The 48,408-nt window shown below is 41.2% G+C and carries 41 protein-coding genes and 7 pseudogenes; 30 read left to right on the top strand and 18 right to left on the bottom strand.

All coding sequences use genetic code 11. The annotated features are described in order from the left end of the window. Positions 1-812: pseudogene (locus CV014_RS14180) on the top strand (COX15/CtaA family protein); the annotation flags it as partial. A gap of 464 nt (positions 813-1,276) precedes the next feature. Beyond that, positions 1,277-2,221, top strand: coding sequence for a heme o synthase (locus CV014_RS14175; RefSeq protein ID WP_236142619.1), 945 nt, complete (start codon positions 1,277-1,279; stop codon positions 2,219-2,221). A gap of 96 nt (positions 2,222-2,317) precedes the next feature. Here the strand turns inward: CV014_RS14175 and CV014_RS14170 are convergent, their stop codons facing one another. The 6 genes and pseudogenes from CV014_RS14170 to CV014_RS14145 all read right to left on the bottom strand — a co-directional run bounded on the left by CV014_RS14170 (position 2,318) and on the right by CV014_RS14145 (position 7,216). Next, positions 2,318-2,581: a type II toxin-antitoxin system PemK/MazF family toxin gene (locus CV014_RS14170; protein WP_236142618.1), complete on the bottom strand. Its 264-nt coding sequence runs from the start codon at positions 2,579-2,581 to the stop codon at positions 2,318-2,320. 3 nt (positions 2,582-2,584) lie between these two features. Beyond that, positions 2,585-2,809, bottom strand: a complete 225-nt coding sequence (locus tag CV014_RS14165) for a hypothetical protein (protein WP_236142617.1) — start codon at positions 2,807-2,809, stop codon at positions 2,585-2,587. A gap of 54 nt (positions 2,810-2,863) precedes the next feature. Then, on the bottom strand, positions 2,864-4,213 hold the full coding sequence (locus CV014_RS30635; protein WP_339391264.1) for a WD40 repeat domain-containing protein: 1,350 nt from the start codon (positions 4,211-4,213) through the stop codon (positions 2,864-2,866). A gap of 3 nt (positions 4,214-4,216) precedes the next feature. Then, positions 4,217-5,616: pseudogene (locus tag CV014_RS30630) on the bottom strand (protein kinase domain-containing protein); the annotation flags it as partial. Positions 5,617-5,718: 102 nt separating this feature from the next. After that, positions 5,719-6,572 (bottom strand): annotated as a pseudogene (locus tag CV014_RS14150) (lysostaphin resistance A-like protein). 209 nt (positions 6,573-6,781) lie between these two features. Beyond that, positions 6,782-7,216, bottom strand: a complete 435-nt coding sequence (locus tag CV014_RS14145) for an AbrB family transcriptional regulator (RefSeq protein ID WP_103138182.1) — start codon at positions 7,214-7,216, stop codon at positions 6,782-6,784. Positions 7,217-8,915: 1,699 nt separating this feature from the next. Here CV014_RS14145 and CV014_RS14140 point away from each other — a divergent pair. The 3 genes from CV014_RS14140 (at position 8,916) to CV014_RS14135 (ending at position 10,962) form a co-directional block, all read left to right on the top strand. Next, positions 8,916-9,893 carry a succinate dehydrogenase/fumarate reductase iron-sulfur subunit gene (locus CV014_RS14140; protein ID WP_236142616.1) on the top strand — a complete coding sequence of 326 codons (978 nt, stop codon included), beginning with the start codon at positions 8,916-8,918 and terminating at the stop codon, positions 9,891-9,893. Between the two features lie 4 nt (positions 9,894-9,897). Continuing rightward, a complete protein-coding gene (locus CV014_RS30040; RefSeq protein WP_268964700.1) occupies positions 9,898-10,032 on the top strand; it encodes a hypothetical protein in 135 nt (44 codons plus the stop codon). 96 nt (positions 10,033-10,128) lie between these two features. Further along, on the top strand, positions 10,129-10,962 hold the full coding sequence (locus CV014_RS14135; protein ID WP_442946911.1) for a M48 family metallopeptidase: 834 nt from the start codon (positions 10,129-10,131) through the stop codon (positions 10,960-10,962). A gap of 174 nt (positions 10,963-11,136) precedes the next feature. Here the strand turns inward: CV014_RS14135 and CV014_RS14130 are convergent, their stop codons facing one another. Beyond that, positions 11,137-11,895 (bottom strand): metallophosphoesterase family protein, encoded by a 759-nt coding sequence (locus CV014_RS14130; protein ID WP_236142614.1) that lies wholly within the window; start codon positions 11,893-11,895, stop codon positions 11,137-11,139. A 287-nt stretch (positions 11,896-12,182) separates the two neighbouring features. Here CV014_RS14130 and CV014_RS14125 point away from each other — a divergent pair, with 287 nt between their 5' ends. From CV014_RS14125 to CV014_RS14085, 9 genes and pseudogenes are all read left to right on the top strand, one after another. Continuing rightward, positions 12,183-12,458: a DUF2470 domain-containing protein gene (locus CV014_RS14125; protein ID WP_103138185.1), complete on the top strand. Its 276-nt coding sequence runs from the start codon at positions 12,183-12,185 to the stop codon at positions 12,456-12,458. A gap of 211 nt (positions 12,459-12,669) precedes the next feature. Beyond that, positions 12,670-13,167 (top strand): LptA/OstA family protein, encoded by a 498-nt coding sequence (locus tag CV014_RS14120; protein ID WP_236142613.1) that lies wholly within the window; start codon positions 12,670-12,672, stop codon positions 13,165-13,167. A 28-nt stretch (positions 13,168-13,195) separates the two neighbouring features. Next, positions 13,196-13,924, top strand: coding sequence for an LPS export ABC transporter ATP-binding protein (gene lptB, locus CV014_RS14115; RefSeq protein WP_236142612.1), 729 nt, complete (start codon positions 13,196-13,198; stop codon positions 13,922-13,924). Positions 13,925-14,099: 175 nt separating this feature from the next. Then, positions 14,100-15,215 (top strand): LptF/LptG family permease, encoded by a 1,116-nt coding sequence (locus CV014_RS14110; RefSeq protein WP_236142620.1) that lies wholly within the window; start codon positions 14,100-14,102, stop codon positions 15,213-15,215. Between the two features lie 129 nt (positions 15,216-15,344). After that, a complete protein-coding gene (locus CV014_RS14105; RefSeq protein ID WP_236142611.1) occupies positions 15,345-16,598 on the top strand; it encodes a hypothetical protein in 1,254 nt (417 codons plus the stop codon). A 482-nt stretch (positions 16,599-17,080) separates the two neighbouring features. Further along, a pseudogene (locus tag CV014_RS14100) lies at positions 17,081-18,114 on the top strand (IS630 family transposase); the annotation flags it as partial. Positions 18,115-18,139: 25 nt separating this feature from the next. Then, positions 18,140-18,598 (top strand): annotated as a pseudogene (locus tag CV014_RS14095) (transposase); the annotation flags it as partial. Positions 18,599-18,992: 394 nt separating this feature from the next. Next, positions 18,993-20,636, top strand: coding sequence for a lipoxygenase family protein (locus CV014_RS14090; RefSeq protein ID WP_236142610.1), 1,644 nt, complete (start codon positions 18,993-18,995; stop codon positions 20,634-20,636). A gap of 345 nt (positions 20,637-20,981) precedes the next feature. Then, on the top strand, positions 20,982-21,686 hold the full coding sequence (locus tag CV014_RS14085; RefSeq protein ID WP_236142609.1) for a M15 family metallopeptidase: 705 nt from the start codon (positions 20,982-20,984) through the stop codon (positions 21,684-21,686). Here the strand turns inward: CV014_RS14085 and CV014_RS14080 are convergent. Then, a complete protein-coding gene (locus tag CV014_RS14080) occupies positions 21,680-21,826 on the bottom strand; it encodes a hypothetical protein (protein WP_236142608.1) in 147 nt (48 codons plus the stop codon). The genes CV014_RS14085 and CV014_RS14080 overlap by 7 nt on opposite strands. Positions 21,827-21,834: 8 nt before the next feature. Continuing rightward, entirely contained in the window at positions 21,835-22,308 is a 474-nt protein-coding gene (locus tag CV014_RS14075) for a TspO/MBR family protein (protein WP_236142607.1), read from the bottom strand. A 220-nt stretch (positions 22,309-22,528) separates the two neighbouring features. On the opposite strand from CV014_RS14075, the gene CV014_RS14070 reads away from it, so the two are divergent. Beyond that, positions 22,529-23,095 carry a DUF3611 family protein gene (locus CV014_RS14070; protein ID WP_236142606.1) on the top strand — a complete coding sequence of 189 codons (567 nt, stop codon included), beginning with the start codon at positions 22,529-22,531 and terminating at the stop codon, positions 23,093-23,095. A 99-nt stretch (positions 23,096-23,194) separates the two neighbouring features. Here the strand turns inward: CV014_RS14070 and murD are convergent, their stop codons facing one another. The 3 genes from murD to CV014_RS14055 all read right to left on the bottom strand — a co-directional run bounded on the left by murD (position 23,195) and on the right by CV014_RS14055 (position 26,947). Beyond that, positions 23,195-24,568 carry a UDP-N-acetylmuramoyl-L-alanine--D-glutamate ligase gene (murD, locus tag CV014_RS14065; protein ID WP_236142605.1) on the bottom strand — a complete coding sequence of 458 codons (1,374 nt, stop codon included), beginning with the start codon at positions 24,566-24,568 and terminating at the stop codon, positions 23,195-23,197. 248 nt (positions 24,569-24,816) lie between these two features. Next, the gene (locus tag CV014_RS14060) at positions 24,817-25,671 is read right to left on the bottom strand and encodes a hypothetical protein (RefSeq protein WP_236142604.1); all 855 of its coding nucleotides are present in this window, start codon (positions 25,669-25,671) and stop codon (positions 24,817-24,819) included. Between the two features lie 355 nt (positions 25,672-26,026). Then, positions 26,027-26,947, bottom strand: coding sequence for a CHAT domain-containing protein (locus CV014_RS14055; RefSeq protein ID WP_236142603.1), 921 nt, complete (start codon positions 26,945-26,947; stop codon positions 26,027-26,029). Positions 26,948-27,144: 197 nt separating this feature from the next. Here CV014_RS14055 and CV014_RS14050 point away from each other — a divergent pair, with 197 nt between their 5' ends. Both CV014_RS14050 and CV014_RS14045 read left to right on the top strand, forming a co-directional pair. Then, positions 27,145-27,384 carry a hypothetical protein gene (locus tag CV014_RS14050; RefSeq protein WP_236142602.1) on the top strand — a complete coding sequence of 80 codons (240 nt, stop codon included), beginning with the start codon at positions 27,145-27,147 and terminating at the stop codon, positions 27,382-27,384. After that, entirely contained in the window at positions 27,381-27,827 is a 447-nt protein-coding gene (locus CV014_RS14045) for a type II toxin-antitoxin system VapC family toxin (protein WP_236142601.1), read from the top strand. Before CV014_RS14050 ends, CV014_RS14045 begins: the two co-directional genes overlap by 4 nt. Positions 27,828-28,047: 220 nt before the next feature. Here the strand turns inward: CV014_RS14045 and glyS are convergent, their stop codons facing one another. After that, positions 28,048-30,195 (bottom strand): glycine--tRNA ligase subunit beta, encoded by a 2,148-nt coding sequence (gene glyS / locus CV014_RS14040; RefSeq protein ID WP_236142600.1) that lies wholly within the window; start codon positions 30,193-30,195, stop codon positions 28,048-28,050. 302 nt (positions 30,196-30,497) lie between these two features. Here glyS and CV014_RS14035 point away from each other — a divergent pair, with 302 nt between their 5' ends. Next, complete coding sequence (locus CV014_RS14035) at positions 30,498-30,932, top strand: hypothetical protein (RefSeq protein WP_236142599.1); 435 nt, start codon at positions 30,498-30,500, stop codon at positions 30,930-30,932. Positions 30,933-31,496: 564 nt separating this feature from the next. Beyond that, the gene (locus tag CV014_RS14030; RefSeq protein WP_236142598.1) at positions 31,497-32,789 is read left to right on the top strand and encodes a glycosyltransferase family 4 protein; all 1,293 of its coding nucleotides are present in this window, start codon (positions 31,497-31,499) and stop codon (positions 32,787-32,789) included. Here the strand turns inward: CV014_RS14030 and CV014_RS14025 are convergent. Beyond that, positions 32,782-33,027 carry a hypothetical protein gene (locus tag CV014_RS14025; RefSeq protein WP_236142597.1) on the bottom strand — a complete coding sequence of 82 codons (246 nt, stop codon included), beginning with the start codon at positions 33,025-33,027 and terminating at the stop codon, positions 32,782-32,784. The two genes, CV014_RS14030 and CV014_RS14025, sit on opposite strands and share 8 nt — an antisense overlap. Before the next feature lie 28 nt (positions 33,028-33,055). Between CV014_RS14025 and argF the strand changes: the two genes are divergently transcribed. From argF to CV014_RS13990, 7 genes and pseudogenes are all read left to right on the top strand, one after another. Continuing rightward, positions 33,056-33,976, top strand: coding sequence for an ornithine carbamoyltransferase (argF, locus tag CV014_RS14020; RefSeq protein ID WP_236142596.1), 921 nt, complete (start codon positions 33,056-33,058; stop codon positions 33,974-33,976). Between the two features lie 306 nt (positions 33,977-34,282). Next, positions 34,283-34,876, top strand: a pseudogene (gene lexA, locus CV014_RS14015) (transcriptional repressor LexA); the annotation flags it as partial. 199 nt (positions 34,877-35,075) lie between these two features. Then, a complete protein-coding gene (locus CV014_RS14010; RefSeq protein ID WP_236142595.1) occupies positions 35,076-36,554 on the top strand; it encodes a DNA phosphorothioation system restriction enzyme in 1,479 nt (492 codons plus the stop codon). A gap of 321 nt (positions 36,555-36,875) precedes the next feature. Beyond that, on the top strand, positions 36,876-39,857 hold the full coding sequence (locus CV014_RS14005) for a CBS domain-containing protein (RefSeq protein ID WP_236142594.1): 2,982 nt from the start codon (positions 36,876-36,878) through the stop codon (positions 39,855-39,857). Positions 39,858-40,527: 670 nt separating this feature from the next. After that, entirely contained in the window at positions 40,528-40,701 is a 174-nt protein-coding gene (locus CV014_RS14000; protein WP_192881710.1) for a hypothetical protein, read from the top strand. Next, positions 40,698-42,770: an AAA family ATPase gene (locus CV014_RS13995; RefSeq protein WP_236142593.1), complete on the top strand. Its 2,073-nt coding sequence runs from the start codon at positions 40,698-40,700 to the stop codon at positions 42,768-42,770. Before CV014_RS14000 ends, CV014_RS13995 begins: the two co-directional genes overlap by 4 nt. Before the next feature lie 145 nt (positions 42,771-42,915). After that, positions 42,916-43,551, top strand: coding sequence for a carbonic anhydrase (locus tag CV014_RS13990; RefSeq protein ID WP_236142592.1), 636 nt, complete (start codon positions 42,916-42,918; stop codon positions 43,549-43,551). Here the strand turns inward: CV014_RS13990 and CV014_RS13985 are convergent. Together CV014_RS13985 and CV014_RS13980 are read right to left on the bottom strand one after the other, a co-directional pair. Further along, positions 43,527-43,751: a hypothetical protein gene (locus tag CV014_RS13985; protein WP_236142591.1), complete on the bottom strand. Its 225-nt coding sequence runs from the start codon at positions 43,749-43,751 to the stop codon at positions 43,527-43,529. The two genes, CV014_RS13990 and CV014_RS13985, sit on opposite strands and share 25 nt — an antisense overlap. Before the next feature lie 61 nt (positions 43,752-43,812). Next, positions 43,813-44,187: a c-type cytochrome gene (locus CV014_RS13980; protein WP_236142590.1), complete on the bottom strand. Its 375-nt coding sequence runs from the start codon at positions 44,185-44,187 to the stop codon at positions 43,813-43,815. Positions 44,188-44,396: 209 nt separating this feature from the next. Here CV014_RS13980 and petG point away from each other — a divergent pair, with 209 nt between their 5' ends. After that, positions 44,397-44,510 carry a cytochrome b6-f complex subunit V gene (gene petG, locus CV014_RS13975; protein ID WP_103137481.1) on the top strand — a complete coding sequence of 38 codons (114 nt, stop codon included), beginning with the start codon at positions 44,397-44,399 and terminating at the stop codon, positions 44,508-44,510. A gap of 89 nt (positions 44,511-44,599) precedes the next feature. On the opposite strand, the gene rsmD is transcribed toward petG, so the two are convergent. Continuing rightward, positions 44,600-45,145 (bottom strand): 16S rRNA (guanine(966)-N(2))-methyltransferase RsmD, encoded by a 546-nt coding sequence (gene rsmD / locus CV014_RS13970; protein WP_236142589.1) that lies wholly within the window; start codon positions 45,143-45,145, stop codon positions 44,600-44,602. 99 nt (positions 45,146-45,244) lie between these two features. Beyond that, entirely contained in the window at positions 45,245-45,880 is a 636-nt protein-coding gene (gene hisH, locus CV014_RS13965) for an imidazole glycerol phosphate synthase subunit HisH (protein ID WP_103137483.1), read from the bottom strand. Between the two features lie 58 nt (positions 45,881-45,938). Here hisH and CV014_RS13960 point away from each other — a divergent pair, with 58 nt between their 5' ends. The 3 genes and pseudogenes from CV014_RS13960 to CV014_RS13950 form a co-directional block, all read left to right on the top strand. Continuing rightward, positions 45,939-46,451, top strand: a complete 513-nt coding sequence (locus tag CV014_RS13960; protein WP_236142588.1) for a pyroglutamyl-peptidase I family protein — start codon at positions 45,939-45,941, stop codon at positions 46,449-46,451. A 179-nt stretch (positions 46,452-46,630) separates the two neighbouring features. After that, complete coding sequence (locus CV014_RS13955) at positions 46,631-47,995, top strand: DUF3370 domain-containing protein (RefSeq protein ID WP_236142587.1); 1,365 nt, start codon at positions 46,631-46,633, stop codon at positions 47,993-47,995. A 175-nt stretch (positions 47,996-48,170) separates the two neighbouring features. Next, positions 48,171-48,408: pseudogene (locus tag CV014_RS13950) on the top strand (DUF6036 family nucleotidyltransferase); the annotation flags it as partial.

The following is a 48,408-nucleotide window of genomic DNA, read 5'->3' as shown; positions in this document are numbered from 1 at the left end:
ATAGGCAGTGCTACGCGGGTAATGAATGCAGGGCTGGCTTGTCCAGACTGGCCACTTTGCTACGAGAACTAGTACCAGCCAAGCAAATGAATCTCCAAGTTTTCTTGGAATGGTTTCACCGTCTAGATGCCAGTTTAATTGGAGTGAGTGCGATCGCCTTATGTGGTTTATCCTGGTGGCATCGTCGCGCCCTACCTAGTTGGCTACCTTGGCGGGGACATTTGCTCTATTTCTCATCGTCTTTCAAGGGATTTTAGGCGGACTTACCGTCACAGAATTATTACGCTTTGATATCGTCACAGCCCACTTAGGACAGCGTTACTGTTTTTCACTACCCTTTAATTATTGGCATTGCGCTTACTCCCTACCAAGGAACAGGTAACGTCGGGAAACTGCCGTGGGTGGGTTTGACAGCCGCGATTTTTGTGTATGCACAAAGTCTTTTAGGTGCATTAGTCGGTTCTCGTTGGGCTTTACACCAGTGCTTTGGGGGTTCTCAACTTTGCGATGTGATGTACACCCATATTTTTGGACTAGTACCGCCCACCGTCGCCACCTTAGCAGTAGTGTTAATTTCCTGGCGGACACCAGCACTACACCCAGCTTTGCGAAGACTCGCGAATATGTCCGGTGTGCTGTTAGTCTTACAACTCGTCTTGGGAGTCGCCACTTTCCGATTACATCTGCAAGTCGAACCTCTGACAGTCTCTCACCAAGCCGTAGGCGCGGCACTTTTAGGTTCTTTAGTAGCCTTTACAGTCCTCGCCCTCCGCGACTGGGCTGAAAATCGAGAAATCGAAGCCAAAATTTAGGGGGTGATAGGTGATAGGCGACAGGTTAGAGATTAGTTATTTCATAAGTCACACAACAAGGACATAAAAATTGCTCTATACCCTTATACCCCTATACCCTTACACCCTTATACCCCCACTCTCTATGTTGATAATGAACTGCTGAAAACAAAAAACTATGAAACAGTGGGGAGGAAGGTATCTTAGCAAGTTAGAAGCGTTTCCTCCTTCCCATCATCACTTGCAAACCTTACCTCTACAACTGAAGCTCAAACTCTACCGTCTTCTTGCCTTTTTGACTCGTAACCAATTCACCAAAATTCTGCAACATATCCAAAATTCAAAAACCTTTGCGAATTGCGAATTGCGAATTGCGAATTGCGAATTGGTATCAACTCTCTACATGGCAGTAGTAAAGGCAAGGATTATCAATCTAGAGCAAGGGCTGCACATAAGTTCTTGAAAAAAAAGGAATTACAGTCAAAATGATCGAGACTAATGTCTCTCGCCACCACGAAACTTTTCTTCAGGTAGTTCAAAGCTATTATCAGCTAACTAAACCTAGAATTATCCCATTGCTCTTAATTACTACTGCCGGCAGTATGTGGATTGCAGCAAAAGGCGAAGTAGACCCTTTATTGTTATTAGTTACCCTCGCTGGCGGAACTTTAGCGGCTGCTAGCGCGCAGACCATTAATTGTATCTACGATCGCGATATTGATTATGAAATGGAGAGGACGCGTCATCGTCCTATGCCTTCTGGGAGAGTTCAACCCCGTGACGCGTTGATTTTTGCGATCGCTCTGGCTATCCTGTCTTTTACACTCCTTTCTGTATTCGCCAATCTCCTCGCTGCTTCCTTAGCATTATCTGGCATTATCTTTTACGTTTTGGTCTATACTCACTGGTTAAAACGTCATAGTACCCAAAACATCGTTATTGGCGGCGCGGCTGGAGCAATTCCCGCCTTAGTTGGCTGGGCAGCCGTTACAGGCACTTTAAGCTGGGCTGCATGGTTAATTTTTGCGATCGTCTTTTTGTGGACTCCTCCCCATTTCTGGGCGTTGGCGTTGATGATTCGCGATGACTACGCCAAGGTGGGAATTCCCATGTTACCTGTCGTGGAAGGGGCAGCAGTTACCGTGAAGCAAATTTGGTACTACACCTTAATTACAGTCTTCTCAACGCTGTTACTGGTTTATCCCCTCCACGCTAGCGGCATTATTTACGCTGCTTTCGCCGCCGGTTTAGGCGGTTTATTTATCCGCAAATCTTGGTGTTTGTTACAAAACCCTGAAGACCGTACTACAGCTAGAGATGTGTTTCTCTTCTCCATCTCTTACATGATGCTGTTGTGTTTAGCGATGGTGATTGATAGTCTGCCCATTACCCATCATCTGATTAGTGCTGTGATTAATTTCATGGCTTAGAACGGTTTGCGATCGCGTTGGCTTTGAGGGGCGCGATCGCATTGTTCATGAATCGGAAAAACTGAAAATAATCAATAACAAATATTATTTTTGCTTTCAATATTGACGTTCTAATAGCCGCTTTTCTACTGTGTTTATCTTATGCAATTTCACTACCGATGGACGCATTAAACCTGCTTGTTGCCATTCGATAATTTCAACATCAAAAGCAGTGTGAGTGATTTGGCTAGTAATCCGCGACACAATCACATCATCATCTCCGGTATCTAAAATTAATAAAACCGGGCGAAGTTTGAATGTTACTGCATCAGAAAATGGAAGTTTGAGTAAAATGACTGAGCCAGATTGATAATTTTGCATTGCTTACATCGTGTCGTAGATAGCATCATCTTCGCTGTAACCTTTTAATAATTGTTCGGCTGCAAGACGTTGCCAAGCGGCTTCTTCTTGTTCCGCTTCTGTGGGTTCAGTGACGAGAATAATTACTTTTACCTGCTGATTATTTGCTAATTGTTGTAAAACAGCATTCGGTAATTCTATTTTGCCTTCAGTGGTGACATTGGCAGGAAATTCGTATGCTTTAGACATATTGTGTTTATTGTTCGCTAGTTCTAATACTATTTAGACGCTGTAATTGCCAAACTAGCTGCGTCGCCAAATTTTGATATTTCCGCTATAGTCTCCAGCCGCTAGCCAATTGCCATCGGGGCTAAAGGCGACACAAGTAACCTGGTTAAAATGATTAAGGGTGAAAATTTCTCTACCCGTTGCCACTTCCCACAGTTTGATAGTCCCGTCCCAACTACCACTGGCTAGCATTTGCCCATCACTACTGAAAGTGATGGAATCAACAATACTGCGATGGCCAGTGAGGGTGCGAATTTCTCTCCCTGTTGCGACATCCCACAATTTGATAGTTTTGGCACTACCACTAGCTAGTATTTGCCCATCACTACTAAAAGTGAAGGAGCTCACATTAGAATGATTAAGAGTGTGAATTCTCCTCCCTGTTGCCACTTCCCATACTCTGATAGTGTGTCCCGTAATATTAGCCAGAATTTGCCCATTACTACTAAAAGCAACGGAATAGATACAGGTGACAAGAAGCCAATCAAAACGAATACTGAGAGTGCGAATTTCTTTGTCTGTTGCCAAATCCCACAATCTGATAGGGTTAAACTCCTCAGCAATAGCCAGCATTTGTCCATTACTACTGAAAGCAACAGAGGAAACGTGCTTGGAACGAGTAGTAAGAGTGCGAATTACTCTACCAGTTTCCACATCCCAGAGGTTGATAGTTTCGTAACCGCAAGCAATAGCCAGCATTCGCCCATCGCTATTGACAGCGATAGATTCAAAATAACTAAATAAACTTTGACTTTGATTTATAAGAGTGCGAATTTCTCCACCTGTTGCCAAGTCCCACAGTTTGATAGTATTGTCCCAACTAGCACTAGCTAGCATTTTCCCATCGCTACTGAAAGCAACATATTTAATAGATTTGGAATGGCTGCTAAGAGTGTGAAATACTCTACCTGTTGCCAAATCCCACAGTTTAATATAAGTACAAGAATCATAGTGTCTGCCACTATAGTTCCAACTCCTAGTAGCCAGAATTTGCATATTATGACTGAAAGCTACAAAACTAACCGAGTCGGAATGATCTTTGAAAGTGGAAATTTCTTGGCCTGTTGCTAATTCCCACAGTTTGATAGTTTTGTACTGACTACTACTAACTAGAATTTTCCCATCACTACTAAAAGTAATGGAGTCAATCGAGTCGGTATGCCCTTTGAGTGTACGAATTTCTCTGCCTGTTGCCACATTCCACAGCTTGATAGTGTTATCCAGACTAGCACTAGCCAAAATCTGTCCGTCGTGACTGAAGATTGCACGATTAACTGACTCGGTATGACCTGTGAGGGTACAAATTTCTCTCCCTGTTGCCACATCCCACAATTTGATAGTTTTGTCACTACTAATAGCCAACATTCGGCCATCATGACTTAAGTCAGCATACCTAATCAAGCCAGAATAACCAGTAAAATTGAAACTGCTAATTTCTTTACCTGTTGCTACTTCCCACAGTTTAAAATACCTGTCAGTAAGTATTCGTCCATCGCTACTGAAGGTTAGAGAATAGCCAGAATAGTCAGTGAGGGTACGAATTACTTCGCCTGTTGCCACGTCCCACAACTTGATAGTTTTGTCCGAACTACCACTAGCTAACATTTGCCCATCGCTACTGAAGACTACAGAATTAACCGATTCGGAATGACCAGTGAGGGTGCAAATTTCTCTGCCTGTTGCCACGTCCCACAATTTGATAGTTTTGTCGGAACTACCACTAGCTAGAATTTTCCCATCACTACTGAAGACTATAGAACTAACCTCGTTGAGATGACCGATGTCAGGATAACGTTCTGAAGGAAGAGTACGGATCATTTGACCTGTAGTTGATGACAACAAGTGAATAAAACGATATACTGTGATTGCTAAAATATCTGCCTTGGGACTAAAAACTATTCGTCCATAACTTTTTGGGATGATGTGGGCGCATTCCCAGTTGTTTGGTTTAAGTAATCCCAACAAATCCAAAAATTCCTGCACCGACTTGGGACGCAACTTGTAATCTAGCTCCATCCCCTTCATAACTGCCTTATTTACTCTGTCACTAACGCTGGAATTTAAATTTTTCGGTGGTTGCAGAGTATATTGCGATCTTCCTGGTACTGAAATAGGTGGCTCTCCAGTTAGTAAAGAATATAATGTGGCAGCTAAGGCGTAAACATCAATATATTCACCGCGTTCTGCCACCCTTACATACTGTTCTGGTGGCGCATAAGCAGGAGTCAACCCTTGTGTATGGTCTATAACTTCATCAGGAATGAATTGTTTAGCAAGACCAAAGTCAATCAGTACGGCTTCTGGCTTACCTGCACGGATCATAATATTACCGGGCTTTAAATCTCTATGCAGCAAGCCTTTCTCGTGAACCAGTATCAAAGCATCGCAATTTGTCGAATATATTCTAGTGCTTCTGCTTCTGGTAATGCTCCCTTTTGGGTTATCCGCTTACCTAAATCTTCCCCTTCGATGTACTCCATTGCCATGCAGGGTAAGTCACCATCATCAAATACATTTTCCACTTCTACGATGTGGGGATGGCGACATAAAGCCAGGCGTAATGCTTCTTCTTTAAAGTCTTGCTTGAGTTTACTTTGATGCGGTATCCAAGTAGGATTATTCAGTATTTCTTCACGCAGAGTTTTAATTACCCGCAGTTGACCCTGTTTATTTTTGGCTAGGTAAGTGATACCAATTCCACCCTCACCCAATTTTTTCTCGATTATGTAGCGTCCACCAAATAACTGCTTCCCTGGATTCCACACCATAGGTCAAACCGTAGTTTTACTGATATTCTATTCTGGCATAGGCAAAACATTTATCAGTTATGAACACTCTTGATCCTGATCACTGTTGACTGTGTACTGATTTCACCCAGACCTAGAAAATAACCAAAGTATTAAGCTAGTTCCTAAAACACAAATAATTCCCGCACTCCTGCTAGGGGTTTATTGTTCTTCCCAGTCCACCATTCCGAGACTTTCCCTGTATAAGTTACTAGTTGGGCTGTATCTATAGTAGCGATCGCCCAGACTAAAGCTGAATGTAATCCCCAGGCTATACCTAAATTATGGCTGCGATCGCATATCCTCGCTAACACTAGCATCATCCCCAGTAACCATAATCCTGGTATTTGGGGGAGTGTTTCCTGTTGTTCCCAGACTAAATGCAAGAGTGCGAAAATCACGCTAGAAATTACCGCCGCTACCCACACAGAATAATCTTGCTCTAATTCCGTTAATAAAAAACCCCGAAATACTAGCTCTTCTATCCCACCTACTAATAACGCTATTAATAAAATAGATGGTAATATAGATGCTATTTGCTTGATATTTAACTCTTTAAAGACACACCAACCCAACCAAAATTGACAGGTATAGGAAATAAATAGACTGAATACTCCTAACCCAAAACCTAGTGCTAAAGCACCTAACATGGACAAATTAGCCACAACTCCGTAGTCGGAGAAAGAACTATTAGTTAACCTAATCACGCCCCAAACTATCAAGGGTGCTAATAGATAGAGTGAGACAATTAACGGTAATTTCTGTTCTGGTTGTAAAGGTTTTATTGGTTGCCAATGTAGTAATCTGAGTAAGACTAGGGCAATTGGTAGCCAACACCCCAACCAAGCCATAAAAAATGCCATCACCACAACTATTACTGGTGCATCTTGTAGCGATGTCAGTAAATTGCTGATGGATGGTACGGAGAAATTGGTCATACTAAACAAAAAAATCACGATAGATTTCTTGCAAAATGAATGTCTTGTTGATTAATCAAGACTTTACCAAAACTGGTAACATCTGCAAGGGGTCTAATCGTGATTTTTATATTAGATAAGTTTATCTAATTAGGAATACGATACTTTCGCTGGTTTTAGGGATAAGTTACCAAGTATTCCTCAGAAACTCACCCCAAATAGCAGAAAATTTATTCTTCGTCTTCTACATCTTCGTCAGCATCTTCAACATCTATGTCAGAAGCCAGCTTTTTATCGCTTTCACCCAATTGAATCAAGTGAATATGCTTGTAACCTAGTCGGATTTCAAATTCGTCACCAGCCTTCAAACCCATCGCCTTGGTGTAGGTAGCACCAATGACAATTTGACCGTTTTGATGAACACTAACACGATATGTCGGTTCACGACCACGGCCATCTTTTGGTGCTTCTGGACTCAGAGGAATTCCTCTAGCCGATAGCAAAGCATCATAGAAATCGGTGAGGTTGACACGGACTTGGTTATTCTTTGTAACAGTATAGTAGCCACACTGCTTGGCTCTTTCTCTTCTAGGTAAATTAGAAAGTTCTTTGACTTTCGCTAGCAGTGCTTTTCCAGTTAAAGGCGCAGTTGCAGTTTCACTCATTATGGTCAAATTTTCCTTACTCTCTCCAAACTGATAAATTATGTTGTCCTTTGCCAGTATTTGATTTTTTAGCATCTATACAAAGCTACTGGGGACTTTAAGTTTTAGGGTGAATTCCTGCTGATATTATCCTCAAGTACCTCTATTGTGGATGACCACAACAGATGAGAGTCCACGAGTTACACAGGCATTATTTTCGGTGATTTTACGGCATTTTCAACCATTATTCATCATCGGAAAGGCAATTATTTTCTCGTTTGGTCTAACCATTACAAATAAGTTGTAGACCAAAGAAATTGCTGATTTTCCTCTGACGGTGCTTCCTTCATAGCTCTTGAGTTGTCAGGGTTTACCTCTACTTCCTCTTAAACTATGGACAGCATGGGATTGGAATATGGTTTTACGGACATACACCCTTTTGTCCTACCTGTCGAGACATGAAATTTCTGTCTCTAGATTACGAAGAAACTCAGCAGTGTTAGCTGTAGTTGTACAGCTGTTGATTCTGAATTTTGTGACTTCGTAATTTTATATTAAATACTAGCATGGACTAATAATAGCAAAATAATTGTTTATTTTTTAATTTAATTTAAAAGTAAAGTTTTATCTAAATCCCCTAGCTCCTCGCAACAAAAAGCGGCTAGGATTTTTTGTAGGGTTCATCAGGAAGAGTGAGTTTTGCTGTATAGCTTTTATAAAAATTAATCTAAATTTAGATGAGTAGTTTTGAAGGGTAAGTTATATCCTTTAGCTTACTTGATTCAAGCCAGATCAAAAGCCATGAGTATTAACCTCCTAGTTTATTGTGTCGAGAGCAGAAGGGCTAGTGTTTTATGTACGTCTGTCTATGGGAAGAATAAATTTTCTGACATTTGCTGAAGACTACACGCGACTTCGTGGATGTTTATTCTTAGCTTTGCGGCTTCCATGCAACCAAAAACATAAAATTGAGCGATGTGTACAGGGATTTTACAACCATTGCCATTTGTAGATGTTGGCATCAAGATGTGTGAATAAGTTGCAGAGCATTTATTGTAGGTAGACAGACAATATAGAGGATAAACCTATATTCATTCCTGGTAAACCCCCTTGACACGGATAATTTTAGATTGCGTGCTGACGTAGCTTACCCAAGACAAAAGTTCTGGAGGCAAGTTTTCTTCCCTAGAAAAATTTTTCCTAGAGATTTGTGATTGGGGATGCAAGTGCTGCTGTTAATGCTTGAGTGTTTGTCAGCAACATAAATCGGTCTGATGGTGCTGCTGTCATCAAAGATGATCATAGTTATATTTAAACTAGATTCAGTCTCTCTTGAACAATTAGCCTATTAATGCTAGTCCCAGAATTAAGGGTAACAATATATATAGCTGATTTTTTGTCACCACTAGCCTTGATTTTGTCAATTTGTAGTTCGGGATTTTGATTTTAGATGGTTTTTTGGTACTTTTGGTAATCCTACTGCAAAAGTCAGGTATTAGCGTCCTACTTGTTGGCAGCAGGAATCTAAAATACACGTTGGGCTGGATTAGCTACAAAGATTGTCAATCTAAAATCACAAATCCGGCTGAAAAATTTTTCTGGGATGGACAACCCACACCAGAAATTTTATCCCGTCAGGCTACGGGAACAAAAATCCCTAAATTAATTGATTTAAGTTTTTGAGGCTGATGCACTAAATTAAAAATTTCGGTGAGAACTCATGAAGGTTAATTTTAAAATCATTCGACAACAGTATAGTTCCCCTGCCATAGTCCAAAATTACATTTTAGAGACAGAACCTGGTAGTACGATTTTGGATTGCCTGAATCGGATTAAATGGGAGCAGGATGGTACTTTAGCCTTTCGCAAAAATTGCCGCAATACCATTTGTGGTAGTTGTGCGATGCGAATTAATGGACGCTCCGCCTTAGCTTGTAAGGAAAATGTCGGCAGTGAACTAGCAAGATTACCACAACAAAGCGATGGAATTCCAGAAATTAGCATCGCACCAATGGGAAATATGCCGGTGATTAAAGATTTAGTCGTGGATATGAATAGTTTCTGGGAAAATTTAGAAACTGTTGCACCCTATGTTAGTACCGCCGCTAGACAAGTCCCAGAAAGAGAATTTTTACAAACACCACAAGAGCGATCGCAACTAGATCAAACTGGTAACTGTATTATGTGCGGTGCTTGCTACTCAGAATGCAATGCACGGGAAGTCAATCCCGATTTTGTAGGGCCTCATGCTCTGGCTAAAGCCTACCGCATGGTTGCTGACTCCCGCGATACAGATACAGCCAATCGCCTAGAAAATTACAACGAAGGGACTAAAGGCGTGTGGGGATGTACCCGATGTCTCTACTGCGATGCAGTTTGTCCAATGGAAGTTTCCCCCCTAGAACAAATCACCAAAATTAAACAAGAAATTCTCTCCCACAAACAAGCGAGTGATAGTCGCTCAATTCGCCATCGTAAGGTATTAGTAGAACTAGTCAAAGCAGGCGGCTGGATTGATGAAAGACAATTTGGTTTGCAAGTTGTGGGTAACTACTTCCAAGACTTAAGAGGATTACTAAGCATCGCACCTTTAGGTTTACGTATGCTCATCAAAGGCAAATTCCCCCTCTCCTTTGAACCCTCCGAAGGAGTAGAAGAAGTGCGATCGCTCATTACAGCAGTGAAGGCGGAAGATTAGGGGATTGGGGACTGGGGATTGGGGACAAGGGAGACAAGGTAGACAAGGTAGACAAGGTAGACAAGGTAGAATTGATTTCCTAACTCATTACTCATTACTCATTACTCAGCACTCAGCACTCATTACTCTCCTTCCCTGAGTGCTGAATGCAACTTTAAACGCTGTATGTACGTCTTGATTAATTGTTCCCTGCAAGAATTGTCTCACCGAATTTATGATTGACAGGAAAGGCTGGATGGCAAATTATCATCTTTGGCGGCGACGCTGGTTTTATCCGTTGATTTCGGTAGTGGTGGCTATTAGTTTGTGTATCACTACACCTTTACCTGGTAGAGCCATAGATTTATTACCTCTATTGTTCCAAGGGGCGCAAGTGCTACAACTATCGAATATATCTGATCGTCAGGAAGTAGAACTGGGCGCGCAAATGAATCAGCAATTACGTAGTGAAGTCAAACTCAATCGTGATCCGCAAATTAATCGCTATGTAGAAGATATTGGCAGGCGGATAGTAGCAAGTAGCGATCGCCCTAGACTTCCTGCCACATTTCAGGTAGTAGAAGATAAAGCTATCAACGCGTTTGCAACTGCGGGTGGTTTTGTTTACGTCAACACGGGCTTAATCAAAGCCGCAGAAAATGAAGCGGAACTCGCTAGCGTCATCTCCCATGAATGGGGTCATATTAGTGGTAAACATTTAGTTAAACAGATGCAGCAAAGAGCATTAGCCAGTGGTGTAGCCACAGCTGCGGGTTTAGAACGCAATACCGCCGTGGGAATTGGTGTAGAACTAGCACTCAATCGTCCCCGCAGTCGTCAAGATGAATTTGATGCTGATAAGCGGGGCTTAAGAACTCTCATCCGGGCTGGTTATGCTCCCAGTGGGATGGTAAGCTTTATGCGAAAATTGCTCAAAAGTGGCAGTTCTGCCCCAACATTTTTAAGTACACACCCAGCCACAAGCGATCGCATCAGTGCTTTACAAGCTGCTATTGATCGTCAACCCAGCAATGGACGTGACGGATTAGACACCGCAAGTTATCGTGACAATATCCGTAGTGTTTTGTAGTCTAGTCAATAGTCAATAGTCAATAGTCATTAGGGAACAGGGAACAGGGAACAGGGAACAGTTTTTCTCATCTCTTCCCTTGTCCCCAGTCCCCAGTCCCCAGTCCCCAATCCCCAATCCTTCTTTAATTTTGAATTTTGAATTTTGAATTTTGAATTGATCAGTCCCCAACCCCTAAACTCGTTGCTGATGGCGACGAGCTATGATTTTTTCCGGTTCAACTTTTACTACTGCTTCTGATAGGGGTAGTTTCCGTGAACAGTTAGTAAAAACGTTAGTTTGATAAATTAAATTGTTTGTCATATCAAATCCAGTCAACCAACCGCTACGGGGATGGTATGCGCCAGTGTCTATATCTAACCATCCCCTACCTTGGGCTAATTGGCCGGGATTCACTCCAGGGAAAGTAAAAGTAATGGTGTGACCTACAACAATTAGTTTATTAGTAAAGTATGGCTGGTCTATGCTGTGAAATTCGTCTCTAATCCAGCAAAATTGTTCTGCGGATTGTTCTCGGATGGCTTTTTTGGGATCAACGCCAGCATGAGTCAGCCAAATATGTCCTAAATCAATATAGGTAGGTAAACTCTTAAGCCAGTGTATGTGTTCTAGGGAAACGGTAGCATCTGGGTAACTGGTAATAGTTGCTTGTCCTCCACTATGTAACCATGCTTGCATTAAAGCTACTGGGACATTTTCACCAGTCAAGATATTTAATAACATCTGCTCGTGGTTGCCCAATAGACATTTGTAGTTGTTGTCTTTGACAAAATCAATTACTTGTGAACTTTGGGGGCCACGATCAATCAAGTCTCCCAAAAAATATACTTCGTCTTCAGTAGCAGGAGCGATCGCTTCTAACAAATTGATTAGTCCTTCATAGTAACCATGCACATCCCCAATCACTATTTGACGCTTCCTAATTCCGCTCATCTGATCTTCGCTACCATAAACTAGCTGAGTACGTTTGTTACAGTCTAAGCTGTCAGATTTCCGTAACCACAGGTAAAAACTACTTGACAAATATAAATTTATTGTATTTTTTACGACTCCCGTCTGCATCGGCCAAACAGAGCATCTTAACGAAATTTTCAGCCACCGCCAGCCGGAAATAGAAAATGCAAATGTTAATTTGCCCGTGATTTGCTGGCTGTGAGTAATTTACCGCAACCTATTTTAGAATTGATGCAGTTGTTTTATTGGTAACTCCTTATTGCGCTATGGCAGATCAGTTTTCTCCCGAAGTTAGCTCACGCATTTGCAGCCACATGAATGAGGATCATGCTAATGCTGTGCTACTTTACGCTCAGTTTTTTGGCGGAGTCTTGGAAGCAACAGCCGCACAAATGCAAGCTATTGATGCTCAAGGTATGGACTTAATTGCACAAGTCAATGACGAGAATTTGCCTGTTCGCATTCCGTTTGATCATGTTTTAGCTGATTCGGAAGATGCCCATCATACTTTGATTGCGATGGTAAAGCAAGCACGCAGTTAAAGCATTTGGTGTGATCGGATTGGCACAAAACACAAGTTTTGTCACAGGGATTGCTTGAGCAATTAGCGGGAATAGAAAAGAAACTTTAAGATTTAGTGAAGCGTCAAAACTGTAGCTAGTATCTATCCTAATTAATTCTCTCTGGGATTTGTTAGGGAAAATGCTGGAGATAATTTAAGATAGCAGTCAAAATTCCCCATCTTTCATCACTATGTTACCCCGCTATAAATTTTCTTTATCAAAAATGCGTTGTCTTGGATTAACTTTAGTATTGCAGGCTACAGTATTGGCTGCTTTAGCTCTACCCAAACAACTACAACCAGCTACAGCACAAACACCAACAGGAAATCGTCCCCTGACTATTCGCTCTGACATCCAAGAATACGACGCAAAAAACCAAGTGATTACGGCTCGTGGGAATGTCCAAATGTTGTATCCTGCTCGCCAAATTCAAGCTACAGCCGCACAAGCCCAATACTTCAGCAAAGAACGCCGGATTGATTTCAGTGGTAACGTCTACATTTTGCAACAAGGTGGTAATAGTATCCGCGCCGAAAAGGTGACATATTTAATTGATGAAGGGCGTTTTGTGGCCTTACCTCAATCGAGTCGTCAAGTAGAGTCTATTTATATGGTGGAAGACTCACAATTAGACACAAGGAATAATACACCAGCCCCCAAAACACCAGCACTCAAACCAGCTAATTAGCATCAACCACTCACACAGTCCGCAAATAGTGAAAATTGTTTTAGAAAATATTCACAAATCTTACGGCAAGCGACTCATTGTCAATCGCGTCAATCTTTCTGTATCTCAGGGTGAGATTGTCGGTTTACTAGGCCCCAATGGAGCCGGTAAAACGACAACATTCTACATTGCTACAGGTTTAGAAAAACCCAATCAGGGAAAAGTCTGGTTAGATAGTTTAGAGATTACTGGATTGCCAATGCACAAAAGAGCGCGATTAGGCATTGGCTATCTAGCACAAGAAGCGAGTGTTTTTCGTCAACTGTCAGTCCATGATAATATCCGGTTAGTTCTAGAGCAAACTAACGTACCGCGACGGGAATGGCCAAAGCGCATAGCCACACTTTTACATGAATTCCGCTTAGAAAAAGTAGCAAAAAGCAAAGGAATTCAACTTTCCGGTGGAGAGAGAAGACGTACCGAATTAGCTAGAGCCTTAGCAGCCGGAAGAGAAGGCCCCAAATTTTTACTATTAGATGAACCCTTTGCAGGCGTTGATCCGATCGCAGTGCATGAAATTCAACATATTGTCGCACAACTACGCGATCGCGGCATGGGCATCTTAATCACAGATCATAACGTCCGAGAAACCCTAGCCATCACAGACCGCGCCTACATCATGCGTGAAGGGCAAATTCTCGCCTACGGTACAGCCGAAGAACTATACAACAATCCCCTCGTGCGGCAGTATTACTTAGGTGATAATTTCCAGGTTTAGGGACAAGGGAGACAAGGGAGACAAGGTAGGAGATGAGAAAAACTTTTCCCTGTTCTCTAATAACTAATGACTAATGACTAATGACTAATGACTATTGACTATTGACTAAAAACCTATGGTATCCAAACAGTTTACGCCTTTTTACAGCCTGAAATCTTTGCTGCCTTTTACGATTATGGATCGTTACTTGGCTAGTGAACTGCTACCAACTTTTTTGTTTGGAGTGGGGGCTTTTTCGTCAATTGGTGTCACTGTTGATGCAGTATTTGATTTGGTACGTAGAGTTGTAGAATCTGGTCTACCAGTTAATGTTGCTGTTCAGGTTTTTCTATTAAAACTGCCGGCTTTCATTGTTTTAGCTTTCCCTATGTCTACACTGTTGGCGACTTTGATGGCTTATAGTCGTCTTTCTAGTGAAAGTGAATTAATTGCTTTGCGGGGTTGTGGAGTCAGTGTTTATCGGATGGTGTTGACGGCGGTAATATTGAGCTTTGTGGTAACTGGGATGACTTTTGTATTTAATGAGCAAATCGCACCAGCAGCCAATTACCAAGCTACTCTCACCTTAAACGCAGCCATTAAATCAGATAAACCAACACTTAAACAGCAGAATATCTTTTATCCTGAATATCGAGATGTTTTAGAGTCGGACGGGACTAAAAATAAGATATTGACACGCCTATTTTATGCTGACCAGTTTGATGGTAGACAGATGAAAGGCTTAACTATTATTGATCGCTCCACAGAAGGTTTAAATCAAATTGTGGTTGCAGAATCAGCCCAGTGGAATGGCTCACAAAGTGTCTGGGATTTTTATAACGGTACCATCTACCTAGTTGCCCCCGATCGCTCTTACCGCAATATCTTAAGATTTGAAAAGCAACAATTAAAGCTTCCCCGCACACCTTTAAGCTTGGTAGAAAGAAGCCGCGACTATGGCGAGATGAACATTTCCGAAGCATTGGAACAATTAACAGTAGAGAGATTGGGAGGCGATCGCCAAAAAATCCGTAAACTAGAAGTACGAATTCAACAAAAAATCGCCCTACCTTTCGTCTGTGTAGTGTTCGGCTTAGTCGGTGCAGCTATGGGAACTATTCCCCAACGCACAGGACGAGGTACAAGTTTCGGTATTAGCGTAATTGTTATATTCTCTTATTACCTACTCAGCTTTATTACCGGCGCACTAGGACAAGCTGGAGTATTTTCTCCCTTTATAGGTGCTTGGTTGCCTAACTTTATTTTCTTGGGGATAGGTACATTTTTATTAATACGTGTTGCTCAAAGGTAGAGTATGGCGGGACAATGGACGATGGGCATGGGGCATGGGGCATGGTGAAAGCAGAGGCAGCAGGGTAGACAAGGTAGACTAAGTATTAATAACTGATGACTAATGACTAATGACTATTGACTATTGACCATGAAAAACAATCATTATCCTCCGGCTTACTTACGCTATCTGAAAGCGCGACTAATGAATTTGGGGCGACCTAGTTTTTGGGGAACTGCCATATTTTTATCTGTGGTTGGGCTACTAATTCATGAGTATTGGGCAAACCCAGATATATTTGGTGCGCGCAATGATGCTGCTTTGAACTCTTCCGATCCTTTGGGGGCTTCACTGTCACGGGAAGATAGAGCGATCGCAGCAGATATTGATAATTTACCATTATTGTTTGGTAACAATCCACCACCAGGTTTACCCACGCAAACTGTTACTAACTCTCAAGAAAATAAAAATAGCAATTCATTGTTGGATGCTCTTAAACAAAAATCGGCTCCTCAAACACCTAATCCTGTTCCTAATAATCTCAATGCCATAGCACCACCTCAAACCCAAAATCTATTCGTATCAGAAGCAGAAACTTTATTACGCTTTGGCGCAACTGATAATAATCGTTTATTAGGTCTTAAGTCTTTGGATTTTTCGACTAATTCAGCAGATACTACATCAAATTCTGCGGCAACAGCAGCCAAAACCGTTAATAAAAATAACCAAAATACGAATTCAACCAATAATTTATCAACGAATATTAATTCAATTAACAATCAAAATATATCTGGCTTAAATGGGACAAACCCATCAAATACTAACTCTCTAAATGGTAATGATGACAATAGATTAGTCCAAAATTCACCTAATCTCATTTATCCTAACCAAACTTTATCACCCACTAGTATTATCAATCCCCAAGTCAATTACACTCGCTTACCTGGATATAATAATTTCAACAATCAACAAGGCTTTTCACCAAGTACGCGCGTAAATTCTCCTACTAACTATCTGCAACCAAACACAATTAATCCCCCGTCTGGAATTTACAATATACCCAACAGCCAGTCCCTACCATCTAGCACAGGGTTAAATACTAGACCAGGGTACGTCCAACCAACAAGCACAAATAGTCAACCAGGTTTCTCTACCAACTTTAATAACAATCAGGTTGTACAGAATCAGGTTCCACAAACAACGCAAGTAATTACGGGAACATCACCAATTATCGGCCCCTATACTATTCGCAATTCCCGCCAGAATTTTAACGTCAAAGTTGAGCCATTAGTCCCTCATAATTACGGCAATTCTATATGGCAGCAACCTAATCAAGTTCCCCAGCCAGACTTACCCTACACCCCATATACTAATCAATTCCAAGGTCAATATAGAAACAGATAACTGTTGAGTTAACAAAAATGTCATTGGCTCTAGTCCTAGCTCACTTTTACCTAGACAAATACTTTACATTCCAATACTCCCAGCAAACACTAACCCCATACCAGACGAAGAATATCTTGTGCTACCAGGAGACCTTTTACTTTTGATGATTAAAATTTATACAAAAGTTAGTACAAGAAAATAAGTATTTTGTTTGGCTCTCCCAGACTTGGGTTGATAAATTAACACTAAAAAAGGGCTAAAATGATTGATATAACAAAGTTTCGCTAAAATCAAATCCAGGATTTAATAAAAATTAACTTTACTACTCTTGAATCCCAGACTATGTAAGGATTTAACCTGATATTAAGTATTAATTTGTTATATAGGAATCATATTTGATTTCTGAAAAGAACTAAGAGATAATACGGAGGGTGATATCTGTCTAACAGGGAACAATGATAAACCAGCATATACAAACCGCGATGCCTGGGGCGGGCGTAGCTATCGCAGAACTACAAAAATTTATAGATGATCGGCCAGATGCGCGTGAGGTGAGGAAAGCATTGGCAGTCAAACTGGTTTATCAAGGCTACAAATATGAGGAAATTCAAACAATTTTAGATGTGTCACTTGGTTCGATAACAAGCTGGAAACAAGCCTACGAAGAGTATGGAATTTCGGGACTGTGCCTGAACCACAAGGGAAGAAAAAGCTACTTAAGTGTTCAACAACGAGAAGAGGTCTTAAGTTGGTTGCAAACAAAGGAATGTTGGGAGCTTGGGGAACTTGAATATAAATTGGCTTTTGAATACGATGTAACTTATGAGTCAAAACGCAGCTATTATGACTTATTTGATGCAGCAGGAATTAGTTGGAAGAAAACGACAAAACTGAATCCAAAAGCCGAGAAAGAAGCTGTGGCAGTAAAAAAAACAGATTGAGACATCGTTGGCAAGCCGCAGAAAAGAAATAGAAGCAGGTTTATTGAGAGTATTGTTGATAGATGAGTGTTATCTATATGTGGGGAGACTTGAGTGGGTATGTCTGGGGTAAAACTGACTAAGAAATAGCAGTTCCGGTTGTCAATGAGCGAGACAAACAGACGTACTACGAAGTAGTTGACTATCTCAAAGGTGAATTACTTATTAAAGCCTATGATGCAGGTAATTCAGACAATACGATTGATTATTTACGTTATTTATTAGACCAGTCACCTCACCAACAATTACTGATTTTTTGGGATAGTGCTTCTTCTCATCATTCCCATCTTGTCCAAGACTTTTTAACTGAGGTAAACCTTGGTTTACCGGAAGAACAATGGCAAATTCACTGCGTCCGTTTTGCTCCTAATTGCCCATCACAAAATCCGATTGAGGATATTTGGTTACAAGCTAAAACTTGGGTGCGGCGTTTTTGTGCTTTAATTCCTTCGTTTTCTCATCTCAAATGGATGTTCGAGTGGTTTATTCGACACACTACCTTTGATTTTGTCACCCTTCAAATGTACGGAGCTTTTTCAGAAATCAAATACTAGTCCTATAGCTAGTCTAGGAGAGCCTTTTGTTTTACGAATAAAAAACAATTGGAAACTAGAATTTCAAGAGTCAACTGGATTAACTAAGGTTGGTTCTTCTGATGATGCTCAAGCTTATAGGGTGGTAAATTTTTGTGATAAGACAACCAAAACTGAGTTTCGGTTAGTGACGAATTTACCTGGGGTTGGAGAAGCATCTGTTAGTGATGATGAAATCAGGGATATTTATCGATTGCGTTGGGGTGTTGAACTGCTATGGAAGTTTTTAAAAATGCACTTAAAGCTGGACAAACTAATTACTAAAAACGTCAATGGCATCACCATATAAATTCATGTGAGCTTGATAGCCTATCTCATCTTACAGCTTTTATCTATTCCCGAACAATGGGGAAATAAACTATTAGATAAACTTCGCTATCTCCAAGCTTGTATGTGTCAGAAAATCAGTTATGTTCATTGGTTTAAGGAGATGATGTCATGCTGACAATTTTAGGCTTTTCAGGACTAGTTTAATTGAAATTGTAATGTTTTGTATCAGCATTCAACATTTCTGACAAAGATGGTAATATGTCTATGTAAATTTACGAGGCTAATCGAAATGTGATTGGACTTTACCCAATCGTACTTCTACTTAGATCGCGAATTCGCATACCAAAACAATAGAGCAAAATACAATCATAAGTTTCATACCCGAACAAGTAAGTGCTGCTCTAGAGTTAAACCGACAAAAACGCTGCCATTAATATCCTAAATCAAGGATTGGAACTGATTAAAAATACCGATAGACTGTCGGTAATTCACGCTTTTGGAGAGTTTGTTCCCTGCTCAAAGAAGGTAAATTCTGTAATCTGAAAATTAATTTCCTGGTATTAAAAGTTATGAAACCATATCTTCCACAGAATGATCCTGAACCTACACAACGCAAGAATTTGCTGGAGCGCAAACAAGGAGAGTATGAATTTGATCACAATTTTTTAGTGCCTATGGCAATGATAAAAAATGTACCCTCTGTTGAAAATTTTTCTACTAAGTATATTGCTGAACGTACGTTAGAGACGGCAGAACTTCCTCTAAATATGTTAGCCGTTAAAACCCGTTCTTTATGGGACCCTTTAGATGAATTGCAAGACTATGAAGACTATTTTCCTGTTTTGCCTAAACCTAATGTCATCAAAACATACCAAACTGATAACTCTTTCTGTGAACAACGGCTTTGTGGTGCAAATCCTTTAGTTTTACGCCAAATTCAGCAGATGCCAGATGGCTTTGCCTTTACCATTTCAGAACTGCAAGAAAAGTTTGGTGACTCTATCGACTTATTAGAAAGACTTAGGACTGGAAATATATATGTAGCTGATTACAGAGCGCTTGCATTTGTTAAAGGAGGAACTTATGAAAGAGGTAAGAAGTATTTACCCACTCCCATAGCATTCTTTTGTTGGCGTAGTTCTGGTTTTAGTGATCGCGGTCAACTAGTACCGATTGCTATCCAAATCAATCCCACAGATGGTAAACAGAGTCAGTTAATCACACCTTTTGATGACCCTTTGGTCTGGTTTCATGCCAAGCTTTGTGTTCAAATTGCTGATGCTAACCATCATGAAATGAGTAGCCATTTGTGTCGAACTCACTTTGTAATGGAACCCTTCGCCATTGTCACAGCCCGTCAAATAGCGGATAACCATCCGCTCAATTTATTGCTTAAACCCCACTTCCGTTTCATGTTAACTAATAATGAATTAGGTCGTCAGCGCCTAGTTAATAGAGGTGGGCCTGTTGACGAATTGCTAGCGGGAACTTTGCAAGAATCATTGCAAATTGTCGTCAACGCATATAAAGAATGGAGCTTAGATCAGTTTTCTTTCCCCACCGAACTCAAAAATCGGGGGATGGATAATTCAGACGAACTACCTCACTATCCATATCGAGACGATGGCTTACTATTGTGGAATGCCATTAAAAAGTTTGTGTCTGAATACTTGAAACTATACTATAAAACTCCCCAAGATTTAACAGCAGACTTTGAATTACAATCTTGGGCGCAGGAATTAGTTTCCCAATCAGGCGGTCGGGTCAAGGGCGTTAGCAACCGCATTACAACATTAGACCAATTAATTGATATTGCTACTGCGGTCATTTTCACCTGTGGGCCACAACACGCTGCTGTTAATTACTCACAATATGAGTATATGACTTTCATTCCCAATATGCCCCTCGCTGCTTATAAACAAATAACATCAGAAGGAACTATCCCTGACCGTAAAAGCCTACTATCATTTCTCCCACCGTCAAAGCAAACTGCTGATCAATTATCGATTTTATTCTTCTTGTCCGCCTACCGTTATGACAGATTGGGGTACTATGACGATAAGTTTTTAGACCCGGAAGCACAGGAGGTTTTAGTTAGATTTCAGCAGGAATTGAACGAAGCAGAACGGCAAATTGAGTTGAACAATAAAAGCCGTTTAATAAATTACGACTATCTGAAACCAAGGCTTGTTACTAATAGCATCAGCATATAAGTAGCCATCATGAACTGCGTACACAAGAAAACATGAAAAAGTCTTTCCCTTACACCCCTTTTTCAAGCTAGAACAGGGTAAATATTTGTAGTTCTGATTAGGTAGGGGGCAATGGTTCGACTGCGCTCACCAACCAGGGGGCATATAAGCCTTATAGCTCTTAGACCTTGTTGATAATACCTGATGGGGCGACAAGCAAGGCTGAAAACGAGACAGTGTAAAGAATGTGGCGATTTATGATAAAAAAGATACTCCTAAGAAACACATTGCGTTAAGTGTTGACTGTTAACTACGTTTTTTCCACAATTAGCTGATGTGTGAAATTTGTGGTTGTGAGTAGAGTGAATGCAAACTTATCAAATTAGGCCGTATCATCAAATACCTATTAGGGAATGTGGTGAACGGCTAGCGGAGATTCCTGTAGAAATGTTTGCGGTGGAATCTCCCCATCCTTATGAAAAATTGGGTGCGAGTTATGGGGATTATTCTCCTTATTATCTCCGTCAGAGTGTGGTGGAAAATTTAATTCAAGCTCAGAGTTACCTGCAATTACTGCGTCCTCACTGGCGCATTCAGATATTTGATGGTTATCGTCCGGTAGCTGTACAACAGTTTATGGTAGATTACAGTTTTGCTACTGCCCTACAGGAAAGAGGCTTAACTGAAGTCGAGTTAACACCCCAGCAGCGTCAAGAGATTTGGGAAGCGGTGTATGAAATTTGGGCTGTCCCCAGTATGGATGAAAAAACGCCGCCTCCTCATAGTACAGGTGGGGCAGTAGATATTACATTGGTGGATGAAACTGGACAAGTGATTGATATGGGTTCGCCCATCGATGAAATGTCAGTGCGATCGCATCCCGATTACTATGCTCATCAGGATCATCCCCATGCTCATTACTATCATGCCCATCGTCAGTTATTGTGTGAGGTCATGTTGAAAGCTGGTTTTCAACGTAACCCCAAGGAATGGTGGCATTTCTGTTATGGTGATCAAATGTGGGCTTGGCTGAATCATCAATCTATGGCGATATATGGAAGGATTCAGTAGGGGTGTAGGGGTGTAGGGGTGTAGGGGTGTGTGGGTGTGGGGGTGTGGGGGTGTAGGGGACGAGGTAGACAGGGTAGACAAGGGGGACAAGGTAGACAAGAGTGATACAGAGAATTTTTACCCCAATCCCCAATCCCCAATCCCCAACCTAAGCATCTTGGGGGTTAATCTGCATCATTTGCCAAGTGGTATATGTCCCGATGGGACTCCAAAGTAAATAGGGGACTAATAATAATGCTGCCCAACCAGAAACAGTTAAAACTGTAATTGCCAAAATAATACAAATAGTGAACCCTGTACCACCGATGAGTGTACCTACTTGGAGGCTACGAAGCTTGAACATCACTGGTGTATAGGCAATGGTGACAATTTCTAGTAGCAGGTATAAACCCATGAGTACCCAAGTTGTATTGGCATTGGGGTTACATTCCCAAATAATATAAGCTGACCATGCACCGCAGATAAAGACAACAGTCCAGATTATGGGAATTGCAGCTTCAAAGGTTAGCCATCGGGGTCTTTGTAAGCGTTTGAACCACTGACGATCGCTCGGTGTAATCAAGTTTGCGGCTAAAGCCACTACAAGAACTATACCCCCAATCACCATCCAAGATTTAATCATTGCCCTTTATTCCTAGCGATCGCCAACTATGCTTTCAATATCTGTTATTCTTCCCCGATCATGTCAATTTAATGCCTAATTACTCATCAATCCTAAGTTTGAGATATTTTGTTTGCCTAATTTTATGCCTGTAGAAGTGATATCGGCTATGTCTGTGGGTGGGGGTAAAGACTAGACGGTAAAAATATCCTAGTGTTGGGGAAGTAGGTAATTGAGTAATATGCAAGCCGAAACAGAAACGCGATCGCTAGTACATAGTTCACTGCATGGAATTGCCAAGACGATTAATCTTACTGGCTGGATAACTTTTTGGGTGCAACTAGCACTAGTTGTGGTTTCTGGATTAGTGCTACTATTTGCTTCTACCGGACGCAGATTTGCTACTCAACAAAATACAGGCATCGGGATTGGGATATTCTGGGCTATTTGTGCAGTTGTGGCCTTATTGTTTAGTGTGTATTGGAATTTCCGTTATACTCGCATCGCCAAGCGACTAGACAATCCCAACCCAGCTTTACATCCGACTAAGGCAGATACCATCAGAATTATTGAAATAGGAGTTTTAGCAGGTTTAATAGGGATGTTACTCGCTCTTGTGGGTGCTGGTGCAACGTTAGGAGTTTTAGTTGCCAAATCCATCTCCCAACCGCCAGGGGTAGCAATTGTTGACCCCAATAAAATTATCCGCGCTTTGGATGTGTTCGTGATGGTAGCAAATATTAATGGTATTGCTGCTCACTTTATTGGGACTGTCGCTTCAATGTGGTTATTGCAAAAATTAAGGTGATTGGAAATAGGGCATGGGGAATTGGGCATTGGGCATTGGGAATAAAAATTTTTTCATTTCTACCTTGTCTACCTTGTCTACCTTGTCTCCCCTACACCCCTATCCCTTTTCTACAAATTCTCGACACAATTGCCGAAAGCGATCGCCCCTCACTTCAAAATTGGGAAATTGATCAAAGCTGGCGCAGGCTGGTGATAGTAATACTACTGCTGCTTGGTGTTGTTTGGCTAACTCTGCACCTCTGGGTACAGCATTTTCCATTGTTTCCACAATTTCATAATTGTTATAACCAACTTCTTGCAGCCGTTGGGCAAAGGCTGGTGCCGCCGCGCCAATCAGTAAGACAGCCGCCGCTTTGGCTTGTATACTAGCTAACCACGCTGTATCGTCTCCTGGTTTAGCTTCACCCCCAGCAATTAACACCACTGGACTACTCACAGATGCTAGTCCTACGTCTGCTGCATCGTAATTGGTGGCTTTGCTGTCGTTAATAAAATCAATGCCTTCCCAAGTGCAGATATGCTCTAAACGGTGGGGAACTCCAGGGAATTCTCGCACGGCTTTGTCGATGGCTGTGGGTGCGATGCCTGCTAATCTCGCTACACCTACAGACATGAGTAAGTTTTGTAGGTTATGCGCTCCCACCATCCGCAAAGCAGAGGCTATAATAATTCTTTCCGGTTGAGAGTCGGCTTGTAACTGTTCTACTACCCAACCATCCTCAATATAAAAACCTTTTTTCCCAATCAGAAAGTCTTTACCCTTGACACTTGTCCAGTAAGCATCCGGCCAATCACTGATACCTACTTTACTTAAATAAGCATCATCACCGTTCACAACTTGTAATTGCGACTGACGTAACAGCTTGGCTTTGATGTTGTAATAATTTTCTAGAGTTTTGTGACGGGCTAGGTGATCTGGGGTAAAAGTCGTCCAGACGCTAATGTGAGGAGCTAGGGATGCAGAAGATTCGATTTGATAGCTGCTCATTTCCCCAATTATCCAATCGGGTAATTTCTTGGCTAACGCTACTTCACAAGCCGCGTAGCCAATGTTACCGCAAGCTGGCGCATCAAATCCTGCCGCTTGAAAGATGGCTGCAATCAGGGCTGTGGTGGTAGTTTTACCGTTAGTGCCTGTGATTCCCACCCAAGGCAGCTTGTATAAATTGCGCCAAGCCAATTCCATTTCGCCAATTGTTTCTATGCCCAATTCTCGCGCCTTGACTAACACTGGTATGTCCCAAGGCACACCCGGACTAACGACAATTAAATTGGGTAAATCAGCACCATCTAATTCTAATGAATACCCTAGTTTAACTGTGATTTGTTCCTTGGCGAGTTCTTGTTGTTGACTGAGGAGGGTTTCGGAGGTATTGCGGTCACTCAGCATCACCTCCCAACCTTCCCGTTTCAACAATCTCGCCGCAGCAATACCGGACTTTCCTAATCCAATGACATGGGCTTTGGACATAGACTGTGGCAGAGTTCCCTGGTTAAGCACTCATTATGTTATCGCTAATTGGCAAAAATTAACACCATATTTTATTGCTTTATAATACGGATTTTTCAAATTTAGGGGTATGGGGGTAGGCTGTTGACTCTGTGGCTTTTTAAGAGATCAAAATTCATACACAATTTATGTTCCGTCATTCCGGGCGATATTTACTGGTAGTTGCTATTTATTTCAAAAACTGGTTGATAACAATACCTGTTTCAGTTTTAAGGAACTACCTGCCAGTTAGACCACTGCTGGCTAACTCCTTCTACGAAATAACTTGTGTAGACTCGCCCATCCTCATCATTCACAAATAAATCAAGTCTTCCTGGGTTACGGGCTACAGCACTTACAGGAGTACCCGGAGGGAATTCACCAGCAATTGGTAGCCAGTGATCAATGCCAGACCACTTATTAACTTTTTCTGTCCACCAACTGGTATAGACTCGCCCATCGTAACCAACCACAAATAAGTCAATTATTTCTGGTTTACGGGCTACAGCACTTACAGGCGCACCGGGAGGGAATTCACCACCAATTTGTTGCCAGTCATCGTTGATGCCAGACCAATTGCTACCTCCGTCTATAGAATAACTTGTATAAACTTTCTTATTATTACCAACCACAAATAAGTCAATTATTCCTGGTTTACGGGCTACAGCACTTACAGGCGAACCGGGAGGGAAGAAACCACCAATTTGTCGCCAGTTACCGCTAACTTCTTTTGTATAGACTCGTCCATCCTGACGAACTATAAATCGGTCAGATATTTCTGGTGTACTGGATATGGATGGAGTGGAGATAGAGTTCTCTGGTGAAGGCTTAGGACTTGGTTGTGTGGGGCTAGGGTTGGATGAACTAACAGTAGAGTTCTCTAGTGAAAACTTAGGACTTGGTAATGTTATGTTAGGGCTAAGTGTAATGACTGTAGGTTTCTCTGGTGAAGGCTTAGAGGTTGTTAGTGTAGAGTATAGCTTAAACCCTCCTAACCCAATTATTAAAAAAATAATACCACCTGTAACTAATTTAGCAAGTTGATTAAAGGGATTAGCGGTGACACTAGAAACAGAGCTAGACAATGGAGAATTTCGTTGTTTATTATTTGGATGATTCTTTCTAAACTGCTGGTTACAGTTAAGTTTTACGGCAATTCCATTTAAAAAAAGACTATACGTCCCTTTATTAAAAATAGGTTCTAGTTCTTTACAACAAAGCTTGCAAAGAGCTTCTTTATCGCCTATGTCATTTAAATACCTAATGAGGAGTAGAAAAAAGTCAGAATCCGAAGTATGTCTTAAAAACGAAAGCTGCTTGGGGTTGATTCCAATGCTCAAACATAGTGCTTCTCGTGTTCTTGATTGCTGGCTAAGGAGCAAAAGATTTATTAATGTATCTATATCAGATTCATCTAAAAAGTTTTGTTGGGACATACTTTTAATTTCTTGTATTATTACAATTTATTTTTGATTTAATATTTGCCAAATTAGTTGAATACTTACCTTGTTTAAACACAAGTTCAAGTACAGAGCAGATTTTACAAATTGCTTGTTTGTTACCTATACTATGCAAATAGGTAACTAGCTCTAAGGCAAAGTCAGCATCGGTAGATTGCCTTAAAAATCCAAGCTGACTTGGTTCAATTCCAATTTTTAGACAAAGAGCTTTTCGTGCTGAATATTCTGCACGTCCACTACGTATTAAGAGGTCTGTGAGTATTTCTATGTCAGAGTCGTTTAATTCCTGATCTAACTCTGAAGCAGGTTTATTTAGGACTACAGGTTGGTCTTTAGACTCATCAAAACGTTTCTTCTTTAGAGTAGGAGTTAGTTGCTCTGAAAAACCTGACAACCGAATTTCAGCACAACCAGACTTATAAGCAAATTCAACAGTCCCTCCAGATCCTAAAGCATAATAAAAACCCTCAGCAAATTTAATTGCCACTTTATCTCCAATCGCTTTTTTCATGCCAATTACATAGCTAATATGTTCAGTGATTGCCTCTGCTTGTATCTCTGAATAACAGCCATTAAGAACGACACACTCAACTTGATCTGCAAACAGTTCAAACAGTCCTGCTAGGGCTTCTCCATTGACTAACTTCACCTGTCCAGCCTCATCTTCAAATACCAAACCTTCATCCCCTGTGCCATGCCCAGAAAAATGAACAATTTGTGGATTGATATCTAGCATTGCCCGTTGGATATCTCTGACACGAACTGCCCACTTCTGTTCTAAGACAAACTGCTCACGATGTTTGGCTTGTTTCAATGCAGCATCAATCTCACGCACTTCCTCATCCAAACGCAAAGGTGTTGTGCCTCTAGGATTTGCTGCCAAAATTAAAATTTTTTTCATTATTAAAAATAATAAGCTTTTATATGGGCTTTAGTATAAATAAAGCATACTATTTTTCAGAATGTTTGGTAACGTTGTGCTTCGTCAACAACTTCTGTGGGCTAATAATCGCCGTCTTCAACGCAAATTTGTATCTCTTGCTCCCACCACATAAGAGTCCTATATTAAGAAATAGTCGGAGTATCCTGGAGGTCTAGATGAATGTACAACTTGTTAATTCTTTAGTAGAAGTGGTACTAAACCTCTCCCCCGAAGAGCAAAAACTCTTTCAAGAAAAGCTTAGTAACAAGCATTCAACGTTACCACCTAGTAAACCTCAAACCTCATCCGAGAGATTATTACTTTGGCAAAAGTGGATAGATACAGCACCAAAAAGCTATGCCAACCTGGATGATGAAGCTCTGCGTCGAGAAAACATCTACGATGATGAAGTATGACCCATTATCTATTAGATACCAATATCCTGTTACGCTCCAGGGATATAGCTTCACCCGATTATAATCTTGTCGATCGCACAATCAGGTATCTAATATCTAATAACCATCAATGTTTTATTACATCTCAAGTTTTAATTGAATTTTGGGTTGTCGCCACCCGTCCTGTAGCTGTAAATGGATTTGGATGGACACCAGAGGAAACCGAAGGAACGGTGCAAATGCTCATAAATCAGTTTGAGTGGCTAGAAGAAACACCGGATGTATTTCGCTTTTGGTTTAGGCTCGCTACAACTTATAAGGTTTCTGGGAAACGTACCCACGATTTACGCATACAAGCCGTAGTGCTGGCTCACAACATCAGCCATATTCTGACTTTAAACCCAAAAGACTTTGTAGAAGTTGAGGGAATTACTATTGTTCATCCCAGTAGCATCAACAGCTAGAAACTGGGATAAGTGTATGATGTTCACATTAAACGTCATTTGTGATATTTACGCGAATTTACCAAGCCCCATTGGTTTGGGTGTAGGGGTGTAGGGGGAAGAAAAAGCAGCCAACCCAACCCTTGAGTTAAAAGCCCTGCTTCTTGGGGCAAACGTGTTGGGCGAGGATTGAAAAAGAACCCAACCCCCTAAACCCCTACACCCTTAAACCCTTAAACCCCTAACTTTTTACAATTGCCCCAAAGTCAGCTAACACACGGGCGTGATTTCGCAGTAATCCCAGCAAATTCAAGCGATTGCGCTTAATTTCTGGATCAGGGTCAATTACTAACACGCTATCCGCGCCATCAAAGAAATTACTCACTGTTGGGGCAATATTTATTAACCCTTCTACTAACAGTTGATAGTTACGTGATTGCTGTGCGGCTTGGGTTTGCGGGACTAATTTAACTAAGGCTTCATAAAAGGCTGACTCAGAAGACTTTTGGAATAGTTCTGGACGGACTAAATTTGTGGGGTCTAGCTGTTTGGTATCTAAATCACCTTGGGCTGCTAGTCTGGTGGAACGGTTGACGGTTTCGTAGATTTTATCGAGTGTACCATCGCGACGGATTTGTTGCAGGTATAAGGCGCGATCGCGCACATCTAATAAATCCTGTAATGCCCTATCTGTATACTCTGGGTCATCTTCTCCCAAGACGGCATTTACTAAATCGTAGTCAATTTGTTTTTCTTCTTGCAGTAGGGTGCGAATCCGTTGTAAAAAGAATTCCTGTAAGGCTGAGTTTAATTTCCCTAAGTCCTTATTGTATTGCTGGCAGAAGTTAGCAGCGACTTGTTCTAAGAGGGTGGCTAAATTGATTTGTAAATTCGCCGCCCAAGTAATGTTAACTACAGCGTTAGCAGCGCGACGCAAAGCAAAGGGGTCAGAAGAACCACTGGGAATTAATCCTAAACCAAAGATACTCACTAAAGTATCGAGTCGGTCTGCGATACCGACTACCTGACCTGTGAGGGTTTGGGGTAGGATGTCATCTGCCCCCCGTGGTAAATAATGTTCAAAAATCGCTGTAGCCACTGCGGTTGATTCACCGCTAGCGATCGCGTATTTTTGTCCCATAATTCCCTGTAACTCTGGGAATTCAAAGACCATTTGCGTTACTAGGTCGGCTTTACATAATAATGCGCCCTGTTCAATATGTTGGCGACTGTCGGCGTTTAATTGCAGTTGGGTAGAAATTTGCCCAGCAATATTAACTATGCGGTCTACTTTAGTGCGTAATGAACCTAAATCCTCTTGGAAGGTGACGGTTTCTAGTTGGGGTAAATAATTTTCTAAAGCTTTTGATAAATCAGATTTGTAGAAAAACTGTCCATCTGCTAACCTGGCTCTAATTACGCGTTCATTACCCACAGCAATAATCTCGGCTTTGTGAGGGTCGCCATTACCCACGGTAATAAAATATGCTTGCAGTTCTGTTGTACTACCTGCTTTAAATACGGGGAAATAACGCTGGTGACTCACCATGACTGTAGTGATGACTTCCGTAGGTAAGGCTAAAAATTCTGTTTCAAATTTACCCACCACTGGGGAAGGCCATTCTACTAGGTTCGTCACTTCTGCCAGTAAATCGGGGTACATTTCCGTACTCCCGTTTAATTTCTGTACCGCCGCTTGTACTTGTGATTGGATTAATTGGGTGCGTTCTTCGGGATCTACAACTACGTAACCATCACGCAGCGTTTTCACGTAGTCTGCGGCGTTGTGGATGGTGACAGGTTCAGGATGTAAAACACGATGACCATAGGAAATGCGATCGCTGTTAATTTTAATTGAACCATTTTCTAATTCAATGGGCAGAATCGCCTCATCTAACAAACTCACTAACCAGCGAATGGGACGAGAAAATCTCACATCCCCATCCCCCCAGCGCATCAAGCGTTTACCTTCTAAGTTGTAAATCCACTGGGGAACCAGTTCTGTCAAGATATCCGCCACAGGACGGCCGGGAATACTTTTTTGGACAAAGACAAAATCCCCTTTATCTGTGGGACGCACTTCTAACGCTTCTATCGCCACACCTTGCTTTTTCGCAAAACCTATGGCGGCTGGTGTGGGTTGACCATCTTTAAAAGCAGCTTGGGCGGGTGGGCCTTTGATTTCCTCTTCTCTATCTGGTTGCTGGGATGGTAAACCCGTAATCAGTACCGCCAACCGCCGGGGAGTACCGTAAACTGTGACCGATTCACTATTGAGGCTATGGGCTGCTAAACTTTCAGGAATACGCGATCGCCATTGTGCCACAGCACCACTCAGAAAGCTTGCAGGTAGTTCTTCTGTACCAACTTCTAATAAAAATGCCGTCATATTTAAGGTTGCGTAGCTTAACTTTCATTGGTCAATTCCAACAGTTTACCTCGCCATCATGCTGAGGTGGACTATGCCAAGCTACTGTTTGTCGATGGAAAAAAGCAGGCTGCAAGGTAAGGAGGTGCAGGTGAGAAAAAGACAATTGCCAATTCCCCATTCCCCGTTAACGTAGTTTATGACATAGAGCAAACATAAATTTTTGTAACTATCCTCGTAAAAATACGTAAGTAATAGAGAAACACAATTATGGAAGCCATAAGCTTGCATCACCCATCAAGAAGATTGTGACAAGGGGAACAATGATGTTAAAAAAACTAGCAGCATCTGTGCTGACTTCCGTGGGTCTATTGAGCCTGAATGCTAGCCCGACATTAGCAAGACCAGCCCAAGATTTCCGCTATCATCGCAGCTTTAATACTACTAATTGTAATATTGCGATTAACGGCGAACGATATACTTGTGATTATGGGGTCATGGGTGCATTCAGTAATGCTAGTGCCAACCTCAAACTATGTTCTACACGATATTGTTTTATTCTGATACTGAGTCGCGCTCAACTCGCTAATGTTGCCGATGGTCAGGATTTTTACGTCAATCAAGTGGCTTTTCAACAAGGAAACTCGATTATAGACGAATGGGATGCGTCCATTAGATGCGGGTTTAGTCGCTCAGATGGTATAGGATGCCTGGGTGAACTGGAAAATGGCACAAGAATTGCCATTTATGTTGAGTAAGATCATCCTCCGTCCACACAATTAATTTTTTACACGATTAATGACCAGCAATAAAAAACTCTATCCATCTGAAGGATAGAGTTTTTTATACACACTGATGTTATTCACCAGACAAATTTGTAAGTAATACTGTTTACATAGAATCTTAACTTTAAAATGAAAATTTGCAGAAAATTGTTAAAGATTTGATGAACTAACCGTATAAACACTATAATTTACGGATATAAAGTTACAATTTTTTTGAAGAATAAAATACCACTAAAGATCAACAGTATCAGAAAACTGTAAAATTTGACCATACCACACACAATCACTACTCATCTGGGAAATTAGCAATTAGTTAATATTCATACTGACAAGTGATTTATCTGAGGCAACAAACCAATTAACTTATACGTCTTTTCACGGAAAAGCATCATAGTAGCCACGTACTTTATTTATCGACTATCTTCAAGTGCGAAGCTGTTGCAAAAAAATTATAACTAAAATTATGAAAACTTAGCTGATATCCACACAACTGATATTCTCAAAGGTACATTTAGCAAAAATTTTTATTAAAATCTCATGCACATTCTGATTTATTCTTACAACTATTACCCTGAACCTATAGGCATTGCACCTTTAATCACGGAACTAGCAGAAGGTTTAGTGACAAGAGGGCATCAAGTGAGGGTAATTACAGGAATGCCTAACTATCCCCAACGGGAAATTTACAAGGAATATCAGGGTAAATGGTATGTAACAGAAAAAAAGAATGGCGTGACTATCCAGCGCAGTTACTTACGAATTAAATCTAAACCCAATTTAATAGATCGCTTACTGCTGGAATTAAGTTTTATATTCACCAGTTTACCCCAAGCGTTCAGAGGCAAGCGGCCTGATGTCATTCTCCTCACAGTCCCGCCACTGTTAGTTTCCCTTCCCGCAACTTTACTAGGTCGCTTGTATGGATGTCCTGTAGTGCTGAATGTCCAAGATATTCTGCCAGAAGCCGCAATTCGTGTCGGACTGATGACGAACAAGCGAATGATTCAGTTTTGTGAAGCTATAGAAAAATTTGCTTATCGCTATGCTACTAAAATTAGTGTGATTGCTGATGGGTTTTTAGAGAATTTAGTTAAGAAGGGAGTCAACCCCCAAAAGATGGTATGTATTCCCAATTGGGTAGACGTGAATTTTATTCGCCCCTTAAACAAAAACAACTCTTGGAGAAGCAATCATCGACTAAATGGTAAATTTGTGGTGATGTACTCTGGTAACATCGCCCTCACCCAAGGTTTAGAAACGGTAGTTGCAGCCGCAGCTTGTTTGCGTCATATTCCCGACATTAGTTTTGTGATTGTGGGGGAATCTAAGGCTTTAGAAAGATTACAAAAACATTGTTTAGCCTGTGGTGCAGATAATGTTTTACTTCTACCCCTACAACCGAGAGAACAATTACCGCAAATGTTAGCTACGGCTGATGTGGGTTTGATTGTCCAAAAAAGCAATGTGATTTCCTTTAATATGCCTTCTAAGATTCCTCTATTATTAGCGGCTGGTCGTCCGGTAGTGGGATCAGTTCCAGATAATGGGACAGCAGCCAAAGTCATTACAGAAAGTGGTGGTGGTCTAATTGTCGAACCAGAGTCACCAGAAGCATTAGCAGCAGCAGTTTTGGAATTGTACAATAATGCTGACTTGTCCGCAAAATTAGGGCATCAAGGTAGACAGTTTGCGTTAGAGAAGTTTGCTTTTGAACAAGCTATAGAGAGTTATGAAGATTTATTCTTTGATGTCATAGGTCAAAGAAGACCCACTTTAGATAAAACCGAACCCTTGAGTGAACAAAAATCAATTGTTGATGTGTCTAGATAACAATTGCAGACTTACAGTGGGGAATAGGGCATGGGGCATTGGGCATGGGAACATTAGGGTAAAATCTCCCTTGTCTACCTTGTCTCCCAAATCCCAAATCCCAAATCCCCAGTCCCCAGTCCCCAGTCCCCAGTCCCCAGTCCCCAGTCCCCAGTCCCCAGTCCCCAGTCCCTATTCCCCAGTCCCCAGTCCCCAGTCCCCAATCCCCAATCCCCAATCCCCAGTCCCCAATCACCATATAATTATTTTTTACACATCAATAACATATGGCAGCATTGATTGGAAGAGATTTATTAGGTCTGGCAGACTTGAATCCTACGGAACTTCAGGAACTTCTGCAATTGGCGACTCAATTGAAATCGCAAAAATTGCAATTGCGGTGCAATAAAGTCTTGGGTTTGTTGTTTTCTAAGGCTTCAACTCGCACAAGGGTTAGCTTTACAGTGGCGATGTATCAATTGGGTGGACAAGTTATTGACCTCAATCCTAATGTCACTCAAGTTAGTCGGGGCGAACCTGTACAAGATACCGCACGAGTATTAGATCGCTATTTAGATATTCTGGCAATTCGCACCTTTGCTCAACAGGAGTTGGAAACTTTTGCTGACTATGCCAAAATTCCTGTGATTAATGCTCTGACAGATTTAGAACATCCTTGCCAAATATTAGCTGATTTATTAACTGTGCAGGAATGTTTCGGCACTCTGGCAGGGTTAACATTAACCTACGTTGGTGATGGTAATAATGTTGCTAATTCTTTGCTATTGGGTTGTGCTTTGGCGGGAATGAACGTCAGAATCGCCACTCCCCAAGGTTATGAACCAGACCCTCACATTGTAGAGCAAACAAGGGCGATCGCAGGAGATAAAACTGAGGTGTTAATTACTCATGATCCACACTTAGCCACAAAGGGCGCATCTGTACTCTACACTGATGTTTGGGCAAGTATGGGACAAGAAGCAGAAGCAGGCGATCGCTTTCCTATTTTCCAACCATATCAGATTTCTGAAGAGTTATTGAGTCTCGCTGACCCAGAGGCGATTGTTTTACACTGTTTACCCGCCCATCGTGGGGAAGAAATTACCGAAGCAGTAATGGAAGGTTCACACTCACGCATTTGGGATCAGGCGGAAAATCGCCTACACGCACAAAAGGCTTTGTTAGCCAGTATCTTAGGTGCTGATTGAAAAGTTAAAAGTCAAAATTAAAAAGGCAAAAGCAAGATAATCTGATTTTCTTTTGCCTTTGAATTTAATTTTGTTCATTTACAAGCAAACACAACCATAAAAAAGGTAGATTTTTCAACTATTGACTAATATACGGGCAGGTTTCACCAAAACATCTGTTTTTAAACGTGAACTTCTAACAGAGTCCGCCCCTACTGACTATTGACTATTGACTATTGACTAATTTTTATTTTTATCTTGTGATTAGAGGTTTTTTATAGTACTAATGTTCTAGGGACATTTATATTTACATCCCTCATTAATTGTATGGAAAGACTCACTCAAGCGCAACAAGAACTTTATGAATGGTTAGCTGAATATATCAGAACACATCAGCATTCACCTTCGATTCGCCAAATGATGCAAGCGATGAATTTAAAATCGCCAGCACCAATTCAAAGTCGTTTAGAACATTTACGCAATAAAGGATACATTGAATGGACAGAAGGGAAAGCGAGAACCATTAGAATTTTACAAGCTTTGAAGCAAGGTATACCCGTTTTAGGAACCATTGCGGCGGGGGGTTTAATAGATCCTTTTACTGATGCTGTAGAGCATATTGATTTTTCCAATCTAATTTTACCGCCACAAACCTATGCTTTACGGGTAGCGGGGGATAGTATGATTGAGGATTTAATTAGTGATGGGGATTTAGTATTTTTGCGTCCAGTTCCTGAACCGGAACATTTAAAAAATGGCACGATTGTAGCGGCGCGAGTGGATGGCTATGGTACTACATTAAAACGTTTTTATCGTAGTGGCGATCGCGTTACCCTCAAACCCGCTAACGCCAAATACAACCCCATCGAAGTTGCAGCCATGCAAGTAGAGGTGCAAGGTTCTCTTGTCGGTGTTTGGCGGGTTATATGTGAGTGGGGAATGGGGACTGGGGATTGGGGACAAGGTAGACAAGGTAGACAAGGTAGACAAGGTAGACAAGGTAGACAAGGTAGATTTTATCCCGATGCCCAATGCCCGATGCCCAATGCCCGATGCCCGATGCCCGATGCCCAATGCCCAAAATGTATTTTGAATTTTGAATTTTGAATTTTGAATTTTTATGTACCTGACGCTAAATTCAGTGCAGCTACCTCCTAGTTTTCGCTTAACGGTGCCATTTGTTAAGGAAAGTGGGGGGAGTTATCAAACTCAGCCATTACCAGGATGCCCTATGATGCCGGTATCTCTGCAATTACGCCCTTATCAGCGACAAGCTATTACTAACTGGTTTGCTAATCACGGCAGAGGTACGCTGAAAATGGCCACTGGTAGTGGTAAGACTATTACTGCACTGGCTATAGCTTGTGAACTTTACCAACAAATTAATTTGCAGATGTTGTTGGTGGTTTGTCCCTACCGCCATCTTGTCACCCAATGGGCGCGGGAATGTGAAAAGTTTAATTTGCAACCGATTTTAGCTTTTGAGAATGTCCGCAATTGGCAAAGTCAACTTTCTACTCAACTTTACAATCTGCGTTCTCATTCTCAAGGCTTCATCACGGTAATTACAACTAACTCCACATTAATTGGTGAGGGATTACAATCACAACTCAAGTATTTTCCTATCAAAACATTAATTATTGGCGATGAAGCCCATAATTTAGGCGCACCGAAGTTAGAGGAAAGTCTACCTAGAAGCGTGGGTTTGAGGTTGGCTTTATCGGCTACGCCAGAAAGGTATTTTGATGATGATGGTACACAATCTTTATTTGATTATTTTGGGGCAGTTTTACAGCCGGAGTTTACGTTGAGGGATGCAATTTCTCAAGGAGCTTTGGTACATTATTTATATTATCCCATATTGGTGGAATTAACAGAAGCAGAAAGTATTGCTTATTTAAAGTTAACTAAAAAAATTGGCAGATCCATACTATATCGAGACAAAGAAATTAAGGACTCGAATAATTTTGAAGATATTGCAGATTTAAAGCCATTATTAATGCAAAGGGCGAGATTAATTGGCGCAGCTAGTAATAAATTAAATGCCCTGCGTCAATTAATGGCTAATCGCCGCGATACTACCCACACACTATTTTATTGTAGTGATGGTTCACTAGAGACAGGTCAACGTTCTTCTTTGCGACAACTCAAAGCCGTAGCTAAAATTTTGGGCAGAGAATTAGGCTATAAAGTTAGTACCTACACAGCCCAAACACCTTTAGCAGAAAGAGAAATCTTACGTCATCAATTTGAAAATGGCGAATTACAGGGTTTAGTGGCAATTCGCTGTTTAGATGAAGGGGTAGACATTCCAGCGATGCAAACGGCTGTGATTTTATCGAGTTCTGGTAATCCGCGCCAATTTATTCAAAGAAGGGGGAGAGTTTTACGTCCCCATCCCCAAAAAGAACGAGCTACTATATTTGATATGATTGTCCTGCCTCCTGATTTGGATAGAGAAACCATAGAAGTAGAACGGAATCTGTTAAGAAAGGAACTACGACGATTTGTCGAATTTGCTGATTTGGCTGATAATGCGGGTGAAGCGCGAATCAAACTGCTAAATTTACAAAAACGTTATGGTTTGTTAGATATCTGAGGTAAGATTAGTAATACTAGCCACATAAGATTTCTTACCGTCGAGGGGTAAAAACAACAATAATTAACCACAGATAGCACGCAGATCGGTTTGTACATTAGTAGGCCAGAAAACGCTATAGTGAAAGGGCTGTGGTTAATATCTGTATTACTTATAAAAAATATCCATTGGCAAGATAATATTAGCAAACTTAGCTGCAAGCGCATCTGAAAAATAACATCGGTATCAGCTTTGGTTAGCACATTCGGCTAACCATGACATGATCGAAATTTATGACTTTCAGTTGATTTTTTAGATTTTGAGTAAAATATTTCGTGCAGCATGAATTTAATCTATGCCGTTGATTTGCCTACTTTAGAGCAGGTAATGGAAGATGCTCCTCTTACTGTCACATCAGATAGGTTGTTGATTGATGTGATTGATTTAATGAATCGAGTAGGTGTTGATCGTAGTTTAGGGGCAGGAAATTCACCCCAACAACCTCAAGTTAGTTGTATTTTGATTGTTGAAGGCAAAAGATTAATAGGTATATTCACACTTAAAGATGTAGTTAGGGTAATTGCTTCAGGTCAGAATTTATCTGGTGTCAGAATTGGGGAAGTGATGACAAAGCAAGTGATCACTCTGACTCCTACTCCAGAGGATAATGCCTTAACTGCTTTACTATTCATGGGTCATCATCGAATTCGCCACTTACCCATAGTTAATGCCAAGGGTGAGTTAGTGGGACTGATTACCCAAGACGGAATACGTCAGGTGATTGAGCCAGCGCACTGGTTGAAATTTCGCACTGTCGCAGAGGTGATGGTAACTCAAGTGGTTCACGCACCACCTACTGCATCTTTGCGGGAACTGGCGCAAATTATGAGCGATCGCCAGATTAGCTGTGTAGTGATTGTTACACAAAAGCCAGGCGATCGCCATTTATGTCCAGTGGGGATGGTGACTGAGCGCGATATGGTCAGTTTTCAGTTACAAGCACTAGATATTGACCGCACTCCGGCGGAGGTTGTCATGAGTCGGCCTGTATGTAGTGTTAGTGCAAGTGATTTTTTGATGAGAGTACAGGAGTTGATGCAGCAGCGAGGGGTGCGGCGTGTAGTCGTGGTGGGGGAGCAAGGAGAACTCCAAGGATTAGTTACCCAAACCAATCTCCTGCAAATGCTCAACCCCTCAGAAATGCTGGGAGTCATGCACACCCTACAACAAAAATGCCATGAGCAAACCATACAACTGCAAACAGCTAACCAACAGTTACAACAAGAGGTGAATCAACGTCAACAGGTAGAAGTATCATTAAAACAAGCTCAAGTCGAATTAGAATTGCGTGTCGCAGAACGCACAGCAGAACTAGTGCAAGCAAATGCTCACTTACACAGAGAAATTGCAGAGCGTCAACAGGCTCAATCAGCTCTAGAAGAAAGTGAACAGCGTCTGCAATTAGCACTTTCAGCTACCAATACAGGAATTTGGGACTGGAATCTGCAAACTAATCAAGTGATCTGGTCTGAGAATATATTTCCACTATTTGATCTCGACCCCCAGACATTTGTCCGCAATTTGCAATCCTTTTTAAATTGCATACATTCTGAAGACCGTGAATTTGTGGAAGACTCTTTGAAGCAGGCTATTGATGACCAAACACTTTGTGATGTTGAGTTCCGTACAGTTTGGCGTGATGGTACGGTACATTGGGGCAATGGTAAAGGTAAAGCCTTCTACGATCAAACTGGTCAGCCATTGCGGATGATTGGGGTGCATCAGGACATCACCAGCCGCAAACAAACTGAAGCGTGTTTGAGAGAAAGTGAACAAAGGTTACAAGCAATTATCGATAACTCCCCAGCTATCATTTATGTCAAAGACATCCAGGGGAGACATATTTTAGTAAATTCTGAGTTTGAAAGAATTACCCACCTCACACGAGAGGAAGTCAAAAACAAAACCAATGATGAAATATTTTCTCCTGAAGTCGCTCAAGCATTGACGAGAAATGATCAAAGTATTATCGCATCTGGAAAACCTTTGCAGTCTGAGGAGGTAATTGAACTAGATGATGGACTACATACTTATTTGAGTATCAAGTTTCCTCTTTGTGATTCTGATGGTTGTCCCTACGGTATTTGTGGTATTTCCACAGATATCACTGAGAAAAAACAACTAGAGCAGCAATTCTACCACGCCCAAAGGTTGGAAAGTATCGGAACTTTAGCTAGTGGTATTGCCCATGACTTGAATAATGTCTTTGCACCCATCGTGATGATTGCCCAACTTTTACCCATAAGATGCCAAAATGTTGATGTAAGGACTCAAGAATTATTCAAAACTCTAGAAACTAGCTCAAAGCGTGGTTCTGATTTAGTGAAACAGATTCTCACCTTTGCCCGTGGGAAAGAAGGTCAACGCATTTTGTTACAACCAGGACATCTGCTCAAAGAATTAGTCAAAGTCATGAAGCAGACATTTCCTAAAACCATAGAAATTAAAACAGATATCCCCAGTAATACACTCTGGATAGTACAGGCCGATCCCACCCAATTAGATCAGGTGTTCATGAATTTGGTAGTTAATGCCCGTGATGCCATGCCTAATGGTGGTATGCTCACCATTACAGCCGAAAATCATCTGATTGATGAAACGTACGCCCGAATGCACCTTGAGGCGCGTGCAGGCGGCTATGTTTTGGTGAAAGTTGCAGATACAGGGACAGGAATTCCGCCAGAATTTTTGGAACGGATATTTGATCCCTTTTTCACCACGAAAGAAGTCGGTCAAGGTACGGGTTTAGGGTTATCCACAGTTTTAGGAATTGTCAAAAACCACGGTGGTTTTGTAGAAGTATCAAGTCAGGTGGGTAGAGGTACAGAATTTCGGGTGTTTTTGCCTATCTCTACAGGAACAGTCACAGAGGTAAACATAGAAGCGGAGTTACCCAGGGGTCACGGAGAGTTAATTTTAGTGGCTGATGATGAAACCATCATTCAAGAAACCACACAGGAAACCTTAGCAGATTATAACTATCGTACCCTAGTGGTGAGTGATGGCATTGAGGCGATCGCGCTTTATGCCCAACAACCAAACGACATCAGCGTAGTCTTACTCGATATGCTCATGCCCAACATAGATGGTTTAACCACTATCCGCACCCTCAAAGCCCTGAATCCACAGGTGAAAATCATTGCGACTAGCGGTTTACCAACCAATGAACAAAAAGCGATCGCAGTTGGTGCTACTAAATTTCTCTCTAAACCTTACACGGCAACGGAGTTATTGCAGACTTTAGCGGATGTTGTGGAGAATTAGGGACTGGGGACTGGGCATTGGGCATTGGGCATTGGGCATTGGGCATTGGAAATAGAGAAAAATCCTACCTTGTCTAAGCTAATCTTCATCTAAATTCCACCACTGTCATAATTAATACTGATAAAAGCTGCAAATCCTCTCCCTTGCACCCTGCTCCCTGCCTCCCTGCGGTCTTCGTATTTTTCCTTATATGCTGAACAGCTTATACCAATTCACTAAAATTCTGATACATATCCAAACCCAGAAAACCTTGTCAAGTCAGGATTTATCAATTGCGAATTGCGTTAGCGAAGCGGGACGAAGTCCATTGCGAATTGTGAATTGGTATTACCTGTTCCCTGTCTACAGAATTATACTTAAGTTTTTTGTAAATTTTTTCTACTTGTTTTAGTTAATTGTACGTTTTATGGAAAAATGTTTAATAGATACTAATATAATGGGGTGTTTGCTTTTTTAAAAATTTTACTAACATCCCATTATAAAAAATTTCAGCATAAATAAAATATAGCAGAAAGCAAAATCAAAATAAATACTTTTTTGTCAACAAACTTTAAATTTTCACCGCAAAAATCCAGAGAATTTGAAGATAGCATTCATAGTGGCTTTACGGATGAAAAAAGCGCGATTGAGGCAGTTAAAATAGGTAGAAAAGATATTATCAAAAATTAAGATGTCGCCAGAGCAAAATATCGATGATGTGCAAGAGCCTATTTTGAGCGCGCCGCCGGAAGTAAGACAAATTATCGAGCGAGTTTGGCATCTGGAAAAGAATCGGCTGGATAGGAAAAGTAATAGCCCCATCAATGATGATATTTTAGATATTGTCAAGGGAGCAGTGCAATGAAACTCACCTCCATTAAACTGTGTAACTTCCGCTCTTTTTATGGCAAAACACCAGAGATGATCATTTCTGGGGGAGATGTCTTGAATACAACGATGATTCACGGCAATAATGGAGCGGGTAAAACCAGTTTACTGAATGCCTTTACGTGGGTTTTATATGAAAAATTTAGTGCAGCTTTTGCTTCCACAGAACAGTTAGTAAATAAAAGAGCGATCGCGGAAGCCCAACCAGGACAAGCTGTAGAATGTTGGGTAGAAATTAACTGGGAACACGAAGGTAAACGCTATAACGTTAAACGCCAATGTCGCGGTTATAAAAATAAAACAGATTTTGCTCTAGGTAAAACCGAATTACTCATGCAAGTCGCCGGTGATGACGGTAGATGGTACTTTCCACTCCAGCAACCAGAAGAAATCATCGGGCAGATTCTACCAGTCAGTTTACATCAATACTTCTTTTTCGACGGCGAACGCATAGAAGAAATTGTCCGCTCTGATAAAAAATCAGAAATTGCGGAAGCGACAAAAATTTTCTTGGGTGTAGAAGTCATCAACCGTTCTATTAAACATCTAGGAGAAGCCAAAAAAAGCTTAGAGAATGAATTGAAAGCCATTGGTGACTCCGAAATCAAACAACTTTTAAAAGAACAAGCCAAACTCGAACAAGAAATTGCTCAAATCAACGCCCGTCAAGCAGAAATTAAGCAAGAAATAGAATATCAACAGACCTTTAAAAAAGAAACTGGTAATCGGTTACAAGAACTCACCGCCGCTAAAGAACTACAACAAAAACGGCAAGACTTAGAAAATCAAAAGAAAAGCCATCAAGACAACTGGCGACAAACTAAAGAAGCCTTGAAAAAAATTATTTCCTCACGGGGTTATACAGTTTTACTTTCAGATACCACTAACCAATTTCGGACTATTATCCATGATTTAAAACAACGGGGTGAATTAACTTCGGGAATTTCACGGGAATTTATCACAGAATTACTCAATTCGCAACGCTGTATTTGTGGTGCTGAATTGCATTCAGGTAATCACGCCCATCATCATGTGAGTATGTGGTTAGATAAAGCAGGTTCATCTTCAGTAGAGGAAACCGCAATTCGGATGAGCGCGCAGGTAGAAGAAATTGATAAACAAGCCGCAGCCTTTTGGGAAGAAGTAGACAAAGAACCAGCCAGACTTCATCAACTACGCCAAAATATTTCAGAAATCGAACACGAATTAGATAATATTCAAGAACGTTTACGTAAAGATCCCAACGAAGAAATTAGCAACTTACAAAAACGACTAGATGAGATTGAGAGTAAAATCGACGAACTAAATCGAGAACAAGGTGCAAATCAACAAAAAATCACTCACCTTAAAGCCGAGATTGAGACTTTAATTAAACAAATTGCTAAACAAAAGCTCAACGAAGACAGACAATTATTAGCGCAAAGACGCATCAACGCTACCCAAGACGCAATCGAACGTTTAACTGAAGTGAGAAACCGCCAAGAAAAACAGTTTCGCCTGCAACTAGAAAAGCGATTGCAAGAAATATTTGCGGCTATTTCTTTTACTCCTTATATTCCTAAAATCAGTGACAAATATGAACTCACCTTAGTAGAAAATACCTCCGGTACAGAAGCAACAGTTGCAGCTTCCACAGGGGAAAACCAAATACTCAGTCTATCTTTTATCGCTAGTATTATTGATAAAGTCAGAGAGTGGAGTGCTAAACGGAAAATCCTCACCATACCTGATAGTAGTACCTTTCCCATCGTGATGGATTCTCCCTTCGGGAGTCTAGACGAAACCTATCGCCGTCGCATTGCTCAAACTTTACCGCAGTTAGCCAATCAATTAATCGTATTAGTCACTAAAACACAATGGCGGGGTGAGGTAGAAGCAGAAATCTCTGAAAGAGTGGGAAGAGAATATGTTTTAGTTTATTATTCCTCTAAACCAGACTGTGAACAAGATTATATAGAATTAGCTGGAGAAAGATATCCTTTAGTTAAACAAAGTCCCAATGAGTTTGAATATACAGAAGTCATCGAAGTTACAAGAGATTGGTAATTATCAATACTTTTCCAGAAAATCTGTAATTTTCATGAAATAAAATTAGCATTTTTAGCAAAATTTTAGTTTGTGATCAGTGCAGATGACTCTGGGAGCAAATGTAAATTAGCTAAAATATTGGTGAGATGCTCAAAGAAATTCGATGAAATATCACAGCATTAATGAGCTGCTTAAAAATAATCAGACTTGGGTGGCTGAAAAGTTAGCACTAGAGCCAGATTACTTTGAAGAATTGTCAACAGGACAAACTCCCCACTTTCTCTACATCGGTTGTTCCGATAGTCGTCTGCCATTGACTAACTTTACTCGCACTGAACCTGGAGAGTTATTTGTACATCGGAATATTGCTAATCAGGTTTCTCTAACGGATATTAACTTTCTCGCCGTTTTAGAATATGCGATTTTACATTTGCAAGTCAAACATATTATTGTTTGTGGTCATTATGATTGCGGAGGAATTAAGGCGGCGTTAGAATGGCGAACCATTGGCATTATCGATAATTGGGTAAATCCCATTAGAGAACTATATTTACAAAATAAAGCTGAAATTGATGCCTTGCCAAGCAGAATTGAACGTCTGAATCGTTTAGCCGAAATCAATGTTGTCGCACAAGTGAAGAATCTTTATCAAACTTCCATCATGCGTCAAGCACTCTACGAAGGAAACGCCCCTATGGTTCATGGCTGGTTATTAGATATACGTACTGGATTGATTAAAGATTTAAATGTTTCAACGGTGCAGTGGCAATTGTATCAATGTCCTTTACTTTTGTGCTGAGTGGTGAGTGCTGAGTGGTGAGTGCTGAGTGGTGAGTGCTGAGTGGTGAGTGCTGTTAGCGGTAGCGCGGCGTTTAGCCGGTGCTGAGTGATGAGTGATGAGTGCTGGGTGATGAGTGCTGGGTGGTGAGTGCTGGGTGGTGAGTGCTGGGTGATGAGTGTTGAGTGGTGAGTGCTGAGTTTTGAGTGCTGAGTCGTCAAAAAAAGCAGTAGGTGTCTATTACTTACATCACCTACTGCTTAGTATAGTAAATATACTGATTTATAAAGTTTCTAAGTAACTCAAGAGGTCTGCCATTACTTGAGCATTAGGCTGGAATTTGGGCATTGGCGGTGTTTTACCGCTAATGACTTGATGAATTAATCCATACTTGGATTTGTGTTTAGAAACACCTTGTAAACTAGGGCCGACTCGCCCATCAGCTTCTAAACCATGACAGCCAGCACAATTGATTTGAAAAATAGCGTGTCCTTGTATTGGGTCTCCTGACAATGCTAAAACACTTTTGACATATGGGTCAGAGGCTTGAACCATATTTACACCAAAAATGCCCAATAAGACTGCTAGCAGTATCGCTAGAGCCAGTAAAGCGCACTGCTGAATCAGGTTTTCGGGTTTAGTAATCTGGTTATCCAAAAGTTGTGCTGTAATGTCTAGTTGTTTTCAAAAATGTTTATTTCCTACACATAGCTTAAAAGTTCTTGATGCTGACTGCAAGCATATCCGAGAGTTTGCTTATAACTATCGATCGCCTAAAATCTTTACTGAAAGCGGGATTCATCACTAATTTGGTAAAATCATAAGTGAGAAATGAATTTTGAATAATCGTAAACAGGAGACTTAAAGTGGTTGAACCCCTGCTGTCAGGTATTGTTCTTGGTTTGATTACAGTTACCCTCGCTGGGTTATTTTACGCTGCCTACAAGCAATACAAACGCCCCAATGAGTTGGGTGGCTAATTAGAGGTAGGGGGCAAGGGGGCAGGGAGCAGGGGGAGAGATTTTTTCCTCTACACCTCTACACCCTAAACCCCTAAACCCCTACACCCCTACACCCTCATACTGTAGAAAGTAAGTGCTGTGTTACCGTAAACTTTTTCACGGCAAATTTCCCAATTAGGAATTACTATATCTGTCCACCCTTGGGGATTATGCTCAACAGCGATTTCACCTTGAGGATCTAATAATTGATAGTGAGCGATCGCTTCTAATACAGGTTGATATAATCCACTAGCATAGGGTGGGTCAAAATAAATTTTGTCAAACTGCTGCCCTGATAAGTGCTTTAGCTGCTGGATGACATCACCACGTAATACTTGCCATTTTTGATTTTCCTGCGCTACTTGCTGCCAGTTTTGTTGAATTACGGCGCAGGCGCGACTGGATTTTTCAATTCCGACTACAAAACTGGCTTCTCTACACAAAGCCTCTGCACCCATTGAACCTGTACCGGTGCATAAGTCTAGCCAGCGACAACCTACTATTTCTCCCTGCCAAATATTAAAAACTGCTTCCCTTACCCGCGCGCTTGTGGGTCGGGTTTCTTGCCCTGGTAAAGTTTTAATTTGGCGATTCCCGTAAATTCTTAGACTCATTAGTCAATCGTCAACAGTCAATAGTCCATAGTCAATAGTATGTAGCAAAATCATAATGACTGGAAACAAATGACGAAGCTCTAAGTTGTAATTTCATTATTAAGCGGCGATTTTTTCCCGTACTTGCGAAACAAAATTAGACAAGATTTGCAAGCCAATGTTAGATGATTTTTCTGGGTGAAATTGTACTGCCATCAGGTTTTCATGGGCAATAGCAGCTGTAATAGTTTGCGTACCGTGGGTAACAGTTGCAGCCCGGATTTGCGCCTCAACGGGGTCAACATAGTAAGAATGCACAAAATATACCCAAGGTTGTGGGGGTAAATGCTCCCATAAAATACTTTTTGGTTGAGTTAATTGCAGCTGATTCCAACCCATGTGGGGAATTGTTATGCCAGGTTCATGGACAAACCGCTTTACTTTTCCTCGCACAATTCCGAGTCCTGGTTGAGTTCCTTCCGCACTGGATTCAAACAGAATTTGTAGTCCTAAACAGATGCCTAAGAAGGGTTTGCCAGATGCGATTATATCTTTGATCGGCTGCTCTAAATCGCGTTGGCGAATATGTTGGACTGCGGGATCAAATGCTCCCACCCCAGGTAAAACAACCGCATCAGCTTTAGCTAATTCCTTGGGAGAATCAGTTATTTTGGGAGATGCACCAGCTTTTTCTAATCCCTTGCAAACAGAATGCAAGTTGCCCATGTCGTAGTCTATAACCGCAATCACTGGCATTGATGTATTCCTTGTAAATTATTTATGGAAGGTTTTTCTATTCTAAATAATATTTTCCATGAAGAAAAGAATACTATTAACTTCTTTTGACACTTGGCTGGAAAATCAACCGTCAAATTCTTCGGATGATTTATTACTTGAAGTCATGAAACTCGACTCACTCCCCTATGATTTAAATTTTTTGCGCCTGTTACCCGTTGATGTCGAGCTAGCTAGTGTTAGGGTGGTGGACAAAATAGAGGAATACCAACCTGATTATGTAGTCTGTTGTGGCATGGCCGCTAGTAGGCAAAAATTAAGTGTAGAACTGGGTGCAAGCCGTGGAGAAACTTTTTTACAGACAACAATTGATGTTAAACAATTAGTCTCAGGAGCAAAGGCGACTGATATTAGTGACGACTGCGGTAAATTTGTTTGCGAAGGACTTTATTATTCTGTACTGGACTACTTAGGGCAAAAGAATTCGACAGCACATTGTATATTTGTTCATGTCCCAGTTTTAAACCAAGAAAATTTGATAGAAGTTTTGACAGATTTCTTATTAATTATTAACAATTTGGCACTTTTATAACTTGCTAGCGTCGGGGTGTGGGGATGTGGGGGTGTAAGGGTTTAGGGGTTTAGGGGTGTAAGGGTGTAAGGGAGACAAGGAAGATCAGAAGAAGAGAAACTAATAACTAATGACTAATGACTAATGACTAATGACTAATGACTAATTTGCTATAACGGGAGATAAATTTTTTTCGGAATATGTTGCATTTATTACTCGGTTTAATCGTTGCCCAATCAACTCCGGCTACACCACCACCAGAAGAAGTTGTCCAACCTCAACAAGTTCGCCCATTACCAGGACAATTGGATGCGGTGCCAACTTTTAATAGCAATAGTCCCGAATTAGTATTAAAAGAAGGGATTTTGCTTTCGACTTTTCCACCACAGGGTAAAAAAGTCCCATCAGCGCATTTGAATTATCCTTTTCGCGGTAGGTTTGATGTGTTTGCTCATCACGTTGCACGAGCTGAACCGCCGGAGAATTTGCGCTCATTATATTTAGGGATAATTTTACATAACCCAACAAACCAGCCTGTTACAGTTAATGTGTTGCAAGCTGCAAGTTATTTAAGTCAACCAGATGCGCCGTTTATTGAGTTACCTGCTTTTAGTGAAAATTTGTTAGGTAATGTATTCGCAGGGCCTGGCGATCGCGTCATGTCTGATATCTTAAGAGGACGCAGACAAGATATTTTTCCTCCCCAAATCGTGATTCCAGCCGGGGAAAGTCGAATGTTACTCAATCAACCAATCCCCGTCAAAGGACTGACACCACCCCTCAACGGTCGCTCAACTTTGGCACGACTACGCAGTAATGGTACAGTCTACGCAGCTAGTTTGGCGATGTTTGCACCCACTAATACTGACGGAAGTGAACGCCCCCCAACTTTAGAAGAGTGGCAAGATTTATTAAATAATAGTGATGTCTCTAGTCCCCGTGATAAAGTCCCCACACCTTTAGAAGAAACAGGTAAACCCCGCATCTATGGCAGAGTAGCTGGTGTGGCGCGGGGGGCGCAATGGCGCGCTTTTATCGTTGATAGTCCCAAAGCTAAGTATTTAACTATTCCCCAACCAGGACAGTCATTTTCCTATCCCCTTAGCACCCTACATGGTGGCACATTGGGAACAGAACAAACTCAAAGCGCGCCGCTTTTAGTACGTTATCCTGACACCGCTTATCGGGCGCATGGAAATTACGCGATTCAGTATAGTTTGAAGTTACCGTTATACAATAATACTTCTACCGCCCAAACGGTAAACGTATCAATTCAAACGCCAATTAAAGAAGACAAATTAACACAACCAGGACTGAGATTTTTCACCACACCTGCCCGTCAAGTCTTCTTTAGAGGTAGTGTGAGAATACGATACAAAGACGATAACGGCCGTCCTCAAACTAACTTTATTCACTTAGTACAAAGAAGAGGTCAGCCAGGACAACCACTAGCTGTATTAAACATGAAAACAGGCGATCGCTCTCTAGTAGAAGTAGACTTTCTCTATCCCCCAGATGCTACACCCCCGCAAGTATTAACAGTCACAACTGAGAAAAGGGAGTAGGGAGGGTAATGTTCTCACTAATGGAAGAATGCCTTCGGGTATGCAAGCTGGTGAGCAGGCAATTGTTTTTCAAGCTCAAAAACAACTATTATGTTTTCAATTCAGTTGTACAACTGAATTTTGAATAGGCGTTAAACCAAACTTGTAACTAGAGGTAGATAATCACAGCAAAAAAATGCGTGCAAACGTTGACTCTCAGAAGTTAGAACGCCTAATGCAAGCACTAGGTAAAGAAGCTCATGGTTCAGGCTGCATCTACTTTACAGGTGGAGCTAGTGCCTTACTGGTGGGATGGCGCAACTCCACAGTTGATGTCGATCTTCGTCTAGACCCTGAACCACCGGGAATTTTTCAAGCGATCGCCAAGCTTAAACAAGAATTGAATATCAATATCGAACTAGCATCTCCGCAGG

This window comes from Nostoc sp. CMAA1605 (assembly GCF_021596505.1).
Classification (GTDB): domain Bacteria; phylum Cyanobacteriota; class Cyanobacteriia; order Cyanobacteriales; family Nostocaceae; genus Trichormus.
The sequence above is the reverse complement of the archived record's forward strand: the minus strand, read 5'-3'. Positions and strand labels throughout refer to the sequence as shown.

Bases quoted from the DNA above. Each gene is read 5' to 3' on its own strand.
- CV014_RS14175 (WP_236142619.1), top strand. From the start codon at position 1,277: ATGATCGAGACTAATGTCTCTCGCCACCACGAAACTTTTCTTCAGGTA.
- CV014_RS14170 (WP_236142618.1), bottom strand. From the start codon at position 2,581: ATGCAAAATTATCAATCTGGCTCAGTCATTTTACTCAAACTTCCATTT.
- CV014_RS14165 (WP_236142617.1), bottom strand. From the start codon at position 2,809: ATGTCTAAAGCATACGAATTTCCTGCCAATGTCACCACTGAAGGCAAA.
- CV014_RS30635 (WP_339391264.1), bottom strand. From the start codon at position 4,213: ATGTTGGCTATTAGTAGTGACAAAACTATCAAATTGTGGGATGTGGCA.
- CV014_RS14145 (WP_103138182.1), bottom strand. From the start codon at position 7,216: ATGAGTGAAACTGCAACTGCGCCTTTAACTGGAAAAGCACTGCTAGCG.
- CV014_RS14140 (WP_236142616.1), top strand. From the start codon at position 8,916: ATGAAGGTTAATTTTAAAATCATTCGACAACAGTATAGTTCCCCTGCC.
- CV014_RS14135 (WP_442946911.1), top strand. From the start codon at position 10,129: ATGGCAAATTATCATCTTTGGCGGCGACGCTGGTTTTATCCGTTGATT.
- CV014_RS14130 (WP_236142614.1), bottom strand. From the start codon at position 11,895: ATGAGCGGAATTAGGAAGCGTCAAATAGTGATTGGGGATGTGCATGGT.
- CV014_RS14125 (WP_103138185.1), top strand. From the start codon at position 12,183: ATGGCAGATCAGTTTTCTCCCGAAGTTAGCTCACGCATTTGCAGCCAC.
- CV014_RS14120 (WP_236142613.1), top strand. From the start codon at position 12,670: ATGTTACCCCGCTATAAATTTTCTTTATCAAAAATGCGTTGTCTTGGA.
- CV014_RS14110 (WP_236142620.1), top strand. From the start codon at position 14,100: ATGGATCGTTACTTGGCTAGTGAACTGCTACCAACTTTTTTGTTTGGA.
- CV014_RS14105 (WP_236142611.1), top strand. From the start codon at position 15,345: ATGAAAAACAATCATTATCCTCCGGCTTACTTACGCTATCTGAAAGCG.
- CV014_RS14090 (WP_236142610.1), top strand. From the start codon at position 18,993: ATGAAACCATATCTTCCACAGAATGATCCTGAACCTACACAACGCAAG.
- CV014_RS14085 (WP_236142609.1), top strand. From the start codon at position 20,982: ATGCAAACTTATCAAATTAGGCCGTATCATCAAATACCTATTAGGGAA.
- CV014_RS14075 (WP_236142607.1), bottom strand. From the start codon at position 22,308: ATGATTAAATCTTGGATGGTGATTGGGGGTATAGTTCTTGTAGTGGCT.
- CV014_RS14070 (WP_236142606.1), top strand. From the start codon at position 22,529: ATGCAAGCCGAAACAGAAACGCGATCGCTAGTACATAGTTCACTGCAT.
- murD (WP_236142605.1), bottom strand. From the start codon at position 24,568: ATGTCCAAAGCCCATGTCATTGGATTAGGAAAGTCCGGTATTGCTGCG.
- CV014_RS14055 (WP_236142603.1), bottom strand. From the start codon at position 26,947: ATGAAAAAAATTTTAATTTTGGCAGCAAATCCTAGAGGCACAACACCT.
- CV014_RS14050 (WP_236142602.1), top strand. From the start codon at position 27,145: ATGAATGTACAACTTGTTAATTCTTTAGTAGAAGTGGTACTAAACCTC.
- CV014_RS14045 (WP_236142601.1), top strand. From the start codon at position 27,381: ATGACCCATTATCTATTAGATACCAATATCCTGTTACGCTCCAGGGAT.
- glyS (WP_236142600.1), bottom strand. From the start codon at position 30,195: ATGACGGCATTTTTATTAGAAGTTGGTACAGAAGAACTACCTGCAAGC.
- CV014_RS14035 (WP_236142599.1), top strand. From the start codon at position 30,498: ATGATGTTAAAAAAACTAGCAGCATCTGTGCTGACTTCCGTGGGTCTA.
- CV014_RS14030 (WP_236142598.1), top strand. From the start codon at position 31,497: ATGCACATTCTGATTTATTCTTACAACTATTACCCTGAACCTATAGGC.
- CV014_RS14025 (WP_236142597.1), bottom strand. From the start codon at position 33,027: ATGGTGATTGGGGACTGGGGATTGGGGATTGGGGATTGGGGACTGGGG.
- argF (WP_236142596.1), top strand. From the start codon at position 33,056: ATGGCAGCATTGATTGGAAGAGATTTATTAGGTCTGGCAGACTTGAAT.
- CV014_RS14010 (WP_236142595.1), top strand. From the start codon at position 35,076: ATGTACCTGACGCTAAATTCAGTGCAGCTACCTCCTAGTTTTCGCTTA.
- CV014_RS14005 (WP_236142594.1), top strand. From the start codon at position 36,876: ATGAATTTAATCTATGCCGTTGATTTGCCTACTTTAGAGCAGGTAATG.
- CV014_RS14000 (WP_192881710.1), top strand. From the start codon at position 40,528: ATGTCGCCAGAGCAAAATATCGATGATGTGCAAGAGCCTATTTTGAGC.
- CV014_RS13995 (WP_236142593.1), top strand. From the start codon at position 40,698: ATGAAACTCACCTCCATTAAACTGTGTAACTTCCGCTCTTTTTATGGC.
- CV014_RS13990 (WP_236142592.1), top strand. From the start codon at position 42,916: ATGAAATATCACAGCATTAATGAGCTGCTTAAAAATAATCAGACTTGG.
- rsmD (WP_236142589.1), bottom strand. From the start codon at position 45,145: ATGAGTCTAAGAATTTACGGGAATCGCCAAATTAAAACTTTACCAGGG.
- hisH (WP_103137483.1), bottom strand. From the start codon at position 45,880: ATGCCAGTGATTGCGGTTATAGACTACGACATGGGCAACTTGCATTCT.
- CV014_RS13960 (WP_236142588.1), top strand. From the start codon at position 45,939: ATGAAGAAAAGAATACTATTAACTTCTTTTGACACTTGGCTGGAAAAT.
- CV014_RS13955 (WP_236142587.1), top strand. From the start codon at position 46,631: ATGTTGCATTTATTACTCGGTTTAATCGTTGCCCAATCAACTCCGGCT.